We start from the raw sequence: 56,056 nt of genomic DNA, 5'->3' as shown, positions 1-56,056 counted from the left end.
GCCATGTTTTTCTTCCCGTTCCCCCGCAACCGGATATGAGTGCTGGACATCATGTTTATACCCAATCTACTTTCCGCTGAAAGCGGGAGCGAGGCCATAGTGCGGGCACGGATTGTCATCGTCGAGGACGAGCCCGATCTCCGGGACGCGGTCGCCGAGTATCTCGGCGCCAACGGCTACGATGTGACCCAGGCCGGAAGCGCGGCCGAGGCGCGCGCCTTGCTGGAGACGGAATCGTTTCATTTGGCCATTCTCGACATCGCCATGCCGGGCGAGGACGGACTGTCGCTCGGCCGCTGGCTGCGCTCGAAAATACCGGTCGGCATCATCTATGCCACGGCTGCCGGCACCGCACTCGACCGCATTGTCGGGCTGGAGCTTGGCGCCGACGACTACATCGTCAAGCCCTACGAGTTGCGTGAGGTGCTGGCTCGTGTGCGCAGCGTGCTGCGCCGCGTTCCGCAGCCGAGCCCGCCCCAGGCGGCGAAGACACAAGCCGATGGCGGCCGCCGCCTGACCTTCGGCCCGTTCCAGGCCGACCTCGACGGCAGGCTTGTCACCGGCGCCAACGGCGCCGTCATCGACATGGCCAAGAGCGAGTTCGATGTGCTGGAGGTTTTCCTGACCCGCGCCAACCGGCTGTTGACGCGATCGGCGATCTCCGAGGCGATTGGTTTTGTTGAGGATCCTGAATCGTCGCGCGCCGTCGACATTCGCATCATGCGGCTGCGCAAGAAGATCGAAACCGATCCGGCCAATCCGAAATTTTTGCGCACAGTGCGCGGCGAAGGCTATATCTTCTCGCTGCCGACCGGTGACGGGCACTAGAGCAATTACAGGAAAAGTGTACGCGGTTTTCCGCCCGGAATTGCGTAAAAACAAAGAGATAGAGGCTTCTCCGTTTCCGTGAAACGGTGAAACGCTCTAGCAATTCCAGGAACAGTGCGTAGCGATTTCCGTTCGGGATTGCATTGAAACATGGAGCGTTTCACCTTTTTCGTGAAATGCTCCATAGCTGCCTAATTCGACGGCCCTTTACTGATGGCTGACATGACCGCTGAACCAGCACCACGTATGGACCCGCAAGGCGCTCGCCAGAGCGCCGCGATGGCGGCTGTGCGCGTCGTCCGCCGGTTGCGCGATGCCGGCGACTGGCAGCGCGAGATGGAAACCATCCTCGAAACGCTCTGCAGCGCCATGAATTGCCAGCGCGGCATCCTGTTCAGGCTGCGCGAATTGCCCGGCCAGGGCTTCGCCCAATCGGTCGCCGCCTACTGGATCGATCCTCGCTTCGGCGGCGAACTGGCTTCGCCGACGGTGATCATGCAGTCGATCGTCGATACCGATCCGCTGCTGGAGCGGATTGGAGAGGACGAGCGGCAAGGCAAGATCTTCGCCGGCCATACGCGCGATCTCGACGGGTTCCTCAGGGCCGATTTCGAAAAGCAGCACATCAAGTCGTTCCTGTCGGTATCGGTGTTCGCGCACGGTCATCTGTGGGGCACGTTCGCGGTCAATGACTGCCTAAACGAGCGCGAATGGACCGAAGAGGAAGAGGCGACGATGCACATCATTGCGCTCGCCATCGGCGACGCCATCGAGCACTCGCCGTCCGACGCCCATGCCAGCGAAGTCATCCGCCGCACCATGCTGCAGGCGTCGCTCGACGCCATCATCGTCATCGACGAGACCGGCTCGATCATCGAATTCAATCCGGCCGCCGAAAAGATGTTCGGCTATCAGCGCAGCGACATCCTCGGCAAGGACCTGCTCGATACCGTGGTGCCGGAATATTACCGCAAGGGCTATGTCTCGGGCGCCGAATACATGTCTGGCCGCGGCGCGCCGATGGTTGGCCAACGGCTTGAGACCGTGACACAGAATGCGGCCGGCGAGGTGTTTCCCATCGAATTGACGGCGACCGAGATGCGGGTGGCTGACCGTCAGCTCATCTTCGGTTCGATCCGCGATCTGCGCGATAAGCTGCGCGCCGAAGAAGAGATCAACCGCCAGCGCGAAAAACTGCACCAGAACGAGAAGATGGCGGCGATGGGTTCACTGCTGGCCGGTGTTTCGCACGAGCTCAACAACCCGCTCGCCGTGGTCGTTGCGCAGTCGACGCTGCTGCATGAATTCGCCACCGACCCGCAGACCAAGGTTCGCGCCGAGAAAGTGCGCGCCGCTGCCGAGCGCTGCGGCCGCATCGTCAAAAGCTTCCTGTCGATGGTGCGCCTGCATCCGGCGGCGCAGGCCGAGACCGATCTCAACCAGGTGATCCGCGCCGCACTCGAAGTAACCGCCTATGGCGCACGCTCGAGCGGCATCATCATCGACACCGATTTCGCGCCCGGCCCGCTGCTGGCGATGGCCGATGCCGACCACGTCACGCAGGTGGCCGCCAATTTCCTGATCAACAGCCAACACGCTCTGGCCGGTATCGGCGGCGACCGCCTGATCAAGGTGCGGACATTCCGCAGCGATCGCGGCAACCCCGGGTTTTCGGTCGAGGACAACGGACCGGGCATTCCCGAGGCGATCCGCAGCCGCATCTTCGAATCCTATTTCACCACCAAGCCGGTCGGCGTCGGCACCGGCATCGGCCTGTCGATCTCGAAATCGATCGTCGAGCGCCACAACGGCAATATCTGGTTCGAGGAGGTGCTGCCGCGTGGCGCGCGCTTCGTCGTCCAGCTGCCGGTAATCACCGGCGGCGCGGCAGCAGCCGGCGACAGCCCGGCTCGTTCCAGCGGCTTGCGCCATGCGCTGATCATCGACGACGAACCCGACGTCGCCGGCTCCCTCTCCGACATCCTGGAACTGATGGGTATCAAGTCGCGGGTCGTGCCGGCCTGGACGTCGGCGGCGGCGACCTTGACCGGCCACATGCCGCCAGACATCGTCTTTTCCGACTTGCGCATGCCCGGCACCAGCGGCATTGCCATCTACCGCGAATTGCTCGCCGACAACCTGGCGCTGGCCAAACGCTTCGTGCTGGTCACCGGCGACCTGATCGGCGCCAAGGCCGAGATCGAAGCCTTGCCGGCGCCGCAGCGCCCGCAAATCCTGGAAAAGCCGTTCTCGACGCTGGACGTCCGCGGCGTACTCTCGGCAATAGCCGACCAGGTCGCCGCCGCCGGCTAAGTTTTCGGAAGCACCCATGTAGGGTCTATCGAGATTCGGGTCAGGCCGAGTCGAGAATGGTGGTTCCCGAGAACCGGAGCGGAGCGTACTTGAAGTACGCGAGCACCGGAAGCGCAGGGAACCTCCATGCGCAGGCCGGCCTCACCCGAATATCGATAGGCCCTAAAAAAGAGGCTCCCGACCGAGGGAAGCGGCGGGAGCCAAGAACGAGCGCGGGAGGAAGCGCTCGGGAGGTTCAGAAAACGTTGGGTGTCGTGGTCAGCGGCGCTGCGTTGGCGATCATGCGGACGGAACGCGCCTTGTGCACGCCGGACTGGGCGGCGATGACGCGCAGGCACTCCGCGCTCTCGGCGCCCCAGGCCTGACCCTGGCAGGCAAAATCGATTTCCGGCTCCGGCAGCCGGGCGGTCTTGATGGTGGTCGGCGCGCCCTGGACAACATTGGCCGGCGGGTTGAGCGAAGCAAAAGCCGGACCGGAAGCCGGTGTCAGGAACATGACGGCCAGAGCGCAGGCGCCCAGCATGGAGAACATCGCAACCGGATGGTCGCTGGCGCGCTGACGCAGTGCCAGTTTGGCGCGTCGTTCGTTGCTAGTGATCTCGACTTTCGTATGCATTGCTGCTCCCCTTCGTTTTCTTATGAAACGAACCTAAGCGCGCCTGGTAACAGGCGAATGATGCGCTTGGCTTGCCCGCGTAACAGGTTTGAAACAAGAAATTCGGGCATATCCGGACAGATCCGGTCATGTGCCGACGGCAAGATGCGTTTGCGAAGCTGTTTCATCCGGGCAATCAAATGTTGACGACAGGCGGGCCGCGAACGCACCAAGCCCGCTTCCTGTCGGCCGCACTATGAACAAGCTCACACTGCGGATCGAATTTGCGGACGCCAGGTATTTTCGTCTCGGAGCGGGCCGTGTTTGCAAGCTCGGCACGGCCAAATCCGCATGCCGGACAGCTATTTCACGCCCCCGGTTAACGCCCGGATATTCCGGGATTTTCTGGCTTTCAGCTGGTCCTGTTGTGCCGACTTGAAAAGTTGTGATTTCTACAAGCCATTGCATTTCAATGTAAAATATGGTTTTATTGAATGAGTATTCAATAAAAGAAGAGCTTTTTTATGAACCCGCATCTCCGTGACGTGGCGATCCCCAATGATTGGGACCGGCGGGGTCTGCCGGGCTGGAGTTATCACTCCGACGCGCTTCTCGAACTTGAGAAGGAATACGTCTTCCGGAACCATTGGCAGATCGCCGGCCATGTCTGCGACGTGCCGAATGCCGGCGACTATCTGACTATGGACGTGGTCGGCGAGCGGGCGCTCATCGTGCGCGGCAAGGACGGCATCGTGCGCGCCTTCAACAACATGTGCCGGCATCGCGGCAGCCGCGTCGTCGCCGACAGCCAGGGCACCTGCAAGAACGCGCTGGTCTGCCCGTTCCATGGCTGGGTCTACAATCTCGACGGCACGCTGCGCGGCGCCGCCCGGCCGCGCTCCTTCCCCGAGCTCGACAAGACCGAATTCGGCCTGATGCCGCTCAACCTCGAGATATGGATGGGCTTCATCTTTGTCCGCTTTCGCAAGGGCGGCCCGCAGCCTTCGGTGGCCGAACTGTTGAAGCCGATCGAGGCCGAGATGGCACACTACAATGTGACCGAGATGGTGCCGTCCTGGGGCATCTGGACACAGAAGACGCCGGTCAACTGGAAGTCGGTGCGCGACGTCGACAATGAAGGCTACCACGTTGCCATGGCGCATCCGGCGCTGCAGGATCTCTACGGCTCAACCTATTTCGACGAGCCGTTCATCGACGGCGTGTCGCGCTCGTTTGCCACCTACAATCCGCATGCCGGCCGGCGCTGGAGCGTGCGCGAATACATCAAGCTCACGCCCGATGCCTCACACCTGCCGGAGCATCTGCGCAGGGCCTGGATCTATTACGGCATCTTCCCCAACAACGCGCTGTCGATCATGCCGGAATCGGTGCAGTTCTATCAGGAGTTCCCGCTGTCGACCGGCGAGACGCTGCTGCGCGGCGCCATCTACCGCTACCCCGACGAGACCCGGGAACAGGCGGCCGCCCGCTATCTCGCCTACCGCATCGACCGGGACACCATGAACGAGGACGTGCAGCTTTCCGTCTGGTCAAACGAGTCCATGATCTCGGAGGCCTTCGAGGGTTTTTATCTCTCCGACCTCGAATACGGTGTGCGCACCCACCACGACCATCTGCGCAAGCAGATCCCGGTGCTGGGCCTGGAGACGGCGCCGGAGGAGAAGGACATGTGGAACCTCAATGAGGCTATGCGCTCGCAGGTGTAGGGGCGGAACTGCCAGTCACCCCTGCCACACGCCCTCTTTGCGCAGATCATCCATGGTCCGCGAAATGCCTTCGCGCAGGATCGCCACCATGTCGTCGATCTGCTCTCGCGTGATGATCAGCGGCGGCGACATCACGCACATGTTGATCAGCGGCCGGACCAGGAGGCCGAGTTCGTGGCAATGCGCGTCGATGCGCTTGCCGACATCCTTGTCGAGCTGCAGCGGATCCTTGCTTTCGCGGTCGGCTACGCACTCGACGCAGCCCATCAGGCCCATGCCGCGGACTTCGCCAACCAGCGGCAGTTCCTCCAGCGTCTTCAACTGCGCCTGGAAATAGGGCGCGACATCGCGCGTGTGGGCCAGCACGCTGTCTTCCAGGATATCGAGGTTCTTCAGCGCCACCGCGCAGCCGATGGGATGACTGGTATAGGTCAGGCCATGGCCGAACATCGCATCGGGATGGTTGGAACGGCGCATTTCCTGAAGCAGCCGCTCCGAGATGATGACGCCGCCAAGCGGGAAATAGCCTGATGTAACGCCCTTGGCGAAGGTGATCATGTCGGGGTCGATGCCGAAGCCATCGCCGGAGGCAAAGACATGGCCGAGCCGCCCGAAGCCGGTCACCACCTCATCGGAGATATAGAGGATATCGTTGTCCCTGCAGATTTCGCGAATGCGCTTGAGATAGCCATCCGGCGGCACGACGACGCCGCCGGATGCCTGCACCGGTTCGCCGACGAAAGCACCGATCTTCTCTGCGCCGACGCGGGCGACCGTATCGCGAAACTGATCGACCAGGAAATCGCAGAAGGCGGCGATGTCAATGCCTTTCGGCCGCCGGAACGGGTCTGGCGAGGACAGTTTGACGACCAGATCGTCGGCGCCGTCCATCCAGTCGCGGTCGCGCGGCCGGCCGTTGAGCGAGGCCGACAGATAGGTCGAGCCGTGATAGGCGCCGCCGCGGCTGAGGATCAGCTTCTTTTCCGGCCGCCCGCGCACATTGTTGTAGAACTGCATGAAGCGCAGTGCCGTCTCGACAGCCGACGATCCGCCGGTGGTGAAGAAGGTATGGCTGAGATCGCCCGGCGCATGATCGGCGAGGCGCTTGGCGAGCTCGGCCGACGGCGCATTCATCGTATACCAGGGCGTGTTGTAGGACAGCATCATCGCCTGGTCGTACATCACCCTGGCCAGCTCCTCGCGGCGGTGGCCGACATTGATGCACCACATGCCGGCCGGCCCGTCGATCAGTCGCTTGCCTGTTACATCGGTGATGTAGATGCCATCGCCCTCGCCAATCAGCGCACGCGCTTCATTGCCGACCGAGCCGGCATAAGGCCAGGGCTGGATGAGATGGCGCTTGGCCAGCTCGACCGCATCGCCACCGTCAGCCATTTCCATCGCTCTTAGGTCTCTTGCAGCCGCCATCATTGCCTCGCATCGTCTGAGCGTAATTTCACCGGACAGAACATGAAGCGCCAAGGGCAGGAAAGCCGGCTTTCTTCACTCCATTTTGAATGTCCGTTCAATCAATATTACAGAAATAGCGCTTGATTTCAATGCACGGATGCGCTCATGATGAAAGAAAGCCGGCAAGCTTGGAGCGCGCAACCAGCAAAGCGCGCTCCGCAAAAATTGGGAACAGGCAGCCGGCCCGGTCGAAGGGAGCATCATGGCGGAACAGTTCGAGCCAGCAACCGAGATCACGCCCGGGTCGCTGCAATGACGGTAGCTGCCGAAGGGGTGCCCACGCGGCGCATGACGCGAGCAAGGCGAAACGCCCTTCTGCAGTCCGAGTCCGTCCAGGGCCTTGCCCTGATCAGCCCGACCTTGGTCTACGCTTTGATCCTGCTGCTGGTGCCGATCCTGGTGGTCTTCGCCCACTCCTTCTGGACGCAGAACTACCTCACCATCGACCATACATTCACGCTGGAGAATTATCGCATCGCGCTGACCGAGCCGATCTACCGCGATCTGCTCTGGCGCTCGCTCTACATTTCGCTGACGGTGAGCTTTTTCACCGTCATCCTCGCCTATCCGATCGCCTATTTCATCTCGTTCCATGGCGGTCGCCACAAGAGCCTGTGGCTGTTCCTGATTACCATCCCGTTCTGGACCAGCTATCTCCTGCGCGTGATGTCATGGAAAGTCATCCTCGGCTATAATGGCGTGCTGAATTCCGGCCTGATGGGCCTCGGCATCATCGACGAACCATCGACCGCGCTACTCTACAATTCCAGCGCCGTCATCATCACGCTCACACACGCCTGGGCGGCCTTCGCCATCCTGCCGATCTTCGTTTCGCTCGAGAAGGTCGACCGCACCTTGGTCGAGGCTGCCACCGATCTTGGCGACGGCCCGCTGCGCTCCTTCCTGCGCGTGACGCTGCCGCTGTCGGCGCCGGGCGTCATCTCGGCCGCTCTCATCGTCATGATCCCCACCGTCGGCGACTATGTCACCCCAAGGCTGGTCGGCGGCAAGGATGGCGTGATGATCGCCAATGCCATCGAGTCGCAGTTCCATAAGGCCTCCAACTGGCCACTCGGCGCGGCACTGTCCGTGACCACCATGCTGGTCGTGACGCTGATGGCGGGCGCCACCGTGCTCATCATCCGCGCGCTGCAGAGGCTGGCGCGATGACAGCGAGGCGGCGCCTTTTTCCCGGCGGCTGGCTGTCCGCCTACGCCTTCCTCTACGTCGTCTTTCTCTATCTGCCGGTGATCTTCCTGCCGATCTTCTCGATCAACACCGCGCCGACGCCAAAATTTCCTCTCACCGGCTATACGCTGAAATGGTACCAAGACCTGCCGAAGACGCCGGCGCTGCTTGACGCCGCCTGGAACAGCCTGATCGTCGGTATCTCGGCATCGGTGCTGGCGACGCTGCTCGGCATCCTCGCCGCCCGCTCGATCACCCGCTACCGCTATCCCGGCCGCCGCACAATCAATGGCCTGATCATGGCGCCGCTGGTGCTGCCGGAAATCATCCTCGCCATCTCCATGCTGCTGGTCATGCTGCAACTGGGCTTGAGCCTTTCGCTGTTCACCGTCGTACTCGGCCATGTCCTGATCTGCATTCCCTATTCGATGACGGTGCTGACCGCCGGTTTCGAGGGCTTCGACCGCAGCCTCGAAGAAGCCTCCGCCGATCTCGGCGAGAGTGCCTTCGGCACCTTCCGGCGGGTGACGCTGCCGATGGTGGCGCCGGCGATCATTTCCAGCCTCCTGGTCTGCTTCACCATCTCGCTCGACGAGTTCGTCATCGCTTTCTTCCTGACCGGCACCGAGACGACGCTGCCGATCTATATCTGGGGCCAGTTGCGCTTTGCCGCCAAACTGCCGGGTGTGTTGGCGCTGGGCACGCTGCTGCTGGTTGCCTCTTTCGTTTTGATGACCGTTGCCGAGATCCTGCGCCGCCATGCGGCCAGACGCACCCAGAGCGAGGGAGGCCTCTATGCCTGAGCAGTCCCGGGCCGAACGGCCTCAGGATGAGCCATCCAAGCAAGATAAGTCCGAGCGGGCCCAATCTGATCGACCCCAAACCGACCGAGCAATGATCGAAATCCGCAGCGTTACCCGCAGCTATGGGGCGTTCAAGGCGCTCGACGACGCCTCGCTGACCATCAAGGAGGGCGAGTTCTTTTCGCTGCTCGGCCCTTCCGGCTGCGGCAAGACCACGCTGCTGCGCATGATTGCCGGTTTCGACAACCCGACCAGCGGCTCGATCTCGGTCGGCGGCCAGTCGATGGAAGGCATCCCGGCCAACCGCCGGCCGACCAACATGGTATTCCAGAGTTATGCCATCTTCCCGCATCTCAATGTGGAGCAGAATGTCGCCTATGGGCTGAAACGGCTCAGGCTGGGAGGAACGGAAGAAAAGCGCCGCGTCGAGGAAGGGCTGGCGCAGGTGTCGCTCACCGGCCTCGGCAAACGCCTCGCCACCGAGCTTTCCGGCGGCCAGCGCCAGCGCGTGGCGCTCGCCCGCGCCTTGGTGATGCGGCCCAAGGTGCTGCTGCTCGACGAGCCGCTGTCGGCTCTCGACAAGAAATTGCGCGAGCAGATGCAGGTCGAACTGCGCCGCCTGCAGCAGGCGGTCGGCATCACCTTCGTGCTGGTCACCCATGACCAGTATGAGGCGCTCGCTATGTCCGACCGCATCGCCGTAATGTTCGGCGGCAAGATCGCCCAGGTCGCCTCGCCCAAGGAAATCTACCAGCGGCCGGTCAACCGCCAGGTCGCCGATTTCCTCGGCGGCATGAATTTCGTAAAAGCGCAGATCATAGAGGAGAATGCCGCCTCGCTGGTCGTCGACACGCTGGGCTTCGGCCGGGTCAGGACCGACAAGCCGAAGGCCTTCGTGCGCAATGGCGGCGGCGCCATGCTGGGCATCAGGCCGGAGCGATTGCGCGTGCTGTGGGACAACGCGACGGCGAAATTCGAAGTGGCCGGCAAGGTGGTCGAACGCCACTATTTTGGCGAGATCACCCATCTCATCGTCGAGATACCCGGATTGGAAAAGCCACTGTCGGTCACCGAGACCAACGACTTCGGCGCCGACGATATCCCCGTCGGCACTTCGATCCGCCTCGGCTACGATCCGGAGGCCTTGGTGGCGATGGCGGACTGAGCATGATCCCGAAAAGTGGAAACCGGTTTTCGGAATAAGATCATGCTCCACTAAGAATTTTAAGTTCCGTCGCGATCTGTTTGGCTGCGATCCGCCCCATCACGATGGCGCCTTCGACATAACCCGGGAATGACGGCGACAGTTCCGACGATGCGAAATGAACAGGATCTGCGCCGGCACGGATCGTGCGCTCGGCATCCCTTGCCGTCACATCGACAATAAGGTCGCTGTAGGCGCCGCCGCTCCAGCGGTCATCGATCCAGTCGCGCTGGCTGAAATCGATAATATCGGCCGCCTCCGGGCCAAGGGCATCAACGAGCCTTGCCGTGACCTCCGCACGCAGCGCCGCGTCCGCGAGCGGACGCCAACGCAACGCCAGTGGTCCGCCGACGAAGACGACCAGCGCGGCATGTTGCGCATCCTTGCTGGCGTCACAGGCGAACAGGCCCGGCAGGTCGCGCCACATCACCATGCCGCACAGGTCGCGCTCGCGCCAGAACGGCGTGGGATAACGCACCAGGATCTTGATCACCGCACCGCTTTCCCAGACGCCGAGCGCCTTTGCGAGAGCCGGCGGCAGAGCGGGCGCGAAATCCAGCTTCGCGGCCGTCGCCGGCGGCAGCGCGACCAGCACTTTTCGCGCTTCGATGGAGTTGCTCGCCGAGACGGCACGAACCCGTTGCGGCCCGTGCTCGATGCGCGTAACCGGTTCGTTCAGCCAAACCCTGTCGCCGAGATCTCCCGCCATGTCGTCGGCCAGCGACTGCATGGTTTCGAGCAGCGAATACTGCAGCTCCGGCACCTCGTTGGTGATGCGGCGGTCATTGTCGATGAGGTACCACAGCGGCACCTTGTGCATCGCCAAGCACCACAGGCCTTCGATCATCGAGCGGAAAGCCGTCTTGGCGTCAGTGGGATCATGCTGGCGTTCGAGCCAGGCGGCAGCGCTCATGCCGGCGATCGAGGGATCGTCCGGCTCGATCGCATTCATCCGCTCGCGGATTGCCATCGCGCCATGATAGGTCCGTTCGGCCTCTTCGACCGACAGCGATGGATGGGTGATGAAATCGCCATTCACATAGGTTTCGACGAAGGCCTTGCCACGGGACGCGGCCAGCGCCGTCACCTCCGGCATGTCTTCGCAGAAAAACTGGCCGCCGCTGTCGATGCGCTCGCCAAGCCCGTTGCGAATAGCCTCGACCCTGCCGCCGACGCGGTCGCGTGCCTCGAGCAGCACGACATTGATGCCGGCCTTTCTCAGCTCAAGCGCAGCCGACAGGCCGGTGAAACCGGCGCCGACGATGACGACATCGGTTCTTTCAGTCCTGTCGCTCAATAGCCGGCCTTGATCTTCTCGAATTCCGTGACCATGCGCTGCTTGAGCTCAGGCGGCACCGGCTGCTGGAACAGCGTCTTGTCCAAGAACTTGTCGAGATTGTCGAAGCCACGGTCGCTCAGCACCTGATGGTCGATCGCGGCCATCCCGGCGCTGTTGCCGTGGCCGTAGCCGAAGGTCTTGACCAAGTAATCGGACACGGCATGCGCGTTGACCGCACTGAGGAAATCACAGGCCTGATCGAGCTTGCCCGGCGCGTCCTTCATCAGCACATAGCCGCACACCCAGGTGGATATGCCTTCCCTGGTGTCGCGGTTCATGGCGATCGGCATGCCTTGGCCCTTGAGCGTCACGAAGGTCTCATTCCAGCCCCAGACGAGGTCGACCTCATTGCCGGTAAAGGCCTGGTTGAGGTCGGTGTCGTCGGTCCAGTAAAAGCGGATGTTCTTGTGGACGTCACGCAGGAAGGCGGACGCCTCCTGGAACTGCGCGTCGGTCATCTTGGTCCAGTCCTTGAGGCCGATGACCAGGCTGGCCAGCGCATAGGCGTCATCGACATTGTCGCCGATGGTGACGCGGCCCTTGAATTTGGGATCGGCGAAAATCTTCAGCGACTGCGCTTCCTCCGCCGTGACCTTGTCGGTGCGGTAGAGCAGCGAAGTGTTGCCCCAGTCGAACGGCATGAACCAGGCCTTGCCGTCGGCGGTGACGGCGAGATCCTTCATCGCCATGATGCCGGGATTGAGATCCTTCCAGCCGGCGATCCGGGAGGTGTCGAGCGGTTGCAGAATGCCGGCCGCGCGCCACTTGGTCACGCTTTGCGAGCAGGGGTGGGCGATGTCGGCCTTGAAGCCGGCGCGCATCTTCTGGAACGCTTCCTCCTCGTCGCCGAAGAAAGCAAAGGTCGGCTCGGCGCCGTATTTGGCGGTGTAGTCGGGGTGCAGCAACGGATCTTCATAGCCTGACCAGTCGAACACGACGAGGTCGCCGCCGCCTTCGGCATAAGCAAGCACGGCGCCGGCGCCGACTGTAAGAGCAGCGGCAAGGGCGAGGCGGCGAAGCATGGAATTCATGGCGCGAAACTCCTCATCGCGAAAAGCGGCCGGGCGACGTTACGGAATTTCAGCGGCCTTGGCGAGACCGTCTGCCCGGCGCACTGACAGGCAGACGGAGGAGGCCGGACAGAGCTTTAGTAGCCTGCCTTGATCTTCTCGAATTCGGCGATCATCTTGAGCTTGAGCGACGACGGCACGGGCGATTGGAACAGGGTCTTGTCGACGAATTTCTGCACGTCGTCATAGCCCTTTTCTTTCAGGATCGCCGGGTCGACGCCGGCCATGCCCTTGGCGTTGGCCTGGCCATAACCCCAGTCCTTGACCAGCACCTTGGCGGTCTCGGGATCGTTGATCGCGTTGAGGTAGTCATAGGCCTTGTCGACATTGCCGGGTGCGTCCTTGAACAGCACGTAGCCGCAGACCCAGGTCGAGATGCCTTCGTCCGTATCCTTCTTGGACTTGATCGGCACACCGGCAGCGACGGATTGTACCGTGGCATCGTTCCATGCCCAGGCGAGATCGACCTCGCCGCCGCTCAGCAACTGCACGACGTCGGTGGTATCGGTCCAGTAGGAGCGGACATTTTTGTGCACCTGACGCAGGAAGTCGGAAGCCTGCTTGAACTGGTTGTCCGTCATCTTGGTCCAGTCCTTGAGCCCGATGGCAAGGCTGGCCAGCGCATAGGCGTCGTCGACATTGTCGCCGATTGAGACCCGCCCCTTGAACTTGGGATCGGCGAAGGCCTTCAGCGACTGCACATCCTTCGCGTCGATCTTGTCGGAGTTGTAGGTGAGCTGGGTGTTGCCCCAGTCCCACGGCATGAACCAGGCCTTGCCGTCCGAAGTGGTGGCCAGATCCTTCATCGCCATGATGCCGGGATTGAGATCCTTCCAGCCGGTGATTTTCGAGGTGTCGAGCGGCTGCAGCAGCCCCGCCTCGCGCCACTTTGTCACGCTCTGCGAGCAGGGATGGCCGAGATCGGCCTTGAAACCGGAGCGCACTTTCTCGAAGGCTTCGTCCTCGTCGCCGAAGAAGGCGAAGGTCGGCGAGTCGCCGTTCTTCTCGACATATTTGGGGTGGAAGCTCGGGTCCTCATAGCCGGACCAGTCGAACACGATCAGGTCCTTGTCGGCGGCGACCGCAATCGCCGCGGCCGAACCAGCCAGCGTCGCCGTCAGCGCCAATGTCAGTGTCAGGCGTCGAGTTATTCTTTTCATGCTGTTCCATCCTCTTTGTTTTTGATTGTTCGCTCCGGCTTGGATCTGCCGGTTGTTGTCAACGTCCGCTGTCCGGCGGGTAGTGTTTCGGAAAGGCGGCCGACAGGAATTCGTTTGCCGCCTGCAGCGCGCTCTCACGGGTGACGTCCTCGGTCCCCATCATCAGCCGCAGCCACAAGCCCTCCAGCATGGCGCTGAGCGCGAGCGCCATGACCTGCGGCTCATAGCCATAACCACCGCCCTGCTTGAGCGTGGCACAGAGGTCGATGAAGATCTTCTGGTAGGCCGCGTCGCGCGCGCCGCACAGCGCCTGGTAGGTCGGCCGCGACTTGGCCTCGCCCCAGAACGCGCACCACGCCGCGAGCTTGCGCTTGTTGCAGATCGAACGGTCGAAATCGGCGGCGACCAGCGCCCGCAGCTGCCGGGCTGGATCCTTGCCGGCCTTGGTCAGCGCGACGCGCCAATGCGCCGCATATTCGTCGGCCATATAGGCCAGGGTGGCGACGAGCAGCTTCTCCTTGCTCTCGAAATGGAAGTTGACGATGCCGCGCGACAGGCCGGCGCCGTCAGCGACATCGGCCATCGTCGTTTCCGAATAACCGCGCTTGGCCAGCGAATCGATGGTCGCTTCGATCAGCTGCTGTTGCCTGACCTCCTTCGACGCCTTGCGGCCGCGTTTTTCCGGTTCGGTTTTTCCAGACGTGTCGGAGGATCGCTCTTCGCGCGCAGCTTTCATCGGTGCCGTCATGCTCCACATTGCCGGCTATCCCACCACAGCCGGCTTCCACCCGCGAAGATGAGTGGGACGGTGCTCGCCACTGTCAAGCACCTTCTGCATGGCCTCCCAGGTTCGTATGTTCTTGTCGACATAGGCCGCTCCGACCGCGGCTGCCGCCGTCTGGTAGAGCGGGCCTTTCAGCCTTTCCAGCTCGCCGCGTGCGACCTCGCGATACCAAGAATTGCGGTCCTTCACAGTGACATCGGCAAAGCCGGCGCTGCGCATCGCTTGCGCATAGCGTGCCGGCGAGGCCATGGCGAAGGACAGGCCTTCGGCCGCGACATAGGCCTTCATCTCAGATGACGGCTCGCCGTCATGGCCGATCAGCCAGTCGGAGGCGGCAAGGACGCCGCCCGGCTTCAGCACGCGAAAGATTTCGGCAAACAGCGCGTCCTTGTCGGGCACGTGCACCAGCGCATCCTTGGAGAAGACGACATCGAACGAAGCGTCGGCAAAAGGCAGCGGCCCCGGCGGCGCCTGGACGAAGCTGGCGCGGTCTGAAAGCCCTCGTGCAGCGGCATGCTTTCTGGCCGCCTCGATCACCGGCCGCTCGATGTCAAAGCCGGTGGCATGAGCGGCACCGTGGCGCTCGACCAGATGCAGCGCGATGCCGCCGGAGCCGCAGCCTATGTCGAGGATCGTCTTGCCCCTGAGCGACAGCCCTTCGACCACCCGGTCGACCTCGTCTGGTCCGCCCGGCGACAGATAGCCCTCGCCCCACAGCGCCTCGAGGAAGCGGATCGCGGCGTCGTCATATTCCGGCTCGCCATCTGCCGTTTCGATCATCAGACCTTAAGTCCCGTCAGCCGAATTGCGCAGGTTCGAATGCCGGCAAAGCGTAGCGTATTAACAGGAAAACGCAATATCATTTGTTGAACATTCATTCAGAATGGCTGGACAGAATAGCCGCTGCCGTGCCAAATTCCGCGCGTTCGGCGACAAATCACGCGAAAATGAAGGGTCGAGCACCATGAAGGCTGGGCGCGAATGAAAGCTTGGGATGCGATCGTCATCGGCGGCGGACACAACGGCCTGGTCAACGCCTGCTATTTGCAACGCGCCGGGCTCGACGTGCTGGTGGTGGAAAAGAACGACTGGGTCGGCGGCGCCGCCACCAGCCGCGAGCTGACGCCGGGCTTCCTCTACTCCAACTGCTCCTATGTCTGCTCGCTGTTTCGCCCCGAGATCATGCGCGACCTCGAACTGCCGCGTTTCGGCTTGCAGGTTATTTCCTATGAAGGCGGCGCCGTGTTCACCCGCGACGGCGACTACCTCGCCAACTACCGTGACCACGATGCGCACCGGCGCGAATTCGCCCGCTTCTCCAGGCGCGACGCGGAGGCCTATGACCGCTATTCGCGCGACGTGACGCGGCAGTGCCGTTTCATCCAGCCGCTGCTGATGCGCACCGCACCGGACCCGGCCAGTCTCAAGCCGCGCGACCTCGGAGAGCTTCTCTATCTCGGCAAGAAATTCGTCGGCCTGTCATCAGAAGAAATGGCGCTGACGCTGCGCTTCTGGACCATGTCGATCTCGGAATTCCTCGACGAATATTTTGAGACCGATGTCATCAAGGCGAACTTCGCTTTGTCCGGCATTATCGGTACCGCGCTCGGGCCGATGTCGCCCGGCACAGCCTACGTGCTGCTGCACCATTATATGGGTGAGGTCGACGGCTCGGTCGGCGCCTGGGGCTATGCGCGCGGCGGCATGGGCGCCGTCACGAAGGCGCTCGCCGCTTCCTTCAAGGCGTCCGGCGGCGCTATCCGCACCGGCGCCGAGGTCGACCATGTGCTGGTGAGCCGAGGCAAGGCCAAGGGCGTGGTGCTGGCCGGCGGCGAGGAGGTCTACGGCAAGCTCGTCGTCTCCAACGCCGACGTCAAACGCACATTCCTGAAACTGGTCGAGGAGAAGGAACTGCCCGACATTTTCCTGCGGCGGGTCAGGAACTTCAAGATCCGCGGCTCCTCCGGCAAGGTCAACATCGCGCTGGATTCTCTGCCGGAATTCCCGGCACTGCCGAAGGATTCACCCGTTTATCGCGGCGACATGCATTTCACCGATTCCATGGAGCGCATGGAGCGCGCCTATGACGACTGGAAGGTCGGTCGCTGGTCGGTCGACCCATTCCTCGACATGGTCATCCCAACGACGCTCGACCCGACCATGGCGCCGCCGGGCAAGCATTTCATGAGCTGCTTCGTGCAGTACGCACCGCCCAAGGTGAAGGGCCAGGACTGGACCGATGCCGACCGCGACGGTTTCGCCGAAAGCGTAGTTGCGCAGATCGCCGAATACTCGCCAGGCTTCCGCGACCGCATCGTCCATATGGAGGTGCGCACGCCACGCGAGATCGAGGCCGAGGTTGGGCTGACCGAAGGCAATATTTTCCAGGGCGAGCTGACCTTCGACCAGCTGCTGTTCAACCGGCCGGTGCCGGGCTACGCACAATACCGCTCGCCGGTCGGCGGGCTCTATATGTGCGGCTCCTCGACACATCCCGGCGGCGGCGTCATGGGCGCACCCGGCCGCAATGCGGCAGCCGAGATCCTGCGCGACCTCGCCAAATCGACCTCCCATATGAGCGCGGCCCATGACGTCATTTGATGCCATCATCATAGGCGGCGGCCATAACGGCCTTGTCGCTGCCGCCACTCTGGCCAAGGCCGGCCGCAAGGTGCTGGTGCTGGAAGCGGCCGGCGATGTCGGCGGCGCGGCGCGCACCGAAGAGTTTGCGCCGGGTTTTCGGGTCTCCTCGATCGCGCATGTGCTGAACCGCCTGCACCCCGACGTGGTGAAGACATTGGAGCTGGAGAAACACGGGCTGCAGGTCACCCGTACAGACTTCATGCCGTCGGTCGCCTTGGCGAAGGACGGCCCGCCGCTTGTCCTGCACGGCGCCTACGGCGAGGTGCTGACCGGTTCCACTCCGTCCGAGCAGTACGCCTGGAGGGAATTGCGCGCGCAACTCATGCGCTATGCCGGCATCCTGAAACCGTTCCTGTCGCGGCGCCCGCCCGATCTCGGTGGCATGTCGCTGCTTGAAACCGCAGCGCTCGGCCAGACGGCCGCGGCGCTGAAAAAGCTCGGCAAGGAAGACATGCGCGACTTCCTGCGCGTTCTCCTGATGAACGTCGCCGACCTGCTCGACGAGCAGCTTGCCGATATCAGGCTGAAGGGCCTGCTTGCCTTCGACGCCACGCTTGGTAGCCATCTCGGTCCGCGCTCGCCGACCTCCCTGCTCGGCCTCTACTATCGGCTGGCCGGCGAGACCGGCGGCAAAACCGGCGCGCAGATGCTGCCGAAAGGTGGGATGGGTGCAGTCGTCGCCGCGATCCGCGCGGCGGCGGAGAAAGCCGGCGTCACCATCCGCACGGCAGCGCCCGTGGCCAGGATAGTCGTCGAGAAAGGCCGCGCCGTCGGCGTGACCCTCGACAGCGCCGAGGTGCTGCACGCCAGAACGATCGTCTCCGCCATCAACCCGGCGACCACCATGCTCGGCCTGGTCGGGTCACGCGAGATCGGCACCGGCTTCGTGCGCAAGGTGAAAAACATCCGCATGAGGGGCGACGCGGCGAAGCTCCATCTGGCGCTCAATCGGCCACCGCAATTTTCCGGCGTCGACACCGATAATCGGAAGGGCCGTCTGGTTATCGCGCCCTCGCCCGACCATGTCGAGCGCGCCTTCAACCCGTCGAAATATGGCGAGTTCTCAGCCGAACCAGTGATGGAGATCACACTGCCGTCGCTCTCCGACCCGTCGCTCGCGCCAAGCGGCGCCTGTGTACTGTCGGCTGTCGTGCAATACGCGCCTTATGCGCTGAAAGAGGGTTGGGACGCCGGCAAGCCGAAATTCCTCAGAGCTGTTATGGCGCAGCTCGAAGCCTACGCCCCCGGTATCGGCAAGTCCGTGCTGCATGCCGAGCTTTTGACGCCAGCCGATATCGAAGCCAACTGCCGCATGCCGGGCGGCCACTGGCACCACGGCGAATTGCAGGCCGACCAGATGTTGATGTCGCGGCCGGTCTCCGGCTGGTCGGGCTACGACACGCCGATCGAGGGGCTGTTCCTGGCCGGCGCCGGTTCGCATCCAGGCGGCGGCGTTTCGGGTGCTCCCGGTTTGAATGCGGCGCGGCGCATCATCGCGATGAAGGGATGATCGGATGTTTCAGCCAGTCAACGCTGCACTCTACGGCGAAGGAATGCCGTCATGACGAGTCCGATCAACAACGCCGCCCGCACCACAGCGCAGGGCCATTTCCGCACCTTGCGTCTCGGCACGCCGTTCCAGCCGCGCATCGATGCGGTGGCCAAAACTCAGGACTGGTACAATTGGGCCGGCTATCGCGCGCCGCATTCGCTGTGGGACGAGGAACTCGAATATTTCTCCATCCGCAGCCAGGCGGCTTTGTTCGACATCTCGCCGATGACCAAATACCGCATCGAGGGGCCGGATGCCGAAGCCTTCCTCGATCGCGTCACGCTGCGCGATGTCACCAAGCTGAAACCCGGCCGCGTCCACTACACCGCATGGTGCGACGACGAAGGTTTTGTCCTCGATGACGGCACGCTGTTCCGGCTGTCGCCGACCCGCTTCCGCCTGTGTTCGCAGGAGCGGCACCTGCCCTGGCTGCTCGACAGCGCCATCGGTTTCGAAGTGACCGTCGAAGAAGAGACTGAAAGCGTCGCTGGTCTCGCTCTGCAAGGCCCAACCTCCTTCGCCGTGCTGCGCGAGGCCGGCTTTGCCGGCGTTGAAAAACTCAAAGTGTTCGATCTCGCCGAGTTCCCGCACGATGGCGGCACTATCACCATCTCGCGCACCGGCTTCACCGGCGATCTCGGCTACGAACTGTTCGTGCCGGCCGAAAAAGCGCTCAGCCTCTGGGACCGCCTGATGACGGCAGGCGAACTGCGCGGCATCCGCGCCATCGGCTACGCCGCCCTCAACCGCGCCCGGCTGGAAGCCGGCCTCATCGTCGCCAATGCCGACTTCACCACCGCAGACCATGCCATTCGCGCCGACCGTCTGCGCATGCCGGACGAGATCGGTCTCGGCTTTATGGTCGCCCTGGGAAAAGGCCATTTCAATGGCCGCCGCGCCATCCTCGAAGCCCGTGCCAAACGCAAGCTGCTTTACGTGCTGGTCGGGTTGGAGATCGAAGGCAACATCCCGGCCGAACACGCCATCGTCTATCACAAGAAGCATCAGGAGGTCGGCCTGGTCAGCGCCGCCATGTGGTCGCCGATGGCCAAGCGCAACATTGCCATCGCCTCGCTGACGCGTCCCTATGGTGATACGATGGTGGAAGACCTCTGGGTCGAGATCTACGCCATGCGCGAGTTGCAGTACCAGAAGCTGATGAAGCGGGCCAAGGTGGTGGCCCGTCCTTTCATCAAGCTCGACCGCCGCACCGCCAATCCGCCGGCGGATTTCTGATCATGGCCGACGAACCGGATGATGAGACGGAAGCCGCCGAACAGTGGCAGCTGGTCAACACGCCGCTCGGCGAAAAATGGTCGGGTCGTACCCGCTATGCCGCCGCCATGTACTTCTACAAGCGCGGCGAAATGAGCGCCGAGACGCTGGAAGTCTACCGCATCTGCGCGCGGCTGGACTGGGAGAACCCGCTGCCGATGATCAGGGATCGCGGCGGCCAGGATTGGCTGAAGCGCATGGGCGCTTAAGCCTCAGCCTATGGTTCTTTCGAGAACGCTCAGCCAGTTGCGATAGGCTATCTTCTCGATCAACGCGCGTCCGAAACCGCGCGCGGCCAGCGCATCTATCAGCTTCGGCAGACCGGCAACGTCGCCGATGACGGCCGGAATCATCGCCCCGTCGAAATCGGAGCCGAGACCGACGCCGTCCTCGCCCAGCGCCTGCAGCAGCGAGTCGACATGGCGCACCATGATGTCGAGGCTAGTGTCCGAATTCATCCGTCCGTCTTCACGCAGGAAGCCGGTGGCGAAGTTGAGCCCGACCATGCCGCCGGTCTCGCGGATAGCGCCGAGCTGCCAGTCCGTCAGGTTGCGCGAATGGGTGCACAGCGCATGCACGTTCGAATGGGTGGCGACCAGCGGCGCATCGCTGAGTGCGGCGACATCGCGAAAGCCCTTTTCGTTGAGATGCGACAGGTCGATCATGATCTTGAGCTGATTGCAGGCCTTGACCAGCGCCTTGCCGGCATCGGTCAGCCCCGGTCCAGTATCGGGCGACGACGGGAAGCGGAACGGGACGCCATGGCCGAAGGCGTTGGGGCGGCTCCAGACAATGCCGAGCGAGCGCAGGCCGGCTTCGTAGAGCACGTCGAGCAAGGTAAGTTCGGGATCGATCGCCTCGACGCCTTCAATATGAAACACCGCCGCGATCGAACCTTTCGCCATCGCCTCGCGAATGTCACCGGCACTGCGGCAGACTGTCAGCGCGCCCGCGCGCTCCAGCCGAAACAGGATCGAGGCCATGCCGATGGTGGAATTGAGCGCATCAGCGCGCGGCAGTTCCGGCGGCAATGGCTCATTGTCGCTCGGCGCCGGCGGCACCGCAGCACGTTTGCTCTTCTCGACCGGCGGTGGAAAGATCGCGAACATGCCGCCGGCAAAGCCGCCCTTCTTGGCGCGCGGCAGGTCTATATGACCGCCCTGCGTCCCCTCGATGAACAGCTTTTCGACGTCTGTGTCTTTCGACTGGTACAGTCGCAGCAGCGTGTCGTTGTGGCCGTCGAAGACGGGGACGAGATCGGGTTCGGTCATTAGGAAGCCATTCGGTCAATTGGCAGGAGCGGACGAACCGCGGCGAACTGTGTACTTAGGCAAGAAGGCCGAACTGCGCAAATGCCAGAGAGGCGTTCGCTCTTGTGGCTGAGCGACTCCGACCACCTGCCGGGTCCCCGCTGCTTCGCAGCGTCCCGGCGTTCGCCGGCCTTTCATCGTGCCACTGGCACGATGAATTCGCCTTCGGCGACCGGCAACTCACCCCACAAGGGGAGAAGGGAAAAAGGTCTATTGCTTCAGCACATCCGCCCATTCCGGATGGCGGCGGAACTGGGCGTTGGCGAAGGGGCAGAGCGGGATGATCTTCTTGCCCACTGCCCGCGCGTCCTCGACGGCGCGTGTGACAAGCCGAAGGCCGGCGCCCTGGCCGCGAAACACGTCCGGCACTTCGGTGTGATCGATGATGATCTGGTGCTCGCCGACCTTGGTGAAGGTCATTTCCGCCTCGGCGCCGCCGGGTCCGCGCAGCACATAACGTCCCTTCGAGCCGCGGTCCTCGAGTTCGATCTCAGGCAATTCGTCAGGCATCGCTTGCTCCTTCAACCGGCGCATCGGCAAAAAGCCGCCTCGCCGCTTCGATCTCGTTTGGTCGAATTTCGTGGCCGCCATCGTGCCACTCCACTGTGACATCGGCGCCATTGGCGCGCAAATAGGCCTCCAGCCGGGATGTCAGGTTGGGCGGGCAGATCGGGTCGCGCTTGCCGGCGGTGACCAGGATGCGGCGTCCGGCAAGGCTGCCCTGCACCTGCGGTTCGAACGGGATCAGCGGGTGCATCAGCACCGCCGCATCGAACAGCTCGGGCGCGGCGAACATTACGGACGCCAGGATGTTGGCGCCGTTGGAATAGCCGAGACCCAAGACCGAAGATGGCCTTGCCGCTGCCACCTGCGCCTTGGTGAAACCGGCCATCTTGGCGGTCGCCCGCGCGAGGTCGTCCATGTCGTAGACGCCCTCGCCGGTGCGGCGGAAGAAACGCGCCGCACCATGCTCGGAAACATCGCCGCGCGGCGATACGATCGTCGCCTGTGGCGCGAGGTCGCGCCCGAGCGACAGCAGCTGGCTCTCGTCCGCGCCGGTGCCGTGAAAGACGAAGAGCAGCGGGCCGCCGGGCGAACCCGGCAGCGCCTTATGGATGTAAGCTTCCTTGCTCATCGTCTCAGCCTTCCAGCTTCTGCAGATGCTCTTCAAGATAGGGCCGCAGATGCTGGTGCTGCGTCGGCAGTTTCAGGGCTTCGCCGAGATGGGCGGTGTCCTCGTCGCGGTCGAAGCCCGGCTCATTGGTGGCGACTTCGAACAGCACGCCGCCCGGCGTTCGGAAGTAGATCGCCCAGAAATAGTCGCGGTCGATCACCGGCGTCACGCCATAACCCGTATCGATCAGCGCCTTGCGCACTTCGAGCTGCTGGGCGCGGTTCTCCACCGCGAAGGCGACATGGTGGACCGAGCCGGCGCCGAGATTGGCAAAGCCCGCGGTAGGAAGCGATTCGATATCGACGACATCAGCGCCGTTGCCGTTCTTGATGGCGAGCCGGCTGACACTGCCGGACTTGTCCACTTGCTCATAGCCCATGAACTTCAACAGCTCTTCCGTGGCGCCACCATCCTTCAATCTGAGCGAGACCGAGTGGAAGCCGCGTATCGCCTCATCAGCGGGAATGCCGCCTTTCAACCATGGCGCGCGGCTGTCCGCCTTGTCTTCGACCAGCGCGAAACCGTCGCCGTCGGGACCGGCGAAGGCCAGCCGCTTCTCGCCGAACGTCTCTTCGCGGGAGACACCCGCAACGCCTTCATCGGCGAAGCGCTTTTCCCAATAGCCGAGCGTGCCGGCCGGCACCGAATAGGCCGTGGTACCGACTTCCCCGACGCCATGGCGGCCCCTGGCAATGTCCGGGAACGGAAAATAGGTCATCACCGAGCCGGGCGTACCGTGCTCGTCACCATAATAGAGGTGATAGACATCTGGCGCGTCGAAGTTGACGGTCTTCTTGACCCGGCGCAGGCCGAGCTTGTGCGTGAAGAAATTATTGTTCTGGCGCGCATCGCCGGCCATCGACGTCACGTGATGCAGGCCCTTGATCTGGTCGAGCATTGTCTTGCTCCTTCCCTTCGGTTTGCGGCTCTTGCCGCTGTCCACGCCTATATGAGGGGCCGCCTGGCAATGGCAAAGGCGGCAAACTCAGAATGGACTGTATCCCAATAGTGAACAGCAGGAAATTTTCGTTCACCATTTAAGCAAGACTGACAGGCTTGCGCTGCCGCCAAATTCCGGTTCATTGAACGTCTTCCCGACGTGACAGGATAGAGCATTGGCCGCGAAAAGCAGACGCCCGAACATCCTATTGATCTCCTGCGACCAATGGCGGGGCGATTGCCTGTCGGCTGCCGGCCATGCCGTGGTGAAGACGCCGAATGCCGATGCGCTCGCCGCCGAAGGCGTCCTTTTCATGCGGCATTACGGCGGCGCGGCGCCCTGCTCGCCGGCCCGCGCGTGCCTCTACACCGGCCTCTACCAGATGAACAATCGCGTCTGCCGCAACGGCACGCCGCTCGACGCCCGCCACGGCAACATGGCGCTTTCGGCCCGCGCCCTCGGCTATGATCCGACTTTGTTCGGCTACACCGACGTCTCGCCCGATCCGCGCACGATGGCGCCGGGCGATCCCCGGCTGAAAAGCTATGAGGGCGTGCTGCCCGGCTTCAGCGTTCGCCAGTTCCTGCCTGAGCATCAGAAACCATGGCTGTCATGGCTGAAGGCACGTGGCGTCGACACCAGCGCGGGCTCTCCCGGCATTCACCGCCCCGTAGGCGGGGAAGCGGGCGACGCCGTGACCAGCGCGCCGCCTGTCTATTCCAGGGACGAGACGCCGACCGCTTTTCTTGCCGGCGAATTCATTCGCTGGCTGGACGAACAGGATTCGCCATGGTTCGCGCATGTCTCCTTCATCAGCCCGCATCCGCCCTTTGTCGTACCGCGGCCCTACAACACGCTGTATGATCCGGCGGACGGACCGCCCTTCCGCCATGTCGAGACTTGGCAGGCCGAGGCGCAAAGGCATCCCTATCTGGCTTACGACCTTGGTCGCCAGAAGCGGAGAAGCTTCCGCCCCGGCACCGACGGCCACGTGCGCGACTGGGGCGACGACAACATCCGGGCCATCCGCGCGATCTATTACGGCATGATCTCGGAGGTCGACGCGCAGCTTGGCCGCATCTGGCAAGCGATCAAGACGGCGAATGCATGGGATGACACCATCATCGTGCTGACTTCGGACCACGCCGAGATGATGGGCGACCATTTCATGCTGGGCAAAGGCGGCTTCTTCGACGGCAGCTATCACATCCCATTGATCGTGCGCGACCCGCGTCACGGCAATGCAGCCGGCTCGACCGTCAACCACTTCACCGAGGCCGTCGACATCTTCCCGACCTTGCTCGATCTGCTGGACGCCGACGCCCAGCTGCATCTCGACGGCCGCTCGCTAAAACCGTTCCTGCAAGATGAACCGCCTAAGGATTGGCGCGACGCGGCGCATTGGGAGTTCGACTTCCGCTCGATTGCCAGCGGTGAGGCCGAACGGCATTTCGGCATCGGCTCGCGCCAGTGCAACCTCGCCGTCATCCGTACGGAAAAATTCAAATACGTGCATTTCGGCGGCGGCCTGCCGCCGCTGCTCTTCGACATGCAGAAGGATCCGGGCGAACTGGCCAACGTTGCCGCCGACCCGGCCTATCTCAGCGTGCGGCTTGAATTTGCCGAGCGACTGCTTGCCTGGCGCGCCGAGCATCTTGACCAGTCGTTGGCGCTTGCAGAGCTGACGGACGAAGGGGTGGATATGTGGTAGGCAGTAGGCAGTAGGCAGTAGGCAGTAGAATGTTCTGGCGGCCTGATTGCCTCGTCACTCGGTTTCGCCTACTGCCCAATCCCTACTGCCTATTCCCTTACTGTACCATCATCCGCTGCTGGTCGCGCTTCTCGGCATAGCTGCCCTTGTCATACGCAGCCTGCGCCTGCAGCTGCTCCTTGGTGAAGTTGGTGTAGAGATATATGTTGCCGTCCTTGTCGGTCATGAATTTGAGCTTGTCCATGCCGACCGCGACCTCCTTGGCGCCGATGCCTAGAAAGCCGCCGACATCGATGATGACGGCATCCGGCTTGCTGTCGGGCGTGAGCACGACGTCGCCGATCTCGCCGACCTTGGCGTCGTTGGCGCCATAGACGGTGGTGCCCTTCAGGTCGTCGCCTCTGATGTTACCGACCGGCATTTCGGTCAGTGTGGACTTGTCGATCGCTGCCGTTTGCGTCGGATCGGTGGCTTTTGTACCGGCCGGAGCTTCCGCGGTCTTGTCCGCGGGCTGAGCATTGTCAGCCGGTGCAACGGCCGTCGGGGCAGCCGGAGCAGTCGGTTGCGTCGCGTCGGACGTTGTCGTCACCGGCGCCGGATCATAGGGCTTGCGGTCGAAATCAGGCTGCGCCTGCAGTTCCTCCTTGGTGGTCTGCGCCACCAGCCAGCGATCGCCGTTCTTTTCGGCCCACTGCGCCTTGGCGAAATCATAGGTGACATTCTTTTCACCCATGCCAAGGAAGCCGCCGACGCCGATCACCAGCGACTGCGCCTTGCCATCCTTGGTCAGCACGATGTCGTTGACGTCGCCGATATTCTGGGCATCGTCGCCAGTGCCATTGTAGACATTCTCGCCGATGATGTTGGTTGCGAGATTGCCGTCAGCGCGTTTCACCGCCGGTTCTGACGGCGCGGCGTTGAGATCAACCGGCTTCTGCGGGTCGTTCTGCGCCGTGGAAGCAGTGGCCGGGGCCGGATCGTAGGGCTTGCGGTCGAAATCGGGCAGCGCCGTCAACGCTTCTTTCGTCGTCTCGGCGACGAGCCAGCGGTCACCATTCCTCTCGACCCATTGCAACTTGCCGTAGTCGAAGGCGACGTTCTTGCTGCCTATGCCGAGGAAGCCGCCAACGCCGATAATGGCGGATTTCGCCTGGCCGTTTTCATCGAGGACGACGTCGCTGACGTCACCGATCTTCTGCGCATCGTCGCCAGTGCCATTGTAGACGGACTCGCCGATGATATTGGTCATCAGCGCGCCGTCGGCCTGTTGCGGCGCCGGCGCGATGGTAGCAGGGGCTTCAGCCGGCGCTGGGGTCGTCGCCGGGGCCGTCGTTGACTGCGCAAACGCACCGGTAGCGATCAGCGTTGCGAGTGCAGTCGTCGCGAACAGTGTGCGGATCATGATTAAGTCTCCTCTTGCGTGATCTCATGCGCGCCGCAATCGGCAAACCACTTGCCGGGAGACCGAAGGCGGCGCCTCCAATGGGATCACAACGTTGTGACAAGGCGCTTGTTCCGAAAAAACGGGAGCATCGAAATACCCTGGGCAAGTCCGCGGAATCGCCCGACATTCCGCCCGGCCGATGGAACCTTTGCCAAGCTTGCCCGTTTCAGCCTGCGGCTGGCATTCCGGCCGCTAAAAAGAATACGGAGCGGGGCATGCGATTTGCAGCGGTGCTGAACCGGGACGGCGGCACCTTGCGGACCACCGATCTTTCCGCGCTAACAGACCGCATGCGCCAGACGCTCGAGGCGGCTGGTCATTCCGTCGATATCGACATCGTCGCGGGCAAGGAGATTGTCGCGGCGCTCGACAAGGTCGCCGCGCGGCGCGACATCGACGTCGTGCTGGCCGGTGGCGGCGACGGCACCATTTCGGCCGCCGCGGGGCGGCTGATGAATGACAAGAAGGCGCTGGCCGTCCTGCCTGCAGGAACCATGAACCTGTTCGCCCGCGGCCTTGGAATTCCGCAGACCATCGATGGCGCGCTGAAGTCCTTTGCCGACGGCGAGATCATGGCGGTCGATATCGCGAGCGCGAATGGCCGGCCGTTCGTGCATCAGTTCTCGATCGGCCTGCACGCCAGGATGGTGAAGCTGCGCGACAATATGGAATTCGCCTCGCGCCTGGGAAAGATTCGCGCTTCGGCCAAGGCCGCTTGGACGACGATCAACAATCCTCCAGCCATGAAGGTGACATTGACGGTCGGCGAAGCCGAAATCGTGACCCGCATCAGCGGCATCGGCATTTCCAACAATCTGTTTGGCGAAGGCCATCTGCCTTATGCCGACAATCCTGCCGGCGGCGTGCTCGGCATCTATGTAACCGTGGCGCGGCAGCGTGGCGAGCTGGTCAGGGCGCTCTTCGACATGGCTCGAGGCAGGTGGCGCGACAGCGACCATGTCGAAACTCATCAGGCCGACAAGGCAATCGTGAAAATCCATACAGGGAGCAAGAAATTCGGCGCCGTCATCGACGGCGAACTGGTCAAGCTGGAGCGTGAAACGACAATCCAGATCCACCCTGGCGCGCTGAACGTCCTGGTTCCGGCGCAAGCCGCCCAGGCAAAGGCCGCCTGATGCGATTACGAATGACGAGGAAAACCCTAGCCGCCCGACTGCCCCTCGCCGGCTGGCGCGCTCTGGTCGGCCGGCGCGGTCTGGCCGGTGGGCTGCCCCTGGCTTTCAGGGGTATCTGGATCGATCTTTTGGCCATAAATCTCGGCCGCTCCCCAAGCAATGAAAGCCATGAGCAACGCGGCGACCAGTATGCGCAAGCCGTGCCAACCCCAGCGCCCCTGACGGGCTTTGTTTTCAGGGGCGATCTTGGTCATCGGCGGCGTTCCTATCGTGCAACCGGCATGGTGGATAAAACCATCGCTAGCGAAACATGGTGGGGTAACGATTGCTTGCTACAAAAGTTCCGGCGCGCGACGGCCGCGCAAGATGCGCGCCACCGCGGGTGGGGCCTGCAAGCGAGGGGGCTTGGTGGATAGCAAGGTGCCGAAGCAGGTTTGTTTGCCGGTTGAAGTCCGCCGCGCCGTGGTGGCGCCGGAGCGGCTTGCCGTACTGCACGGGCTTGACGCGATCGACACCGACTCCGATCCCGACTTCGATCGCATCACCGGCCTAGCCGCCGCCGTGATGCGGGCGCCGATCGCGCTCGTCACGCTGCTCGACACCGAACGACAGTGGTTCAAATCCTGTGTCGGCTTCAACAAGACCGAAACCGCGACCGACATATCGTTCTGCGCCCATACCATTGCCGCCGGCGGAGAGCCGATGGTGGTGCCGGATGCCAGCATCGACCCTCGCTTCTCCGGCAACCCGCTGGTCACCGGCGAACACCATGTCCGCTTTTATGTCGGCGCGCCGATGGTGGTCGCCGGCGCGCGCGTCGGCACGGTGTGCGTGCTCGACCGGGAGCCGCATGAATTTCCGTCCGCTGCCGCGCTCGATCATTTGAAATCGCTGGCCAGCCTCGCCGCCAGCCTGTTTACCCTCAAGGACGCCACCCGCAGCGGCGCCATTGCCACCGCTGCTTTGGCGCAGGAGGAAAAGCGCCGAGCCATAGCGCTCGACGCCGCCTCGCTCGCCAGTTGGGCCTGGGATATCCGCACCGACATGATCGAATGCGACGTGCGTTTGTCGGAGCTGTTCAACCTGCCCCGTTCGAACCGACTGCGGGCGCGCGACATTCTGGCCGCCATCGACCCGCGCGACGTCTACCAGACCGAGACGCGCTTTCGCGATGCCCTGACCGGCAGCGATGACTATTTCGGCGAATACCGGGTCAAAGGCTTCGATCCGCCGCGCTGGATAGTCACCCGCGGCCGCGTCATCGAGCGCGACGGCGAAGGCAAGCCGACGCTTATCTTTGGCGTCAACTACGACATCTCGGAACGCAAGCTCGGCGAGGACCGGCAAAGGCTGCTGCTGCGCGAGCTCAACCATCGGGTCAAGAACACGCTGGCGACGGTGCAGGCGCTGGCGACGCAGACCGTTCGCCACGCTCGCCGCCCAAGCGAATTCCTGGAAGCCTTCGGCGCCAGGCTGCAGGCGCTGGGCGCTGCCCATAACCTGCTGTCGGATCGCGAATGGCGCGGCATCGGTATTCGCGAACTGATGCAGATCGAGGTCAAGCCGTTCGATTCGGCAGAACGGCCGCGCATCGTGATCTCCGGTCCGGAGCTGCTGCTTTCGCCTGACCAGGCGGTGGGGCTCGGCCTGATCATGCACGAACTGGCCAGCAACGCGCTGCAATACGGATCGCTGTCGGTTGGCTCGGGGAAGGTCGATGTCGACTGGAAGGCGGCGGGCAAGAAAGGCGCGCGCCGCCTTGTGCTGACCTGGAGCGAAAGCGGCGGGCCGAAAGTCGACCCGCCGGAACGCCAGGGCTTCGGCTCTATCCTGATCCGCCGCAGCCTCGCCAAGGTTTTATCGAGCGAAGTGACCCACGAATTCCGCAGCGAAGGCGTGTTCGCCGAAATATCGATGCCGCTTGAAGATCTGCCGGCTTAAAGCAATTTCAGAAGTGCGAAGCGGTTTTCCCGGGAACAGCGTATCAGCGCGCGCGCTTTAGTCGGCTTCGCTGTCCGGATCGCCCCGGTCCGGCTTGACGTTCTCACGGTAGATGGCATAGGCCGCGAGCGCGATCATCGGGCCGAGAATGACGCCCTTCCCGCCTTTCCCCTTGAGCAAGGCCGGCAGCACGGCAAGCGCCGCGGTGATACCGAGCGCCTTCAGGTCGGCATTGCGCCTTCGCGCACGTCGGCGCGCACGCGTTCCAGCCGCAAGTTGATGAATGAGCACGATAAGCCCGGCCAGTACCAGGAAACCAGCCGCGAAGCCGAGACAGGCGGCCATCGATCCATAACGGTCAGCCGCCCAGATGTAGGCCGCCCCCAGGAGAAACCCGAGGCCGCACAGGGCAGCGACGGTGGCGAACCCGTAGACGATTGCCGCCGTGCGCGCGCGGCGCATGGCGGCAATGGCTTCACCCGAGGCCAAGGCCGAGATAAGCGGTGCCAGCATGCCCATCTCTGTCGAAACTAGCGCCGGGCAAGAAGCGCAAACAGGAAGCCGACGCCGGCCGCGATCGCCAGTGAAGTAACTGGCTTCTCGCGCACATTGGCCGTGATCTGGGCCTCAAGATCCTTGGCGTTGCCACGCAGGCTGTCGAAGACGGCTTCACCCTGGGCGCGCAACTGGTCGACGCCTTCGGCAGCAGCGCGCCGCGCCGTGCCGTAACCATGTTCGCCGGTCTTGGCCAATTGCTTGGTCAACTTTTCGATATCCGCCTTCAACTGCCGAATGTCGGCTTCGAGGTCGGCGTTCGTCTGACTTTCGTTGGCGGTTTTTCCTGCGGCAGTTGCCATTCTAAACTCCTTGCGTTTGCTTGGCTTCAAACGCCCGACACACGTCATGGTTCCGAAATCGGAGACCGTATCCATGAAAGGGTGTTTGCAAGTGCGAGTCCAGCCCCAGATGGAGGCCTGCCTGTCAGATCAGCGGCCGACGGCCTTCGCTTAGGCCCTCCCAGCGCGCGAGATCCTTCAGCCCCTCCCCGTCGATCACTTCGCAACCGCCGTCGCGCCAGGTGATCAGCTTGCGATCGATGAGCTTGCGGATCGTCTTGTTGGTGTGGACCAGCGACAGGCCGAGCGTATCGGCGACATGCTGCTGGGTAATCGGGATTTGCACCGGCGCCTTGCCGTTGAGCCCGACTGCCGCCGCGCGGCTGGCGATGAAGGCAATGAGATAGGCGGTGCGCTCGACCGCCGTGCGCCGACCGACGCTGAGCAGGTTCTCGTCCAGCATGCGCTCCTCGCGCGACGCCAGCCAGGTAATGTCGTAAGCAAGGCCCGGATGGTTGCGGTAGAGCTCGTGCAGGTTTTCACGCTCGAAGACGCACAACAGCATGGGCGACAGCGCCTCGACCGAGTGCTGCATTTCGCCCATCAGGCTGCCCTGCAGCCCGATAAGATCGCCGGGCATGGAGTAGTTCAGGATCTGGCGCCTGCCGTCCGACAATAGTTTGTAGCGGAAGGCCCAGCCCGAAAGCACGGTGTAGAGATGAGCACTTTGGCTGCCTTCGACCAGCACTGTGGCGCCCTTGTCGACGGCCAGTTCGCCCTTCTTGAACATGCTGACATAGGCAAGCTCCTGCTTCTCGAATTCCCGGAACACCGGCAATGCCCGAAGCGGGCAGATCTCGCATGGGTACTGACGGCTGGAAAACGAACGACCGTTCTGGCCAGACATTTCGATCCCTCTTTCGAACGTCTCTTGCCAGAGACTGAGTGCTACGCCTTTGCAAGGCCGCGGTTCCGCTGCCGATGGCATGTCTTTTTTAAATGACAGGATGGCAAATAGCGATCATGACTCGCTACACTCCACTGAGGCGAATTCGAAGCTCGCTTGTGGAGTAGAGCCGGTGGGCGAACTTTTCGATTAAGGCCTGACCGATCCCCCAAGGTCCGCGATGCGGTTGACTGGAGTCACTGTACCCGATGCTGCAAGAATTGAGGAGAGATTGCCAAGTGCCGCCATTGCTTGAGGGATTGCGAATTCTTGTTTTGGAGGATGAATTCCTGATCGCCATGGATGTCGAGCAGCTTTGCCGCGACCATGGCGCGAGCGACGTAGTGATTGCCCGCGCTCTGGCCGAGATCGATGAGCAGAAGGTCGTTGGCGAGTTCGACGCCGCTATCGTGGACCTCATGCTGGGCGGAACGTCCACACTCGATTTCGCCGCGCGGCTGCGCCAATCGGGCCTGCCGTTTGTCTTTGCCTCCGGCTATTCGGACCCGGATGAGATCAAAGTGTCTTTTCCCGGCATCCGCCTGGTCACCAAGCCTTATTCGGGGACCGATCTCGTCGAGGCTCTGGCGGCGGCCTGCGGCCGCGCGCCAGTCTGAGATATCTTCGATGCGTATGTGTAGAGAGCCCAGGCCCGCAAACGGGGCCTCCGCCGTCAGGCAGCGTTTGAACCCGTCACCTGGGACGAGATCGCGTCCGGCCCGTATTCGTCTTCACCGGAGATTTTGAGGATCTCCTGCAACCGCGTGCGGGCCCGGCTGACCCGGCTCTTGATCGTTCCGACCGCACAGCCGCAGATTTCGGCGGCCTCTTCATAGGAAAAGCCTGAAGCGCCGATGAGGATGATGGCTTCGCGCTGGTCCTCGGGGAGTTGCTCGAGCGCGCCGCGAAAATCCTTGAGGTCAAGCTGGCCGTGCTGAGCCGGATGAACGGCAAGCCTGGCCGTCATGATGCCGTCGCTGTCCTGCACCTCGCGGCCGCGCTTGCGCATCTGGGAATAGAACTCGTTGCGCAGGATGGTGAACAGCCATGCCTTGAGGTTGGTGCCGGGCTGAAAGCTCTCATGCTTGTCCCAAGCCTTGACCAGCGTCTCCTGCACCAGATCGTCGGCCTTGTCGGCATTCTGCGTCAGCGACACGGCAAAGGCCCGCAGGCTCGGGATCGAGCCGAGCAGGTCGGTCTTGAACCCTTGTGAGACAGCTGCCATGCCTCAGTCCTTCTTCTGTGCGGGTTCGGCCTTTTCCAGTTGGCTGAGCAACTGGGCAAAGCGATCCGGCACATTGTCCGAGACCAGCTCGTCATAATACTGTTTGAGTTTACGGCCAATTTCCGAATTCGCCCCGAGCGGGTCGCCGGAATTGGCCCGGCGCCTGTCAGCGGCGCCAGCCAGCGTTTCTTTATTCATGTCCTTCATTTCGCCCTTAAATCCAGCGCCCCGAGCCGCCCCATTACACAACGCAAAGCGGCCCCCTCGTCTGGTTGCCCATCGCACCACAAACGTCGCCCGTACGGTTTCGTTCCACAAGTGTCGGAACTTTTTCGCAAAACCCGCGTTTGGGTGTTGGGGCTTGCAATCAGCTTGACCTGCAATCTATGCAATCACGTCATCTGAGGGAGACGTCTACCATGAGCCTTTCCGCAACCATCGCTCCGCACCTGCCGTTCCTGCGCCGCTTTTCACGCGCCGTATCCGGATCGCAGGAGAGTGGCGATGCGCTGGTAGCCGCGATGCTCGAAGCCATCATCGCCGACGTCGACATCTTCCCGCAAGCGTCAAGCGACCGCATCGCGCTCTACAAGGTATTCGCCAAACTGTTCACCTCCATTGCCATCCGCGTTCCGCAGGAGCAGGCGCAATCGGCATGGGAGCAGCGCGCCGCCGCCAATCTGAACGCCATTGCGCCACGGCCACGTCAGGCTTTCCTGCTGGTCGCGGTCGAAGGCTTCGGTGAAGACGAGGCAGCTGAAATTCTCGATGTCGACGCCAAGGAATTCTCCGAACTGCTTGCCCAGGCGAGCAACGAGATCTCTCGCCAGGTGGCGACCGATGTGCTGATCATCGAGGACGAGCCGCTGATCGCCATGGACATCGAGGAAATGGTCGAGAGCCTCGGCCACCACGTGGTCGGAACCGCGCGCACCCATACCGAGGCGGTGGCGATGTTCGGCAAGACAAGGCCGAAGATGGTGCTGGCCGACATTCAGCTTGCCGATGGCAGCTCGGGTATCGATGCGGTCAACGAAATCCTGTCGTCGACTTCGGTGCCGGTAATCTTCATCACCGCCTTCCCCGAACGTCTGCTGACCGGCGAGCGGCCTGAACCGGCCTTCCTCGTCACCAAGCCGTTCAATCCCGACATGGTCAAGGCGCTGATCAGCCAAGCGCTGTTCTTCGACCGGCAGGCCAAGGCCGCCGCGTGAAGTAGGGCCTTCAATCTCCAACTTTTCGCCGCCTCGCAGCGTTGGCGGCACTGGCGATCGCCTAACCCGGCGATCGGCGGCTGCCCGTCGCGCCGTATGGCGCTCACGCGCGCGAATCAATTCGCGTCCGGGCCTCTTCCAAAGACCTTCTTTTTCGGCAAATGGTGGAACAAACAGCAATCACTCACGTTCTTGATCCAGTATCGAAGGAGACAGATCATGCTCTACTGGGCGCTCGTATTTCTCGTCGTGGCGATCATCGCCGGCGCGCTTGGTTTCGGCGGCATCGCCGGTACCTCGGCCGGTATCGCGCAAATATTGTTCTTCATCTTTCTCGCCTTCCTCGTCATCTCGCTTCTGGCCGGCCTGTTCAGACGGGCATCGTAGGAGCGGGCGAACACTGGAAGCCGCACCCCTCAAACGGTTTCCAGCCACCGCCGGGCGATGTCCTCCAACGGGACATCGTCCGGCGGACCTTTTCTGGGGACCTACTCAGGAACTGAGTCCAAGTGAATCGTTCGGTCCTGATCAGGTGGACAGGTGATTGATGCGTTCCATTGGCGGAGGCGAGAGCGGACAGGGCGACGAGGTGATCGCACTGCACCCGGCTGAAAGCGGAATGCAGCTTGGCCGGGCCTTGCTTCACGCTCTGCACAATGCCGGCATTTCCGTCCTCTATCAGGATCGTGAATTGAAGACTGTATGGGCCCGCAACATGCGTGCGCCGTGGGTTTCCGACACAGCCGACAGCAACGGCGCGTTGCCACCGGCGCAAGCTGAGCAAATCGCCGCCGCCAAAAGCAATGTGATCGCTTCCGGCAATCCGGAACGCCTTGAACTGAGTGTTCCCACCGGTGATGGCATGCGCTGGTTCCAGGTATGGGTCGATGCCGATCGGGGCCATCGCGGCGACGTGCAGGGCGTCGTCACCACGATGGTGGAAACCACCGAGCAGAAACGCCGCGAACAGACGCTGAAGACGCTGTTGCGCGAAGTCAGCCACCGCTCCAAGAACCTGTTGGCCATCATCCAGAGTATTGCCACCCAGACCGGCCGCTATTCCGAGACACCCGACGATTTCCTGAAGCGCTTTCGCGGCCGCCTGCAGTCACTGGCTTCCTCCCAGGATCTGGTAACGTCGTCGAACTGGCGGGGTGCAGCACTTCGCGAGCTTATCCGCGGCCAGGTCGTTCGCTACGGCGCCGATCCCGCGCAGAGCCTGCGCTTCAATGGCGTCAACCCCTACCTCAATCCCAACGCGGCCATTCATATTGGACTGGCAATGCACGAACTCGCCGTCAATTCATTCAGCTACGGCGCCCTGGCGCGGCCGGACGGCTTTGTCGAGGTAACCGCCGATCTGTCGAACGTCGCAGAGGCCGCAGACAAGCCGGCTTTGTCGCTGACCTGGGTCGAGGCCATTGTCGCCAATGATAACAGGCGCACCGAGAAACGCTTCGGCAGCGTTGCCCTCGAACGTGTCGTGCCGGCATCGCTGAACGGCACGGCGACGCTGGAGATCACCAGTGACCGCCTCGAATATCGCCTCGTCGTTCCGCACGGCAATTTCGAAACCGAATGAGCGGCGGGATTCCTTAACCGGCTGTTCACCATAAAATCCGATGCTGTGGTTCCCAGAGATTGCTGGATCTTGACCGATTCAACCGATGTTTCGGCCGCAGCCTGCAACGCGAGTATGGGAGGAATGATCATGACGGTTGCCGATATGAACAGGCTGGAGCAGGCCGCCCGGGTGTCCATGAGCGGCTTTCAGGATCCTGACGCTTCAGCCTCGCCTTTGCAGCACGCCTGGCATCCCTTGCTTCGCGTCGCCGCTGTCGCGCTCGTCGCCGCTGTTGTGCTGATCGTGGCGTCGCAATTGGTCTGAGCCAGATGCTCAGGTTCACGCTGCTCCCAAGCAGCCTGGCTCAGAAACTGTCCAGCTCGTAGCCGACCAATTATTAACGCCCCTTTCGGCACAGGAACTTTGACGGCTGTGGACCGTTCTTATGGCGAGAGGACGTGTCGCCGTGGAACACATCGCCGCTTTGCTTCTGGTAATTGGCTGTTCGAACAACATGACCGAATGCCGTGAACTGCCGGTGCCGGTCAGTGTTTTCGAAACCGCCGAAGCATGCACGGCAGAACGTCCATTCGCTGCCGGCGACCTGCAGGGTCAGGCCGAGCACGTCGTTGCCAAATGTCTTACGGTCGACCCCGCGCTGGAGGATGATTACGACCAGATCGTCTGGAACGTGCGCCCGGACGGCACCCTCGACGCGTCTTTGCAGATTTCCAGTGTCGTGGTCGCGTCGAACGCCACGCGCCGCGAAAAAGACTCTCTTAGCCAACAATAAGATCGAGCGGGCAAAGGCTGCTGTTTCGTGCTAAATAGCGGCTGGAGCTTACTAAAGTGAGGACAAAAGTGAGGAGAGATTCTATGCGGAAATTGATTATTGCCATGGTTGCGGTGGTGGCCGTAAGCGGCTGCAGCACGACCGAGCAGGATGTCGGTGTCGGCGCCGGTGTCGGTGCTTTGGCCGGCGGACTGATCGGCGGCGGCAAGGGTGCGCTGATCGGCGCAGCCGTTGGCGCGGGTTCCGGCCTGCTGGTGCGCAACCTGCGCAACGGCTATTGCCAGTATCGCGACAATCGCGGCCGGCTCTACACCGCTCGCTGCTGATCCGCTTCAAAAGCGTCAGACAATCGCGACGGAGACCGGTCAGCCGGTCTCCGTTTGTTTGACTGCATCAGGCTGCGGGATCCTGATTTCCACCGTAAGCCCATCGATGCGAAAATCTCGGGCAATCGTGCCGCGCAATTCGCGCGTGACATTGAGGTCGATCAGCTTGGTGCCGAAGCCGGTCTTCGCCGGCGCTTCGAGTTCCTTCTGCCCGGCCTCGCGCCAGTTCAGAACCAGCGTCCGCTCGGACCCGCGCCCCTCGAACGACCAGTCGACCTTGAGCGCACCCACGGAATTGCCGGCCTCGCCATATTTCAGCGCATTCGTCGCCAGTTCGTGAAAGGTCAGGCCAAGCGCCTGCGTCGTCCTCTCGTCGAGCAGCACCTGAGGCCCTGACAATATCCCTTCCGGAAGCTCCTTGCCGAACACCTGGCCGAGCTCGATGCGCAGCAGGTCGCCAAGATCGGCCTTCTGCCAGCGCGAACGCGTCAGCATGTCCTGGGAAGCCGCCATTGCCTGCAGGCGGGCCGAGAAGGAAGTTGAGAACTCCTTCACGTCGGTTGCTTGCGCTGCCGTCTGGCGCGCAATCGCCAGCACCCGCGTGATCGAATTCTTGATCCGATGCTTCATCTCCTGCAGCATCAAATCCTTTTCGAGCAGGCTCTTTTCCGTCGTTTCATGCAGCAGCGACTTGGCGTCGTAGGCGCGCTCCTGGTAGCGCGCCACCAACGCGATGGCCCCGGCCAGAAGCAGGCCGAACAGCCCGAGCATGACCGGAATGGCGCGCGAGGACGGTTGCGAAAATGCACTTGTCGGCCGAAACAGCACCGTCCACGGCCGACCGGCGACGATGATCTTGCGCGTCACCAACAGCCTGTCGCCAAAGCTCGCAACCGGCGGCGTTTCCGACTGGAACAGAAGATTGTCGGCGTCGGCCGTGCTGTCATAGACCGCGGTGTTGACCGGCAGCAAAGGCGTGCGGCTGAGCGCGGTCTGGAACAGGTCGCGGGCGCGGAAGGCCGCGTAGAGAAGGCCTGATGTCGATGATCTGGACGCATTGATACCATCCGGCGCGGTTTCGACATTGAGCCTGACGAAGACCAGGAAACCGGTAAAGGTCTGCGCCGCGCCAGTATCCTGGCCGAGCTGGACCAGACCGCTTGCGTGCTGTGCGTCATCGGCCAGCGCTTTTTCGATCGCCTCGCGCCGCACCGGCTCGGTGAACATATCGTAGCCGATGGTGGATTCGTTGGCAGGGTCGAGCGGCTCGAACAGCACGACGGGCGTGCGCCACGGCTGTGTCGTGTCCGGATAGACCGTGTGGGCGGCGCCGCGGTCGCGCAACATGTCGCGCTCGACCGCCGCTTCGTCACCGGTCTTGGCCAGCCTGAGATAGCCGATGCCGCGCAGGCCGGCGAAATTGTTATCGACATCGAGGGCGCTGAAGAAGGCCTTGAATTCGCTACCTGAAATCTCGCCGTTGCGGGCGTCGAACAGCGCCTGCGTCGAGCGCAGCAGTGACAGATGCAGATCGATACGGCTTTCGATGCGGTTGAGCGCGTCGTCGGCCGTCGCCTCGAACTTGATGCGCGCCGCTTCCTGGGTCGCGAAATAGGCGAAGCCCGCCATCGTCAGGCTGATCAGTGCAACGGCAATGAAGGCAAGGATCGGGAAAAACTTCTTCAACGCAGGCCCATGGACGGTTCGGGACCTTTATGGGCAAGTCGCCGCGGCAAGACAATGGCGCGGCCAAGCCATAATGACAGCTGGCATATCATGTATATTAGCCGGCTTATCGATCGAGCATCAGTGAACATGACAGCTGACGATAGCGTGGTCTCAGGCCGCGATCTTCAGCGCACCCGGACCGGGAACGGCGCCGGGCGGGCACTTTCCCAGGATGATCATGCCGAGCACTTCGTCCTGGGTCACATCGGTGGTGCGCGCGGTGCCGACGACCTGGCCGTTCTTCATCACGCAGACGCGATCGGCAAGCTCGAACACGTCGTGAATGTCGTGGCTGATCAGGAAGATGCCGATGCCGTCGGCCTTGAGCTGCTTGACCAGTTCGCCGACCTGCGCCGTCTCCTGCGGCCCAAGCGCGGCCGTCGGTTCGTCCATGATCAGGATGCGGGCGTTGAACAGGATGGCGCGTGCGATCGCCACCGACTGGCGCTGGCCGCCCGACAGCTTGATCACCGGCTCCTTGAACCGCTGGAAGCGCGGATTGAGTCGGCCCATCACCTTGCGCGCCTCGGCCTCCATGGCGACATCGTCCAGCGTGCCCCAGGCGGTCATCAGCTCGCGGCCAAGGAACAGGTTGGCGGCGGCATCGACATTGTCGGCCAGCGCAAGCGTCTGGTAGATCGTTTCGATGCCGTATTTCTTGGCATCGCGCGGGTTGGAGATCGAGACCTCCTGGCCGTTGACCAAGATCTGGCCGGCATCGCGCTTGTAGGCGCCCGACAGGATCTTGATCAGCGTCGACTTACCGGCGCCGTTATGGCCAAGCAGCGCCACCACTTCGCCCGGGAAAAGATCGATGGACGCATCGTCGACGGCGCGAATGCCACCGAACGCGATCGAGATGTTGCGCATGTCGATCAGTGGCGTACCGGTGGGAGCAGTTTTTTCCATAATCGTTCCTCCCTAGACGCGCTTGCGGTAGACGGTGTCGAGCCAGACGGCGATGACCAGGACAGCGCCAACGACAATGCTCTGCAGCGGCGAGTCGATGCCGAGCAGCACCATGCCGGATTGCAGCGACTGCATCAGTAGCGCGCCGAGCATGGCGCCCATCACCGTTCCGGCGCCGCCCGCGAGCGACGTGCCGCCGATGACAGCGGCCGCGATCACCAAAAGCTCGTCCAGTGTGCCCAGCGCATTGGTTGACGCATTGAGACGGGCCGACGAGATCGCCGCGCTGATTGCAGCCAGCACACCCATGATCATGAACACCTTCATGGTCACCCAGCGCGTGTTGATGCCGGCGAGTTCCGCTGCCTCCGGATTGCCCCCGATGGCGAAGACATAGCGGCCGAAACGCGTGCGCTTGGTGATGAACGTCATGATGATGCCGACAATCACCGCCATTAGCACCGGTATGGCGATGCCATGCGCGATGAACAGCCCGCCTTCGGGAACGGTGATGCCGTTCTGCTGTGCGTACTGGCGCACGATGCCGATCGGCCATGGATAGGAATTGGCGATCCACACGGCGCCGAGGATGGCCGCGCAAGCGACCACGCCAAGCAAGGTCTCGGCCCAGACGGGGCGCAGTGGAAAGCTGAAGCGCTTGCGCTGCGAGCGACCGTTGAGCAGCGCGAAGGCGACCGCCGCGCAGGCGACGATGCCGACGATCCAGCTGGCAGCGGCGCCAATCGAGCCGCGTGGTCCGCCGCCCATCAGCTGGAAGGTGGCGTCGAGTGGCGCGACCGTGCGCCCGCTGGTGATGAGCCATGCCATGCCGCGCCAGACCAGCAGGCCACCAAGCGTCACGATGAAGGCCGGAACCTGCATATAGGCGATGATGAAGCCCTGGAACGCGCCGATCAGCAGACCAAGCACCACGCCGGCGGCAAGCGCGACGATCCAGAGCCAGGGGTTTCCAAGCTGGAAGCCGATGACGCGAATCAGGAATTCGGCCTGTGCCACGCCCATGATCATGCCGATCACGCCTTCGACGGAGCCCACCGAAAGGTCGATGTTGCGCATGACGATGACCAATACCATGCCGGTAGCCATGATCGCGACCGAGGACGTCTGCACCGACAGGTTCCAAAGATTGCGCGGCGTCAGGAAAAGCCCGCCCGACAGGATATGTATGCCGACCCAGATGACCAGCAGCGCGCCGACCATGCCGAGGATGCGCGTGTCGAGCTCGGTCGCTTTCAGGAACCGGGCGACCGCGCCGAGTTCAGACGCTCGTGCCGTATCGGCCTGCGGATTTGAGGTCGTGTCGGTCATGATGTCCTCCAGCGGCTTGCCGTCGGGCGCGGATGCCGGACCACAGCCTAGAAGTTTGCCGCCGATGGCGGAAACACACAATTCTCGTAGAGAAAACGCCGCGGCTTGACAGCCGCGGCGCCTCATTTCTTCAAGTCGTCGAGATCAGTTGCAAGCCGCGACGCTGCCGGCGGCGACGCCCGTGCAGACTTCGTCCTTCTTGATCCAGCCGGCGTCGATGACGACGTTGAGGTTGTCCTTGGTGATCGCGACGGGGGTCAGGAACAGCGACTTGACGGTGTTGCCGCCAGGCGTGGTGAAGTCCTTGGCGCCGGCAATGTCGCCCGTCTTCTTGCCATCGGCAAGCTGCGAGGCGATCTCGGCGGCGTTCTTGCCGAGTTCGCGCGCGTCTTTCCACACCGACACCGTCTGCGTGCCGAGCGCGATGCGGTTCAGGGCGGCATGGTCGCCGTCCTGGCCCGAGACCGGAACCGTTCCGGCAAGGCCCTGCGCCGTCAGCGCGGCGACAACGCCGCCGGCGGTGCCGTCATTGGCCGCAACCACGGCATCGACCTTGTTGTCATTGGCGGTCAGGAACTGTTCCATGTTCTTCTGGGCGTTGGCCGGCAGCCAGCCATCGGTATAGGCCTCGCCGACATTCTTGATCTTGCCCGAGTCGATGGCTTCCTTGAGCACTTCCATCGAGCCCGAGAACAGGAAATCGGCATTCGGATCCGAGCCCGAGCCCTTGATGAAGACATAGTTGCCTTCGGGCTTCGCCTTGAACACTTCGCGGGCCTGCATGCGGCCGACTTCCTTGTTGTCGAAGGTCAGGTAGAAGACGTCCTTGTTCTCGATCAGGCGATCATAGCCGACGACCGGAATGCCTTCGTCCAGCGCCTTCTGCACCGCCGGGCCGATGGCCGAGGCGTCCTGCGCCAAGATGATCAGCGAGTTGGCGCCCTGCGAGATCAGGCTTTCGACGTCGGTCAGCTGCTTGCCGGGATTGGACTGCGCGTCGGCCGAAATGTACTTGTCGCCGGCGGCTTCGATCGCCGTTTTCATCGCCGCCTCGTCGGTCTTCCAGCGCTCTTCCTGGAAGTTCGACCACGACACGCCGATGACCTTGTCCTTCGCCTGCGCGACCGACATCAGCGCCAGCGACATGGCGACACCCGCCAGCATGGCGGCTGCAAATCTGTTCATTATAACCCTCCCTGCGCCGCCCGGCGCGACAAAACCGGCCCGAAGGCCTGCACAAAGAGGCTCCATTTTTTCGAGCCTCGAAAAAATACTGGTTCAATGATAAGGCACTGTCAACATCGATTATGATGGATTCTGATGGCGTTGCCGAATTTTTTCGAGCTCCGCAATAAACAATGACAGGGCTGCCGGCGTCTGCCAATATTTGGCTGGTGCCGTCGAACGCCTTCACTATCATGAGGCGCGAGGAGGCCGGGAGGAAAACAAATGTCGGTTGGGATCCGCCACGACGATCTGCGCCGTCGCAACCGTGCGATGGTGATTTCGGCCGTGCGCCGGGCCGGCCAGCCGTCGCGGACCGAGATTGCGGCGACCACCGGCCTCAGCCATTCGACGATATCGGCAATCTCGTCTGATCTAATTCAAGAAGGCATCCTGATTGAAGGCAAGCCTGGCGAGACCGGCTCGCTGAAACGCGGCCGGCCGCAGGTCGGCCTTGGCCTCAACCCGGAAGCGGCGGCGGTCATGACCGTGGTGCTGTCGCTGAACTTCCTCTCCGTCACCGTCATCGACTATGCCGGCCAGGTGGTCGCGGAAGAACAGCGCCGGCTCGACACGCTGACCATGCCGCGCGACGAGCTGATCGGCGAATGCGTAGCAATCGTCGGGCGGCGTCTCGCGGACCCGGACCTCGATGTCCAGAGCATCGCCCGCATTGCCATGGGCATCCAGGGCATCACCGATTCGCAGGCGCGGGCCATGCTGTGGTCGCCAATCACGCCACTGACCGACATTGCCTTCGCCGACATGTTGGAAGCGGAATTCGGCATTCCTGCCACCATGGAGAACGACTGCAATATGATGGCGGTGGCCCTGCAATGGCGCCAGCCCGAGCGCTACCGCGACAATTTCATCGCGATCCTCTTGTCGCACGGCATCGGCATGGGGCTGGTGCTGAAAGGCGAACTGTTCACCGGCACCCATTCCTCGGGCGGCGAGTTCGGCCACATGATCCACCGTCCGGGCGGCGCGCTCTGCCGCTGCGGGCGGCGCGGCTGCGTCGAGGCCTATGCCGGAAACTACGCCATCTGGCGCAGCGCCAAAATGATGAGCGAAGATGCCGAGCCGGTCGATATCGGCGACGCTGATATGCGCGCACTCGCCGCGCGCGCCCGCGAAACCGATGGCCCGGAGCGCGAAGCCTATCGCAAGGCCGGTGAGGCGCTCGGCTTCGGCCTCGGCAGCCTGTTTGCGCTGATCGACCCGGCGCCTGTCGCCATGGTTGGCGTCAGCGCCGCCGCCTTCGACCTGATCGAGCCGGCATTGCGCGAAGCGATCGCCCAGACCGCCGGCGGCCAGCACTCGAAGTCGATCTCCTTCGACACCGAGCCCAACGAGCTGCCGCTGATCCGCGAAGGCTGTGCCATGCGCGCGCTCGGCTTCGTCGATCAGGAGATTTTCGCGCCGGGCATTCAGGCCAAATCCGGCAAGCATGTCGCCTGAATGGCCGGCAACGGCGCGACGCGCAGCATCCTAGTCTTCCCTGATCGCGTAGCCGGCGCCGCGAATGGTACGGATGACATCCGGCATGCGGCCGTTGTTGACCGCTTTGCGTAAGCGCCCGACATGGACGTCGACGGTTCGCTCGTCGATGTAGATCGTCTCGCCCCAGACATTGTCGAGCAGCTGGCTGCGCGAGAACACGCGGCCGGGATGGCGCATCATGAATTCGAGCAGCCGGAACTCGGTCGGTCCGAGCCTGATCTCGCTCTTCTTGCGGTAGACACGGTGCGACTCGCGGTCGAGCACGATGTCGCCGACCTTGAGCACGCTGGACAGCACTTCCGGCTTGGCCCGGCGCAGCAGCGCCTTCACGCGCGCCATGAACTCCGGCGTCGAGAATGGCTTGACCAGATAGTCGTCGGCACCGGTGGACAGGCCGCGCACGCGATCGCTTTCCTCACCGCGCGCGGTCAGCATGATGATCGGCAGCCGCTCGGTTTCGGGCCGCACTCTAAGCCGCCGGCAGAGCTCGATGCCGGAAACAGCGGGCACCATCCAGTCGAGCACCAGGAGATCGGGCACGTTTTCCTGCAGGCGGATCTCGGCCTCGTCGCCGCGTGTCACCACCTCGACGTGATAGCCTTCGGATTCGAGGTTGTAGCGGAGGAGCACGCCTAGCGGCTCCTCGTCCTCCACGACCATGATGCGTGGCGCGATCATAGGCAGTTCACCCTCATCAGGCCGGCGTGGCCATCGCCGTCTCGTCCTGCTTCGGACGATTGGCGGGCAATTGCTGGCCGGTCAGCACATAATACGCATTTTCGGCGATGTTGGTGACATGATCGCCGATGCGCTCAAGATTCTTGGCGCAGAACAAGAGATGCGTGCAGGCGGTGATGTTGCGAGGGTCTTCCATCATGTAGGTCAAGAGCTCACGAAACACGGACGTGTATTTGACGTCGATGCGCTCGTCGTCATTCCTGAGTTTTGCAAGAGCTGCCGCATCGGTGGCGGCATATTCCTCGACGACGCCTTGCACCTGGATCAGCACCAGCTGCGCCATGGCATCGATGGAGTGCGAGAGGTCGCGCGGCGTGACGCTCAAGCCCACGGTGCCGACGCGTTTGGCGATGTTCTTGGCGAGATCGCCGATGCGCTCGAGGTCGCCGGCCATGCGGATCGAGCCGACCACGGCGCGCAGATCGTTGGCCATCGGCTGGCGCTTGGCGATCAGCGTGATGGCGCGGTCGTCCAGTTCGCGCTGGCGCGCATCCATGATGGCGTCGTCGGAAACGACACGCTGTGCCAGCGCATTGTCCGAATTGAGCAGCGCCCTGGTCGAGCCGCTGACCATCGAGCCTGCCAGATCGCCCATGTCGCGGATCAGCTTGCTGATCTGCCCGAGCTCTTCATCGAAGGAGGCGACGGTATGTTCACCCATGATCTTGGTCCTCGTGCCTGAAAATTCACCCGCCGGACGGCTCAGCCGAAGCGGCCGGTAATGTAGTCCTGGGTGCGCTTGTCGTCGGGGTTGGTGAACATCTTGTCGGTGGCGCCCTCCTCGACGAGATAGCCGAGATGGAACATCGCCGTGCGCTGCGACACGCGCGCCGCCTGCTGCATCGAGTGGGTGACGATGACGATCGTGTAGTTCTGGCGCAGTTCGTCGATCAGCTCCTCGACACGGGCGGTGGCGATCGGATCGAGCGCCGAGCAGGGCTCGTCCATCAGGATCACCTCCGGCGACACGGCGATGGCGCGCGCGATGCACAGGCGCTGCTGCTGGCCGCCGGACAGGCCGGTGCCGGGCTCCTGCAGGCGGTCCTTGACCTCGTTCCAGATCGCCGCCTTCTTCAGGCTCTGCTCGACGATCTGGTCCATGTCGGACTTGCGCTTGGCCAGCCCATGGATGCGCGGGCCGTAGGCGACGTTCTCGTAGATCGACTTCGGGAACGGGTTGGGTTTCTGGAACACCATGCCGACGCGGGCGCGCAGTTCGACGACATCGATGTTCTTGTCGTAGATGTCGTCTTCATCGAGCGTGATCTTGCCGGTCACCCGCGCCGAATCGATGGTGTCGTTCATGCGGTTGAGGCAGCGCAGGAAGGTCGACTTGCCGCAGCCGGACGGGCCGATCAGCGCCGTCACCTGGTTCTGGCGGACGTCGAGATTGACGTCGAACAACGCCTGCTTCTCGCCGTAGAAGACGCCGACCTTGTCGCCGCGCATCTTGATGACTTCGTTCGACTTGGCGTTCATTTTGTCGCCCACTGCATTCTCAAGGGACTGTTCGGTCATGATGTTCATACCAAATTGCCTTTTTTCTACCAGCGCCGCTCGAACCGGCGCCGGAGCACGATCGCGGTGATGTTCATGGCCATGAGGAAGACGAGCAGGATGATGATGGCGCCGGACATGCGCTCGACAAAAGCGCGCTCAGCCTCGTTTGCCCACATATAGATCTGAACCGGCAGCGCGGTCGCCGGATCGAAAGGCGTCGTCGGATAATCGGCGACGAAAGCGACCATGCCGATCAAGAGCAGCGGTGCTGTCTCGCCGAGCGCACGCGCCAGGCCGATGATGGTGCCGGTAAGGATGCCTGGGGCGGCAAGCGGCAGGATGTGATGGAACACCATCTGCATCTTGGAGGCGCCGAGGCCGAGCGCCGCCGAGCGGATCGACGGCGGCACCGCGGCGAGGGCGGCGCGCGTGGCGATGATGATGGTCGGCAGCGTCATCAAGGTCAGCACCAGGCCGCCGACGAAGGAAGCCGAGCGCGGCATGCCGAGGAAGTTGATGAACACGGCAAGGCCAAGCAGACCGAAGACGATCGACGGCACCGCCGCGAGATTGTTGATGTTGACTTCGATCAGGTCCGTAAAGCGGTTCTTCTTGGCGAACTCCTCGAGATAGATCGAGGCGGCGACGCCGATCGGCAGCGCCAGCAAAAGCACGATCACCATCATGTAGAACGAACCGATGATGGCCACGCCCATGCCCGACGTCTCGGGCCGGCTGGAGGCGCCATAGCTGAACAGGCCGGTGTTGAAATGCTCGGCCATCGCGCCTTCGGCTTTGAGCTTGTTCATCCAGTCGATCTGCTGGTCGGACACCTTGCGGCGCGCTTCATCGACGCCGAGGTCGATCTGGCCCTTGGAGGCCGAGTCGAGATTGGCGGCGGCCAGGATGTCGACGTCACGCGTCGTGCCGATCACCGACGGATCGGCGGAGACGATGTCGCGCAGCTGGACGCGGGCGCCTTCCGACAGGAAGCCCTTGAGCTTCAGCATCATCGGCTTGTTGGCCGGATCGATGCCGAGCTTGGCCACCAGCGCGTTTTCGGCGAGCTTGGGATAGTTCGCCTTGATCAGCACGGTAGGGTCGGTCGCGCGCTTGCCGGAGGGATCGATCACCTTCTCGTCGAAGGTGACCGGCAGCGTCACCGTCGTCTGCCAGAAGGCGGTGTAGCCTTTCGAGACGATGGTGATCAACATGATGGCCAGGAACGCCAGGCCCACCGAGATCGCAATCACGCCATAGATGCGGAACCGGCGTTCGGCGGCGTAGCGCGCCTTCAGCCCGATGTCGCGGCGCGGACGCGCGACGGCACCCGCCATCGTGTCCAGGGGGATGTCGGTCATTCGTACTGCTCCCGGTACTTGCGCACGATGTAGAGGGCGACGATGTTCATCACCAGCGTCAGCGCGAACAGCGTCAGGCCGAGCGCGAAGGCGACCAGCGTCTGCGGCGAGTTGAACTCGAGATCGCCGGTCAGCTGGTTGACGATCTTGACGGTGATGGTCGTCATCGCCTCGAACGGGTTGGCCGTCAGATTGGCCGCGACGCCCGCCGCCAGCACGACGATCATCGTCTCGCCGATGGCGCGCGACGCCGTCAACAGGATGGCGCCGACGATGCCGGGCAGTGCCGCCGGCAGGATCACCCGCTTGATCGTCTCGGAGCGCGTGGCACCGAGGCCGAGCGAGCCGTCACGCATTGCGCGCGGCACCGCGGTGATGATGTCGTCGGACAAAGAGGACACGACCGGGATCAGCATGACGCCCATCACCAGGCCGGCGGTGAAGATGCTCTGGCCCTGGATGAAGGGAGAGCCGCCGGTGAGGGCTGCCGAGAGGTCGCGCAGGAACGGTCCGAGCGTGACCACGGCGAAGATGCCGTAGACGATGGTCGGGATGCCGGCCAGCAGTTCAAGCGCGGGCTTGACCACCGACCGGACGCTGCGCGAGGCGTATTCGGACATGTAGACCGCCGACATCAGCCCTACCGGCACTGCGACCAGAAGCGCGACGGCGGCGATGTAGAGCGTGCCGGCGAGTAGCGGGATCAGGCCGAACTGACCCTGGCTGCCGCCGGAACCGGCGGCGGCGAAACGCGGATCCCACACCGTGCCGAAGAAGAAGCTCATCGGCGATACGCTCTCGAAGAAGGTGATCGTCTGGAACAGCATCGACAGCACGATGCCGACCGTGGTCAGGATGGCGATGGTCGAGGCCGCAAGCAGCCCCCACAGCATCAGCTTCTCGACATTGTTGCGCGCCCTGGCGCGCGGCGCGATCTGCCTCAGCGCATAGAAGGCGCCGGCGACCGACAGCGCGAAGGTCAGCACGGCGCCGAACAGGCCGAGCCGGTCCTGGACCTGGTTCGCCTCGACCGCGATCGGGATCATGTAGTCCTGTGTGTCGCTGGCCAGTGCCACGCCCTTGGCGGCGAGCAGCGGCTGCAATTCGGCGAAAGTAGCGGGAAGTGCGGTATCGCCATCGAGCCGGCGCAAGCCCTTGGCCAGGCTCTTCACCAGGCTGGCGTCGAGCGCTTCGCTGGCGACCTTTGTGTCGGCGGTGCGCTCGGGCAAAGCGGCATGGATATGCCGGTCGAGATAGAAGGAAGAGCCGATATCCCAGACGGCGAGCAAAAGGACGGCAGGCAGGACCGCGAGCAGAAAGGCCCACCAGCCATGATAATGCGCGCGCGAATGCGGCTTGACCTTGCCGGTATCCTGCGCCGCGGCGCGCTGGCGGCCGACCACAAAAGCGACCACGCCTATGACGATGATTATGGCGAGTACGAGCAAGGACGACATAACCCACCCCAGGGAAAATTCAGATCGCCGCCGCCGTTGCGGCAAGCGGCGAAATCAGGGCGCGGAGTTCATCCGCGCCCTGATCCGTCCGTTGATTACATTGTCTTTCCGGCGGCGAAGGCGTCGCGCTGGCCCTGACGTTCGGCGTCGGGAGCGGAAACCAGGCCGTACTGGGCGAGCGGGCTTTCCGGGCCGATCATCTGGTCATCAAGGAAGAACTCGACATATTCCTTGAGGCCGGGAACGACGCCCAGATGCGCCTTCTTGACGTAGAAGAACAACGGCCGCGACACGGGGTACGTGCCATCGGCGATGGTCTGCGTCGAAGGCACGATGCCTTCCACGGTAGCGACCTTCAGCTTGTCGGCATTGTTCTCGTAGAAGGCGAGGCCGAACACGCCAACGCCGGTCTTGTTGGAGTCGATGCGGGCGAGCGTCTCGGTGTAGTCGCCGTCAATGTCGACAGCCTTGCCGTCCTTGCGGATGGCGATGCAGGTCTTGCCGATTTCCTTGTCGTCGGCGATGCCGGCAGCCTTCAAAGCGGCCTTGTCGCAGCCGGCGTCGAGCAGCTTGGTCTCGAACACTTCACGGGTGCCGTGCTTCTCACCCGGGATATAGGCGGCGATATCCCAGTCGGGCAGCTTCGGATTGACCTGGTTCCACTTGGTGTTCGGGTTGTCGACCAGCTTGCCGTCGACCACCAGCTTGGCGGCGAGCGCCTTGTAGATGTCGGCGGGAACCAGCGCCCAGTCCGGACCCTTGATGTCGGTGGCAAAGACGATGCCGTCATAGCCGATGCGGACTTCCTGGACGTCCTTGACGCCGGCGTCGGCGCAGGACTTCAGCTCGTCCTTCTTGATCGGGCGCGAGGAGTTGGCGATATCGATCGTGTCTTCGCCGACGCCCTTGCAGAACTCCTTGATGCCGGCGCCGCTGCCGCCGGACTCGACCACCGGGGTCTTGAAGTTGGTGAAGGTTTCGCCGAACTGCTCGGCGACGATCTTGGCGTAAGGCAGCACGGTCGACGAACCGGCGACCTGGATCTGGTCACGCGCAGCGGCGACACCGGACGATGCGGCGAACGCTACCGCCACGGCCGATGCCGTAACGAGGAATTTCTTCATGTGGCCTGCTCCTGTTCGGAAGATGGTCTCTTGGCGCCCTCTTCAAACCGGCGCCCGCTGAGGCCAATAGCCTTCGATTATTACAGTCGCATGACAGTTTCGTGTCAGCCCGGTAACGTCGCACAGACGTCTTGTGGGCCGCACCCTTTAAGCCGGTTTGTGGGAATGGAAGTTGCCGCTGGAATCAGACGCTTGCGCAATTCGTGCTGGCATCAAGTCCCGGCACACCGCAGGCCGCGATGCCGAGAAAGAAAAACCGGACGGGAGCGCGTTGCCCGTGACCAGAGCGAATCTTGGCCGAGCCATCGCCAAAAACAGGTCCGTTGGGGTAGATTCGACGCTGTTTCTTGTCGGCGGTCGCTTGCTCCCGCCCGTAACTGAATGAGCGGTTTCGTTGCGACCATTGTCCTGACTGGGCGCCAGCTTTGATATGGTGCGATCGCACCATATCCTTGGCTGTTGCGGCGCGGCCGAATCCCGGCGGCGCCGCAGGTTGCTATCCAGCGTCTCGTTGGGCTTCGCCTGATATGCCGACCCAGCGCTCGACCTTTTCGAGCAGCGCCCTGGGGCTGATCGGCTTGGGCAGATAGTCGTCCATGCCGGCTTCCAGGCAGCGCTCACGGTCGCCCTTCAAGGCATGCGCGGTGACGCCGACGATCGGGATATGCATACCCGTATGTTCTTCCAGCCGGCGAATTGCGGCGGTGGCCTCGAGCCCGTTCATCTCCGGCATCGAGACGTCCATCAGGATCATGCGCGGATTAAGCCGGCCGAAGGCGTCGAGCGCCTTGCGGCCGTTGCCGACGATTTCGAAACTGTAGCCGGTTTCGCCGATTATCTGGGTGAACACCATCTGGTTCACCTCATTGTCCTCGGCAACGAGAATGTCGAGCCGGCGTTCATCCCCGGCGGCCCGGGCGCGGGCACGAACCGGCGGCGGTTGCAGCAAGGCGCGTTCCGATGCAGCGAGCGGCGGCTTTGCCGGCGACGGTTCGTTCCTGCCGCCGCCGGAACCGCTGCTTGCCGCCGGCAGCACACGGCCGTCCGTGATATTGTGATGGTGCCGCTGGATGGTGGCGACCAGCGTTTCCAGAAGCACCGAGGAACGCGCCGGCTTGATCAGCTGGGCGTCGATGCCGAGATCGCGATAGCTGGTGTTGGCGAGCGACTGGTCGACCGAGGTCAGCATGATGATCGGCGTGTCGGCCAGCCCTGCGGTGTTGCGCACGACGCGCGCCATTTCGGCGCCGCTCATCCCCGGCATCTGATAATCGAGCACGACGCAGTCGACCGGCACGCCGTAGGCAGCCGCGGCGACCAGCACCTTGAGCCCTTCGGGTCCGCTTTCGGCGGCGCAGGAATCGAAGGTCCATGACGCCATCTGCTCGCTCAGGATCGATCGGTTGACGGCATTGTCGTCGACGATCAGCACCCGTGAGCCGGTCACGTCGACCGGCATGATCCGCCGTCCGGTCTGTTCCTCGGCCCTGGGCAATGTCACGGTGAACCAGAAGGTCGAGCCCTTGCCTTCGGCGCTCTCGACACCGATCTCGCCGCCCATCAACTCGACCAGCCGCGAGGTGATGGCGAGCCCGAGCCCTGTGCCTTCGTGGCGTCTGGTCGACGAGGTGTCGGCCTGACTGAATTTTTCGAAGACGAGCTTTAATTTCTGCTGCGGAATGCCGATGCCGGTGTCGGTGACCGAAACGGTAAGCTTTGTCCCCGTCGGCCCCCTTTGTCCGGTCACGTCGACCAGCACGTGGCCTTCGTCGGTAAACTTCACCGCGTTGCCGACCAGATTGGTGACGATCTGCCTGACGCGACCGACATCGCCGACGAACAGGCTTTCCAGGCCCGGCTCGACGCGCACGATGAGCTCGAGGTCCTTCTCCTTGGCGCGCGTCGATATCAGCGTCGCCACATCCTCGATCGCTTCGGGCAGGTTGAAGGGCGCAGGGTCGAGCACCAGCTGTCCGGCATCGATCTTGGAGAAGTCCAGTATGTCGTTGATGATGGTCAAGAGCGCGTTACCCGACTTGACGATGATATCGGTGAACGTCTTCTGCTTGGGATCGAGGTCGGATTTGGCCAGCAACTCGGCCATGCCGAGTACGCCGTTCATCGGCGTGCGGATCTCGTGNTTTTTTTTTTTTTTTTTTTTTTTTTTTTGATAGAGCGAACCGTCGGACGCGATCATCGCGCCCTTGCGGGCGAACTGGTGGCGCACGCTGCCGTCGGCAAGCGTCACCGTTTCCTCGATCTCCTGTGTATCGCCTGTGCGCAGCACGGCGAGATCACTGTTGACGAAGGCTTCGCCGTCTTCGCCGAAAATCTCGATGTCCGTCTTGCCGATCGCGTCTTCCCTGCGGAGGCCGGTGAGGTCGCACCAGCCCTTGTTGACGTAGAACTGCCTGAGGTCGGAGCGCTTGGCGTAGATCGACACCGGCACGTTGTCGATGAGATTGCGGAACACCTCGTTCTCGCGCATGCTCTCTTCCAGCGCCTGCTCGCGCGCCTTGACGTCGGTGATGTCGGTGCTGGAGCCGACAAGGTGCACCGACCCATCGAGCGCCACCAGCCGGCTCTTGCGCGTCATCAATTGCCGCACCGTGCCGTCGCGATGGGTAACGGGCTCCTCGATCTCGCGGCCGCGGCCGGTGACGACGACCTCGGTGTCGTCATGGGTGTAGGTTTCGGCGTCGTCGATGCCGAAAAGCTGGAGATCGGTCCGGCCGATGACTTCCTCCTTGGGGATGCCGGTCAGCGCGCACCAGGCCTTGTTGACGAATTCCATGCTCAGATCCTGCGCCTTGATGAAGGCGGCGACCGGCAGTTCGTCCATGACGTGGCGGAACAGGTCGATCTGGCGCATGCTTTCCTGCAGCGCCTTTTCGCGGCTCTTGATCTCCGAGATGTCGACGCGCACGCCGATGAAGGTGCCGTCCTCGGTGCGCATATCGTAGACCTGATACCAGCGGCCGTCCGCATTGAGGCGCTCATAGGACGAGTTGGGCAGGCGATAGCGGGCGAGGATGGCATTGAGCCAGACATCGGGGTCGCCTTCATAGAGCCTATCGATTTCTCGATCGCCGCTCGATCGGAAATAGCCGACCGAATGTCCGAGTTCCAGGGCCTCGCGGAAGCTGCGGCCGGGCTGCCATGCCGGTTTCAGCTCCGGCAGCGTGTCCTGCAGCTTGCGGTTTGCAAAGACGAACTTGTCGTCGCGGTCATAGATGATGACGGCCGCCGGCAGCGACTCCAGCACCGTGGTGAGGTTCTTGCGGGCGTCCTCGGCTTCGGTCTCGCGGCGCTTCATGTCGGAGATGTCGAACAGGAAACCGGCGACATAGTTGCGGCCGCTGGGTATGCCGACGCGGTTCTTGCGCACGATGCGCGAGCGGCTGGCGCCCTCGGCGTCGAAAGTCTCCTCGACCTCGTAGGGCGTGCCGGTCGCCAGCACGGCGCGTTCGCTGTCTTCGAATTGCGCGGCGTCCTTTTGCTTGAGGAAGTCGCCGCCGGGCCTGCCCAGCATCGCTTGCGGGCTCTGTCCGAACAGTGCCGAAAACGCCTCATTGACGAAGACGAAACGCAGATTGTCGTCCTTGACGAAGATCGGGTCCTTGACGCCGTTGATCACCGCCTCGGCCAGCCGCGATTTCTCCAGCGCTTGGGCGAGTTCAGCCTCGCGATCCTTCATGTTGGTGACGTCGACATAGGAGATCAGCCTTTTGCCGCCGGCGAGCGGCGCCAGCGAGGCAATCAGCGTACGGCCGTCATTGCGTGGCAGTTGCCTGGAGCCAACCAGGCCGGCCGAGATTTCTGCTTCGCGCTCGGCGATGTGGCCCTGCCATTCGGCATCGTCAGCACCGTAAGGGTCCATATCGCGGCTGGCCTGCATCAGTTCGCGGAAGCCGCAGCCGATGCCGGCGCGTCGGGGATCGATTTCCCAGAAATCATAGAAGGCGCGGTTGATCACCTCCGCGCGCATCTCCGCATCGAGGACGAGCACGCCGATCGGCATCTGGTCGACCATCGTGCGAAGATTGGCGAAGGTCTCCGTAATTTTGGCGTTGGCACTCTCGATCTCGGCGTCGCGACGCTTGAGCTCGGAGACGTCGTAGTAGGTCAACAGCCGCTTGCCGCCGGACAACGCCGTCACGGAGAACATCATCGTCCTGCCATTGGCATGGAGAAATTCGCGTGGCGCAACCGAGCCGGCGCTGATCTCCTCGATGCGGGTGGCTAGGTAGTGCTGCCACTGCTGTTCATCGAGATCGCCGTAGATGCCGTTGCGGCGGTTGAGTTCCATCAACAGGCTGAACGGCGCGCCGACCGTGACGGCGCCGTCGGGAATCCTGGAGAGCTCGCGATAGGCCTTGTTGACGATGAGCGTGTCGAACTTCGCGTCAAGCACCACGACGCCCATATGCATGGCATCCATTGTCCGCTCGAGATCGGCGAGGTGCTGCGTAGCCTCGCCGGCCGGCGGATCGCTCTCGTCCTGCCGCAGTTCGTCCAGCGCACCGGCCAGTGCCGTGACGTTGCGGCCGATGCCGCGATAGCCGATGAATTCGCCTTCGCCGTCGAACCGCGGGGAACCGGTGATCGAAACCCAGCGGCAGCCGGGACGGCCGCCCTTCAACTCATAAACAAAGTCGCGAAACGGCCGATGCGCCTGCAGATCCTCCAGATGCGCGGCGGCGTGTCGATTGCCGTGCACCATCTGCTTGAGGAAATCGAAGCGGAAACGGCCAAGAATGCTGGCGGGATCGATGCCGGTGGCGGCCTGGTAGTTCTCCGAAAGCCAGGAAAAGCGCAGCTCGGCGTCGGTCTCCCAGACCCAGTCGGCGCCGGCCCCGACCAGTTCGCGCAGCGCTTCGGGCGAACCCCCGACGGACGTATCCTCGCCGTTCACCACCCCTTTTCGGGAACCGCGTCCGCCGCGTGTTCCAACAGTCCCGTCAGCCATCCCGTTCCCACCCCGAAAGCCAAGGCCGAACCCCCTCAGCGGTTCGCCGGCGGAATGTGCCCGAGAAGCATTAATGATCCGCTAACCATAACCAATCCAGACTGCGGCCAGAGCCACATTGCCCTGCGGTATTCCGCCGGTTGTCGGCGGAACCCCGGCCGGGCTATAAGTCGGCGGGGGTGTTGCTGATGACCGGTTGGATCGTGCCTTGTTTCCTGTGCATGGCGCTGCTTGCGGGCAGCGGCTGCGCACGCAGCTATGACGGCACGGTGGTGATCCCGAAGCCGCTCGATATCAGGCGGGTCTGGGATCGCGATCCGTCGCAGACTGAGGCCAGCCGGATGCAAGCGGCAGCCGGTGTGTTTCCGACGCCGCCGCCGCAGGAGCCCTACCGGCCCGCGGCACGCAGGCACACGACACAAATAGCTGCGCCAAGGCGGCACGTCAGGTCCAGCCCTCCCAGCATGGCTTCCGAACCGGCCAATCCGCTCACCTGCAAGAATGTCAGCGAACCCGGCAAACGCTACAGGATGGTTTGCGAATAGCTGGTACTAGTGCAATTCCAGGAAAAGTGTGAAACGGTTTTCCGTCCGGAATTGCGTAAAACAAAGACATAGAGCGGTTCGCCGTTTCGGTGAAACGGTGAAACGCTCTAGGCGCAGGTTACTCCGCCGGGAAGAAAGCCGGCCCGACCACCCTGACCGGCCGCGAGCCGGCCAATGGCTCGACCGATTGTCGCTGGGCGGCGCCCCTGGCCTCTGCAGCGTCTGCGCCAGGCTGGAGAAGTTGCGCCACGGTGCCAAGATCCGGCTTCGCTGACGGCAAAGGAATGATCGCGTTGGCCATATTGGCTGGCGTCACCGTGCGCGCTCTCAGCTCGGCAACGCGCCGGTGATAGCGCTTGAGGTCGCAGGCCCTGAAGTTCGCATCATTGCGATATTTGAAGGCCGTCGGCAGGTCCTTGTAGGATGTGCGCGTATCGAGCGCGACCATCTCTTCGGTTTCAAGGCTTGGATCACTGAGCGTGTACAGGTCGACGCCGGCATCGTCGCAGATGTAGCGGCACTGATCGACCATCTCCTTGACATCGCCGCCTTGCACGAACTGCGATTTCGGCGCCGGGAAGAAATAGCCGTCGGAGAGACGAACGCAAAACAGCATCGAATTGCTGCCGATCATGGCGCCAGCCGGACGCTGTCTTTGTTGCCCGGCGGCGGGCGTGCAGCCGAGCGCGACGAGCCTGGCCTGCAGTCCGGACGCATCCCGGCGCGAAATCGCGGCGCCGGCGATCTGGCGTTGCACCTGTGTGCGGCTTTTGGCGAGGTCGGCGCAAGCATTGAAGAAGCCCCCCACCGCACTTTGCGCCGTGCACCGGCGTTGCCTCTCCAGCCCCTGGATCGCCGCAAGCTGGCGACGCAGCTGCGCAAGCTCGGAGCTGATCCCGCCGCTGCGGCCGGACGGTGCCAGCTGGCTCCTGAGCGCGGCGCATGGATCGGCAAGGGAAGCCGAAATGCCGAGGACGCTTGCCGACACCAGTGCAAAGGTCACGACAAGCCACAAACGCATCATCGGCGACACCTGGTCCTTGTACCCCTGTGGAGCCGATCGCCGCTCCAGCCGATTGAGCCTCAATGCGTGAGGTAAGTCTAATTCAAGAGACGCCAGCAACCGCCAGGTATTTTATGCCGAGTGTATTATGCCGG

The 56,056-nt window shown here is 62.9% G+C and carries 53 protein-coding genes (1 of these 53 cut by a window edge); 22 read left to right on the top strand and 31 right to left on the bottom strand.

The window, feature by feature from the left end:
- Positions 1–5, bottom strand: the start of a protein-coding gene (locus tag X750_RS140880) for a response regulator transcription factor (protein WP_023670063.1). It extends 700 nt beyond the left edge of the window; the window shows 5 of its 705 coding nt (coding positions 1–5); its start codon is at positions 3–5; the stop codon falls past the left edge of the window.
- A gap of 94 nt (positions 6–99) precedes the next feature.
- On the opposite strand from X750_RS140880, the gene X750_RS140885 reads away from it, so the two are divergent.
- Entirely contained in the window at positions 100–828 is a 729-nt protein-coding gene (locus X750_RS140885) for a response regulator transcription factor (protein WP_023670064.1), read from the top strand.
- Positions 829–1,050: 222 nt separating this feature from the next.
- Complete coding sequence (locus X750_RS140890) at positions 1,051–3,141, top strand: hybrid sensor histidine kinase/response regulator (protein ID WP_023670065.1); 2,091 nt, start codon at positions 1,051–1,053, stop codon at positions 3,139–3,141.
- A 235-nt stretch (positions 3,142–3,376) separates the two neighbouring features.
- Here X750_RS140890 and X750_RS140895 read toward each other — a convergent pair whose 3' ends face one another.
- Positions 3,377–3,757: a hypothetical protein gene (locus tag X750_RS140895; RefSeq protein ID WP_023670066.1), complete on the bottom strand. Its 381-nt coding sequence runs from the start codon at positions 3,755–3,757 to the stop codon at positions 3,377–3,379.
- A gap of 503 nt (positions 3,758–4,260) precedes the next feature.
- On the opposite strand from X750_RS140895, the gene X750_RS140900 reads away from it, so the two are divergent.
- Entirely contained in the window at positions 4,261–5,463 is a 1,203-nt protein-coding gene (locus X750_RS140900) for an aromatic ring-hydroxylating dioxygenase subunit alpha (RefSeq protein ID WP_023670067.1), read from the top strand.
- Positions 5,464–5,478: 15 nt separating this feature from the next.
- Here the strand turns inward: X750_RS140900 and X750_RS140905 are convergent, their stop codons facing one another.
- Positions 5,479–6,891, bottom strand: a complete 1,413-nt coding sequence (locus X750_RS140905) for an aminotransferase (RefSeq protein ID WP_023670068.1) — start codon at positions 6,889–6,891, stop codon at positions 5,479–5,481.
- 294 nt (positions 6,892–7,185) lie between these two features.
- On the opposite strand from X750_RS140905, the gene X750_RS140910 reads away from it, so the two are divergent.
- The 3 genes from X750_RS140910 to X750_RS140920 all read left to right on the top strand — a co-directional run bounded on the left by X750_RS140910 (position 7,186) and on the right by X750_RS140920 (position 10,089).
- Positions 7,186–8,103, top strand: coding sequence for an ABC transporter permease (locus X750_RS140910; RefSeq protein ID WP_023701363.1), 918 nt, complete (start codon positions 7,186–7,188; stop codon positions 8,101–8,103).
- Positions 8,100–8,924 carry an ABC transporter permease gene (locus tag X750_RS140915; RefSeq protein ID WP_023670071.1) on the top strand — a complete coding sequence of 275 codons (825 nt, stop codon included), beginning with the start codon at positions 8,100–8,102 and terminating at the stop codon, positions 8,922–8,924. The genes X750_RS140910 and X750_RS140915 overlap by 4 nt, the downstream gene beginning before the upstream one ends.
- Positions 8,925–9,015: 91 nt before the next feature.
- Positions 9,016–10,089 carry an ABC transporter ATP-binding protein gene (locus tag X750_RS140920; RefSeq protein WP_023748366.1) on the top strand — a complete coding sequence of 358 codons (1,074 nt, stop codon included), beginning with the start codon at positions 9,016–9,018 and terminating at the stop codon, positions 10,087–10,089.
- A 40-nt stretch (positions 10,090–10,129) separates the two neighbouring features.
- Here X750_RS140920 and X750_RS140925 read toward each other — a convergent pair whose 3' ends face one another.
- The 5 genes from X750_RS140925 to X750_RS140945 form a co-directional block, all read right to left on the bottom strand.
- Positions 10,130–11,425 carry a flavin monoamine oxidase family protein gene (locus X750_RS140925; RefSeq protein ID WP_023683950.1) on the bottom strand — a complete coding sequence of 432 codons (1,296 nt, stop codon included), beginning with the start codon at positions 11,423–11,425 and terminating at the stop codon, positions 10,130–10,132.
- Entirely contained in the window at positions 11,422–12,498 is a 1,077-nt protein-coding gene (locus X750_RS140930; RefSeq protein ID WP_023748365.1) for an extracellular solute-binding protein, read from the bottom strand. The genes X750_RS140925 and X750_RS140930 overlap by 4 nt, the downstream gene beginning before the upstream one ends.
- A gap of 116 nt (positions 12,499–12,614) precedes the next feature.
- Positions 12,615–13,697, bottom strand: a complete 1,083-nt coding sequence (locus tag X750_RS140935; RefSeq protein WP_023748364.1) for an ABC transporter substrate-binding protein — start codon at positions 13,695–13,697, stop codon at positions 12,615–12,617.
- Between the two features lie 58 nt (positions 13,698–13,755).
- A complete protein-coding gene (betI, locus tag X750_RS140940; RefSeq protein WP_023683952.1) occupies positions 13,756–14,433 on the bottom strand; it encodes a transcriptional regulator BetI in 678 nt (225 codons plus the stop codon).
- A 27-nt stretch (positions 14,434–14,460) separates the two neighbouring features.
- Entirely contained in the window at positions 14,461–15,261 is an 801-nt protein-coding gene (locus X750_RS140945) for a class I SAM-dependent methyltransferase (RefSeq protein ID WP_023683953.1), read from the bottom strand.
- Positions 15,262–15,462: 201 nt separating this feature from the next.
- On the opposite strand from X750_RS140945, the gene X750_RS140950 reads away from it, so the two are divergent.
- The 4 genes from X750_RS140950 to X750_RS140965 are packed head-to-tail and all read left to right on the top strand — an operon-like array spanning position 15,463 to position 20,160.
- Positions 15,463–17,082 carry an NAD(P)/FAD-dependent oxidoreductase gene (locus X750_RS140950; protein WP_023748363.1) on the top strand — a complete coding sequence of 540 codons (1,620 nt, stop codon included), beginning with the start codon at positions 15,463–15,465 and terminating at the stop codon, positions 17,080–17,082.
- Positions 17,069–18,634: an NAD(P)/FAD-dependent oxidoreductase gene (locus X750_RS140955; RefSeq protein ID WP_023748362.1), complete on the top strand. Its 1,566-nt coding sequence runs from the start codon at positions 17,069–17,071 to the stop codon at positions 18,632–18,634. Before X750_RS140950 ends, X750_RS140955 begins: the two co-directional genes overlap by 14 nt.
- A gap of 51 nt (positions 18,635–18,685) precedes the next feature.
- A complete protein-coding gene (locus X750_RS140960; protein ID WP_023748361.1) occupies positions 18,686–19,912 on the top strand; it encodes an aminomethyltransferase family protein in 1,227 nt (408 codons plus the stop codon).
- A gap of 2 nt (positions 19,913–19,914) precedes the next feature.
- Positions 19,915–20,160, top strand: a complete 246-nt coding sequence (locus X750_RS140965; RefSeq protein ID WP_023690115.1) for a hypothetical protein — start codon at positions 19,915–19,917, stop codon at positions 20,158–20,160.
- Positions 20,161–20,163: 3 nt separating this feature from the next.
- Here the strand turns inward: X750_RS140965 and X750_RS140970 are convergent, their stop codons facing one another.
- The 4 genes from X750_RS140970 to X750_RS140985 form a co-directional block, all read right to left on the bottom strand.
- The gene (locus X750_RS140970) at positions 20,164–21,222 is read right to left on the bottom strand and encodes a dipeptidase (protein ID WP_023690114.1); all 1,059 of its coding nucleotides are present in this window, start codon (positions 21,220–21,222) and stop codon (positions 20,164–20,166) included.
- Between the two features lie 249 nt (positions 21,223–21,471).
- Positions 21,472–21,771 (bottom strand): GNAT family N-acetyltransferase, encoded by a 300-nt coding sequence (locus X750_RS140975; RefSeq protein ID WP_023683956.1) that lies wholly within the window; start codon positions 21,769–21,771, stop codon positions 21,472–21,474.
- Positions 21,764–22,396: an alpha/beta hydrolase gene (locus tag X750_RS140980; RefSeq protein WP_023748360.1), complete on the bottom strand. Its 633-nt coding sequence runs from the start codon at positions 22,394–22,396 to the stop codon at positions 21,764–21,766. Before X750_RS140980 ends, X750_RS140975 begins: the two co-directional genes overlap by 8 nt.
- A 4-nt stretch (positions 22,397–22,400) precedes the next feature.
- Entirely contained in the window at positions 22,401–23,333 is a 933-nt protein-coding gene (locus X750_RS140985; RefSeq protein ID WP_023724468.1) for a VOC family protein, read from the bottom strand.
- Positions 23,334–23,550: 217 nt separating this feature from the next.
- On the opposite strand from X750_RS140985, the gene X750_RS0133530 reads away from it, so the two are divergent.
- Complete coding sequence (locus X750_RS0133530; RefSeq protein ID WP_031243352.1) at positions 23,551–25,086, top strand: alkaline phosphatase family protein; 1,536 nt, start codon at positions 23,551–23,553, stop codon at positions 25,084–25,086.
- A 97-nt stretch (positions 25,087–25,183) separates the two neighbouring features.
- On the opposite strand, the gene X750_RS140990 is transcribed toward X750_RS0133530, so the two are convergent.
- Positions 25,184–26,488, bottom strand: coding sequence for a PRC-barrel domain-containing protein (locus X750_RS140990; RefSeq protein WP_023748359.1), 1,305 nt, complete (start codon positions 26,486–26,488; stop codon positions 25,184–25,186).
- A 257-nt stretch (positions 26,489–26,745) separates the two neighbouring features.
- Here X750_RS140990 and X750_RS140995 point away from each other — a divergent pair, with 257 nt between their 5' ends.
- A complete protein-coding gene (locus tag X750_RS140995) occupies positions 26,746–27,666 on the top strand; it encodes a diacylglycerol kinase family protein (RefSeq protein ID WP_023748358.1) in 921 nt (306 codons plus the stop codon).
- Positions 27,667–27,692: 26 nt separating this feature from the next.
- On the opposite strand, the gene X750_RS06780 is transcribed toward X750_RS140995, so the two are convergent.
- Positions 27,693–27,920 (bottom strand): hypothetical protein, encoded by a 228-nt coding sequence (locus tag X750_RS06780; RefSeq protein ID WP_023748357.1) that lies wholly within the window; start codon positions 27,918–27,920, stop codon positions 27,693–27,695.
- A gap of 154 nt (positions 27,921–28,074) precedes the next feature.
- Between X750_RS06780 and X750_RS141000 the strand changes: the two genes are divergently transcribed.
- Positions 28,075–29,607, top strand: coding sequence for an HWE histidine kinase domain-containing protein (locus X750_RS141000; RefSeq protein WP_023748356.1), 1,533 nt, complete (start codon positions 28,075–28,077; stop codon positions 29,605–29,607).
- Between the two features lie 57 nt (positions 29,608–29,664).
- On the opposite strand, the gene X750_RS141005 is transcribed toward X750_RS141000, so the two are convergent.
- The 3 genes from X750_RS141005 to X750_RS141015 form a co-directional block, all read right to left on the bottom strand.
- The gene (locus tag X750_RS141005; RefSeq protein WP_023748355.1) at positions 29,665–30,126 is read right to left on the bottom strand and encodes a hypothetical protein; all 462 of its coding nucleotides are present in this window, start codon (positions 30,124–30,126) and stop codon (positions 29,665–29,667) included.
- Between the two features lie 11 nt (positions 30,127–30,137).
- Positions 30,138–30,464 carry a DUF883 family protein gene (locus X750_RS141010; protein WP_023670092.1) on the bottom strand — a complete coding sequence of 109 codons (327 nt, stop codon included), beginning with the start codon at positions 30,462–30,464 and terminating at the stop codon, positions 30,138–30,140.
- Positions 30,465–30,588: 124 nt separating this feature from the next.
- The gene (locus tag X750_RS141015; RefSeq protein ID WP_023748354.1) at positions 30,589–31,350 is read right to left on the bottom strand and encodes a Crp/Fnr family transcriptional regulator; all 762 of its coding nucleotides are present in this window, start codon (positions 31,348–31,350) and stop codon (positions 30,589–30,591) included.
- A 338-nt stretch (positions 31,351–31,688) separates the two neighbouring features.
- Between X750_RS141015 and X750_RS141020 the strand changes: the two genes are divergently transcribed.
- Positions 31,689–32,006, top strand: coding sequence for a response regulator (locus X750_RS141020; protein WP_050588811.1), 318 nt, complete (start codon positions 31,689–31,691; stop codon positions 32,004–32,006).
- Positions 32,007–32,062: 56 nt separating this feature from the next.
- Here X750_RS141020 and X750_RS141025 read toward each other — a convergent pair whose 3' ends face one another.
- On the bottom strand, positions 32,063–32,614 hold the full coding sequence (locus X750_RS141025; protein ID WP_023670095.1) for a sigma-70 family RNA polymerase sigma factor: 552 nt from the start codon (positions 32,612–32,614) through the stop codon (positions 32,063–32,065).
- 3 nt (positions 32,615–32,617) lie between these two features.
- Positions 32,618–32,821: a NepR family anti-sigma factor gene (locus X750_RS141030; RefSeq protein WP_023670096.1), complete on the bottom strand. Its 204-nt coding sequence runs from the start codon at positions 32,819–32,821 to the stop codon at positions 32,618–32,620.
- Between the two features lie 212 nt (positions 32,822–33,033).
- Here X750_RS141030 and X750_RS141035 point away from each other — a divergent pair, with 212 nt between their 5' ends.
- The 6 genes from X750_RS141035 to X750_RS141055 all read left to right on the top strand — a co-directional run bounded on the left by X750_RS141035 (position 33,034) and on the right by X750_RS141055 (position 36,511).
- Entirely contained in the window at positions 33,034–33,828 is a 795-nt protein-coding gene (locus tag X750_RS141035) for a response regulator (protein ID WP_023670097.1), read from the top strand.
- A gap of 219 nt (positions 33,829–34,047) precedes the next feature.
- Positions 34,048–34,215: a DUF1328 domain-containing protein gene (locus tag X750_RS1000000165000; protein ID WP_023670098.1), complete on the top strand. Its 168-nt coding sequence runs from the start codon at positions 34,048–34,050 to the stop codon at positions 34,213–34,215.
- A gap of 160 nt (positions 34,216–34,375) precedes the next feature.
- Complete coding sequence (locus X750_RS141045; protein ID WP_023670099.1) at positions 34,376–35,410, top strand: PAS domain-containing sensor histidine kinase; 1,035 nt, start codon at positions 34,376–34,378, stop codon at positions 35,408–35,410.
- A gap of 129 nt (positions 35,411–35,539) precedes the next feature.
- Positions 35,540–35,716 (top strand): hypothetical protein, encoded by a 177-nt coding sequence (locus tag X750_RS1000000166530; protein WP_023683964.1) that lies wholly within the window; start codon positions 35,540–35,542, stop codon positions 35,714–35,716.
- A gap of 142 nt (positions 35,717–35,858) precedes the next feature.
- A complete protein-coding gene (locus tag X750_RS141050; RefSeq protein ID WP_023748352.1) occupies positions 35,859–36,185 on the top strand; it encodes a hypothetical protein in 327 nt (108 codons plus the stop codon).
- A gap of 83 nt (positions 36,186–36,268) precedes the next feature.
- Entirely contained in the window at positions 36,269–36,511 is a 243-nt protein-coding gene (locus X750_RS141055) for a YMGG-like glycine zipper-containing protein (protein ID WP_023670102.1), read from the top strand.
- Positions 36,512–36,550: 39 nt separating this feature from the next.
- Here X750_RS141055 and X750_RS141060 read toward each other — a convergent pair whose 3' ends face one another.
- From X750_RS141060 to xylF, 4 genes are all read right to left on the bottom strand, one after another.
- Positions 36,551–38,197, bottom strand: coding sequence for a CHASE domain-containing protein (locus tag X750_RS141060; protein ID WP_023748351.1), 1,647 nt, complete (start codon positions 38,195–38,197; stop codon positions 36,551–36,553).
- Positions 38,198–38,350: 153 nt separating this feature from the next.
- Positions 38,351–39,148 carry an ATP-binding cassette domain-containing protein gene (locus X750_RS141065; RefSeq protein ID WP_023748350.1) on the bottom strand — a complete coding sequence of 266 codons (798 nt, stop codon included), beginning with the start codon at positions 39,146–39,148 and terminating at the stop codon, positions 38,351–38,353.
- Positions 39,149–39,160: 12 nt separating this feature from the next.
- Positions 39,161–40,477 carry a sugar ABC transporter permease gene (locus X750_RS141070; protein ID WP_023748349.1) on the bottom strand — a complete coding sequence of 439 codons (1,317 nt, stop codon included), beginning with the start codon at positions 40,475–40,477 and terminating at the stop codon, positions 39,161–39,163.
- A gap of 144 nt (positions 40,478–40,621) precedes the next feature.
- Entirely contained in the window at positions 40,622–41,662 is a 1,041-nt protein-coding gene (gene xylF / locus X750_RS141075; protein ID WP_023683968.1) for a D-xylose ABC transporter substrate-binding protein, read from the bottom strand.
- A gap of 264 nt (positions 41,663–41,926) precedes the next feature.
- On the opposite strand from xylF, the gene X750_RS141080 reads away from it, so the two are divergent.
- Complete coding sequence (locus X750_RS141080; protein WP_023683969.1) at positions 41,927–43,162, top strand: ROK family protein; 1,236 nt, start codon at positions 41,927–41,929, stop codon at positions 43,160–43,162.
- 30 nt (positions 43,163–43,192) lie between these two features.
- Here X750_RS141080 and phoB read toward each other — a convergent pair whose 3' ends face one another.
- From phoB to X750_RS141115, 7 genes are all read right to left on the bottom strand, one after another.
- Positions 43,193–43,882, bottom strand: a complete 690-nt coding sequence (phoB, locus tag X750_RS141085; protein ID WP_031193203.1) for a phosphate regulon transcriptional regulator PhoB — start codon at positions 43,880–43,882, stop codon at positions 43,193–43,195.
- Positions 43,883–43,898: 16 nt separating this feature from the next.
- On the bottom strand, positions 43,899–44,603 hold the full coding sequence (phoU, locus tag X750_RS141090; RefSeq protein WP_023670109.1) for a phosphate signaling complex protein PhoU: 705 nt from the start codon (positions 44,601–44,603) through the stop codon (positions 43,899–43,901).
- Positions 44,604–44,644: 41 nt separating this feature from the next.
- Complete coding sequence (pstB, locus tag X750_RS141095; protein WP_023670110.1) at positions 44,645–45,469, bottom strand: phosphate ABC transporter ATP-binding protein PstB; 825 nt, start codon at positions 45,467–45,469, stop codon at positions 44,645–44,647.
- A gap of 17 nt (positions 45,470–45,486) precedes the next feature.
- Positions 45,487–46,803, bottom strand: coding sequence for a phosphate ABC transporter permease PstA (gene pstA, locus X750_RS141100; protein WP_023748348.1), 1,317 nt, complete (start codon positions 46,801–46,803; stop codon positions 45,487–45,489).
- Entirely contained in the window at positions 46,800–48,260 is a 1,461-nt protein-coding gene (gene pstC, locus X750_RS141105; RefSeq protein WP_023748347.1) for a phosphate ABC transporter permease subunit PstC, read from the bottom strand. The genes pstA and pstC overlap by 4 nt, the downstream gene beginning before the upstream one ends.
- 95 nt (positions 48,261–48,355) lie before the next feature.
- Positions 48,356–49,384 carry a substrate-binding domain-containing protein gene (locus X750_RS141110; RefSeq protein WP_023670113.1) on the bottom strand — a complete coding sequence of 343 codons (1,029 nt, stop codon included), beginning with the start codon at positions 49,382–49,384 and terminating at the stop codon, positions 48,356–48,358.
- Positions 49,385–49,880: 496 nt separating this feature from the next.
- The gene (locus X750_RS141115; protein WP_084567190.1) at positions 49,881–54,353 is read right to left on the bottom strand and encodes a PAS domain-containing protein; all 4,473 of its coding nucleotides are present in this window, start codon (positions 54,351–54,353) and stop codon (positions 49,881–49,883) included.
- 188 nt (positions 54,354–54,541) lie between these two features.
- Between X750_RS141115 and X750_RS141120 the strand changes: the two genes are divergently transcribed.
- A complete protein-coding gene (locus tag X750_RS141120) occupies positions 54,542–54,898 on the top strand; it encodes a hypothetical protein (RefSeq protein WP_023670115.1) in 357 nt (118 codons plus the stop codon).
- Positions 54,899–55,016: 118 nt separating this feature from the next.
- Here the strand turns inward: X750_RS141120 and X750_RS141125 are convergent, their stop codons facing one another.
- A complete protein-coding gene (locus X750_RS141125) occupies positions 55,017–55,922 on the bottom strand; it encodes a DUF2865 domain-containing protein (RefSeq protein ID WP_023737394.1) in 906 nt (301 codons plus the stop codon).
- Positions 55,923–56,056 lie beyond the last annotated feature (134 nt).

It is taken from the genome of Mesorhizobium sp. LNJC391B00, from assembly GCF_000502535.1.
Lineage (GTDB): Bacteria > Pseudomonadota > Alphaproteobacteria > Rhizobiales > Rhizobiaceae > Mesorhizobium.
Note: the sequence above shows the minus strand (reverse complement) of the source record. Positions and strands in the feature narration are given on the sequence as shown.

Excerpts from the sequence above, each read along its gene's own strand:
- X750_RS1000000166530 (WP_023683964.1), top strand. The coding sequence starts at position 35,540 with ATGACGGTTGCCGATATGAACAGGCTGGAGCAGGCCGCCCGGGTGTCC.
- X750_RS141035 (WP_023670097.1), top strand. The coding sequence starts at position 33,034 with ATGAGCCTTTCCGCAACCATCGCTCCGCACCTGCCGTTCCTGCGCCGC.
- X750_RS141025 (WP_023670095.1), bottom strand. The coding sequence starts at position 32,614 with ATGGCAGCTGTCTCACAAGGGTTCAAGACCGACCTGCTCGGCTCGATC.
- X750_RS1000000165000 (WP_023670098.1), top strand. The coding sequence starts at position 34,048 with ATGCTCTACTGGGCGCTCGTATTTCTCGTCGTGGCGATCATCGCCGGC.
- X750_RS140965 (WP_023690115.1), top strand. The coding sequence starts at position 19,915 with ATGGCCGACGAACCGGATGATGAGACGGAAGCCGCCGAACAGTGGCAG.
- X750_RS140905 (WP_023670068.1), bottom strand. The coding sequence starts at position 6,891 with ATGGCGGCTGCAAGAGACCTAAGAGCGATGGAAATGGCTGACGGTGGC.
- pstB (WP_023670110.1), bottom strand. The coding sequence starts at position 45,469 with ATGAACATCATGACCGAACAGTCCCTTGAGAATGCAGTGGGCGACAAA.
- X750_RS140930 (WP_023748365.1), bottom strand. The coding sequence starts at position 12,498 with ATGAATTCCATGCTTCGCCGCCTCGCCCTTGCCGCTGCTCTTACAGTC.
- X750_RS140985 (WP_023724468.1), bottom strand. The coding sequence starts at position 23,333 with ATGCTCGACCAGATCAAGGGCCTGCATCACGTGACGTCGATGGCCGGC.
- X750_RS141010 (WP_023670092.1), bottom strand. The coding sequence starts at position 30,464 with ATGGCAACTGCCGCAGGAAAAACCGCCAACGAAAGTCAGACGAACGCC.
- X750_RS140990 (WP_023748359.1), bottom strand. The coding sequence starts at position 26,488 with ATGATCCGCACACTGTTCGCGACGACTGCACTCGCAACGCTGATCGCT.
- X750_RS140995 (WP_023748358.1), top strand. The coding sequence starts at position 26,746 with ATGCGATTTGCAGCGGTGCTGAACCGGGACGGCGGCACCTTGCGGACC.
- X750_RS140975 (WP_023683956.1), bottom strand. The coding sequence starts at position 21,771 with ATGCCTGACGAATTGCCTGAGATCGAACTCGAGGACCGCGGCTCGAAG.
- X750_RS141045 (WP_023670099.1), top strand. The coding sequence starts at position 34,376 with ATGCGTTCCATTGGCGGAGGCGAGAGCGGACAGGGCGACGAGGTGATC.
- X750_RS140890 (WP_023670065.1), top strand. The coding sequence starts at position 1,051 with ATGACCGCTGAACCAGCACCACGTATGGACCCGCAAGGCGCTCGCCAG.
- X750_RS140935 (WP_023748364.1), bottom strand. The coding sequence starts at position 13,697 with ATGAAAAGAATAACTCGACGCCTGACACTGACATTGGCGCTGACGGCG.
- X750_RS140910 (WP_023701363.1), top strand. The coding sequence starts at position 7,186 with ATGACGGTAGCTGCCGAAGGGGTGCCCACGCGGCGCATGACGCGAGCA.
- X750_RS141005 (WP_023748355.1), bottom strand. The coding sequence starts at position 30,126 with ATGGGCATGCTGGCACCGCTTATCTCGGCCTTGGCCTCGGGTGAAGCC.
- X750_RS140895 (WP_023670066.1), bottom strand. The coding sequence starts at position 3,757 with ATGCATACGAAAGTCGAGATCACTAGCAACGAACGACGCGCCAAACTG.
- X750_RS141070 (WP_023748349.1), bottom strand. The coding sequence starts at position 40,477 with ATGACCGACACGACCTCAAATCCGCAGGCCGATACGGCACGAGCGTCT.
- phoU (WP_023670109.1), bottom strand. The coding sequence starts at position 44,603 with ATGGGTGAACATACCGTCGCCTCCTTCGATGAAGAGCTCGGGCAGATC.
- X750_RS141065 (WP_023748350.1), bottom strand. The coding sequence starts at position 39,148 with ATGGAAAAAACTGCTCCCACCGGTACGCCACTGATCGACATGCGCAAC.
- X750_RS140970 (WP_023690114.1), bottom strand. The coding sequence starts at position 21,222 with ATGACCGAACCCGATCTCGTCCCCGTCTTCGACGGCCACAACGACACG.
- X750_RS06780 (WP_023748357.1), bottom strand. The coding sequence starts at position 27,920 with ATGACCAAGATCGCCCCTGAAAACAAAGCCCGTCAGGGGCGCTGGGGT.
- X750_RS140915 (WP_023670071.1), top strand. The coding sequence starts at position 8,100 with ATGACAGCGAGGCGGCGCCTTTTTCCCGGCGGCTGGCTGTCCGCCTAC.
- X750_RS140955 (WP_023748362.1), top strand. The coding sequence starts at position 17,069 with ATGACGTCATTTGATGCCATCATCATAGGCGGCGGCCATAACGGCCTT.
- X750_RS140900 (WP_023670067.1), top strand. The coding sequence starts at position 4,261 with ATGAACCCGCATCTCCGTGACGTGGCGATCCCCAATGATTGGGACCGG.
- pstC (WP_023748347.1), bottom strand. The coding sequence starts at position 48,260 with ATGTCGTCCTTGCTCGTACTCGCCATAATCATCGTCATAGGCGTGGTC.
- betI (WP_023683952.1), bottom strand. The coding sequence starts at position 14,433 with ATGAAAGCTGCGCGCGAAGAGCGATCCTCCGACACGTCTGGAAAAACC.
- xylF (WP_023683968.1), bottom strand. The coding sequence starts at position 41,662 with ATGAACAGATTTGCAGCCGCCATGCTGGCGGGTGTCGCCATGTCGCTG.
- X750_RS141120 (WP_023670115.1), top strand. The coding sequence starts at position 54,542 with ATGACCGGTTGGATCGTGCCTTGTTTCCTGTGCATGGCGCTGCTTGCG.
- X750_RS140920 (WP_023748366.1), top strand. The coding sequence starts at position 9,016 with ATGATCGAAATCCGCAGCGTTACCCGCAGCTATGGGGCGTTCAAGGCG.
- X750_RS140950 (WP_023748363.1), top strand. The coding sequence starts at position 15,463 with ATGAAAGCTTGGGATGCGATCGTCATCGGCGGCGGACACAACGGCCTG.
- X750_RS140945 (WP_023683953.1), bottom strand. The coding sequence starts at position 15,261 with ATGATCGAAACGGCAGATGGCGAGCCGGAATATGACGACGCCGCGATC.
- X750_RS140980 (WP_023748360.1), bottom strand. The coding sequence starts at position 22,396 with ATGAGCAAGGAAGCTTACATCCATAAGGCGCTGCCGGGTTCGCCCGGC.
- pstA (WP_023748348.1), bottom strand. The coding sequence starts at position 46,803 with ATGACCGACATCCCCCTGGACACGATGGCGGGTGCCGTCGCGCGTCCG.
- X750_RS141110 (WP_023670113.1), bottom strand. The coding sequence starts at position 49,384 with ATGAAGAAATTCCTCGTTACGGCATCGGCCGTGGCGGTAGCGTTCGCC.
- X750_RS141020 (WP_050588811.1), top strand. The coding sequence starts at position 31,689 with ATGGATGTCGAGCAGCTTTGCCGCGACCATGGCGCGAGCGACGTAGTG.
- X750_RS141055 (WP_023670102.1), top strand. The coding sequence starts at position 36,269 with ATGCGGAAATTGATTATTGCCATGGTTGCGGTGGTGGCCGTAAGCGGC.
- X750_RS141080 (WP_023683969.1), top strand. The coding sequence starts at position 41,927 with ATGTCGGTTGGGATCCGCCACGACGATCTGCGCCGTCGCAACCGTGCG.
- X750_RS141030 (WP_023670096.1), bottom strand. The coding sequence starts at position 32,821 with ATGAAGGACATGAATAAAGAAACGCTGGCTGGCGCCGCTGACAGGCGC.
- X750_RS140960 (WP_023748361.1), top strand. The coding sequence starts at position 18,686 with ATGACGAGTCCGATCAACAACGCCGCCCGCACCACAGCGCAGGGCCAT.
- X750_RS141015 (WP_023748354.1), bottom strand. The coding sequence starts at position 31,350 with ATGTCTGGCCAGAACGGTCGTTCGTTTTCCAGCCGTCAGTACCCATGC.
- X750_RS141125 (WP_023737394.1), bottom strand. The coding sequence starts at position 55,922 with ATGATGCGTTTGTGGCTTGTCGTGACCTTTGCACTGGTGTCGGCAAGC.
- phoB (WP_031193203.1), bottom strand. The coding sequence starts at position 43,882 with ATGATCGCGCCACGCATCATGGTCGTGGAGGACGAGGAGCCGCTAGGC.